General features: G+C 71.3%; 59 protein-coding genes, 1 tRNA gene and 1 pseudogene (2 of these 61 running past the window's edge). 27 read left to right on the top strand and 34 right to left on the bottom strand.

What is annotated here, in order from left to right; all coding sequences use genetic code 11:
* Positions 1 to 39, top strand: partial view of a DUF58 domain-containing protein gene (locus tag ACFFCA_RS02400; protein ID WP_375481441.1) — the end only. The gene continues 942 nt to the left of window position 1, outside the view; only the last 39 of its 981 coding nucleotides appear in the window; the start codon falls outside the window, past its left edge; the stop codon is at positions 37 to 39.
* Complete coding sequence (locus tag ACFFCA_RS02395) at positions 39 to 992, top strand: VWA domain-containing protein (RefSeq protein WP_375481439.1); 954 nt, start codon at positions 39 to 41, stop codon at positions 990 to 992. The genes ACFFCA_RS02400 and ACFFCA_RS02395 overlap by 1 nt, the downstream gene beginning before the upstream one ends.
* A 21-nt stretch (positions 993 to 1,013) precedes the next feature.
* On the opposite strand, the gene ACFFCA_RS02390 is transcribed toward ACFFCA_RS02395, so the two are convergent.
* Complete coding sequence (locus ACFFCA_RS02390) at positions 1,014 to 1,967, bottom strand: zinc-binding alcohol dehydrogenase family protein (protein ID WP_375481437.1); 954 nt, start codon at positions 1,965 to 1,967, stop codon at positions 1,014 to 1,016.
* 84 nt (positions 1,968 to 2,051) lie between these two features.
* Here ACFFCA_RS02390 and fabG point away from each other — a divergent pair, with 84 nt between their 5' ends.
* From fabG to ACFFCA_RS02375, 3 genes are read left to right on the top strand one after another with little or no spacing between them, the layout of a single operon-like run.
* Positions 2,052 to 2,807 (top strand): 3-oxoacyl-ACP reductase FabG, encoded by a 756-nt coding sequence (gene fabG, locus ACFFCA_RS02385; RefSeq protein ID WP_375481435.1) that lies wholly within the window; start codon positions 2,052 to 2,054, stop codon positions 2,805 to 2,807.
* 25 nt (positions 2,808 to 2,832) lie between these two features.
* Positions 2,833 to 3,600 carry an enoyl-ACP reductase FabI gene (gene fabI, locus ACFFCA_RS02380; RefSeq protein WP_375481433.1) on the top strand — a complete coding sequence of 256 codons (768 nt, stop codon included), beginning with the start codon at positions 2,833 to 2,835 and terminating at the stop codon, positions 3,598 to 3,600.
* Positions 3,600 to 4,652, top strand: a complete 1,053-nt coding sequence (locus tag ACFFCA_RS02375; RefSeq protein ID WP_375481432.1) for a ferrochelatase — start codon at positions 3,600 to 3,602, stop codon at positions 4,650 to 4,652. The genes fabI and ACFFCA_RS02375 overlap by 1 nt, the downstream gene beginning before the upstream one ends.
* A gap of 18 nt (positions 4,653 to 4,670) precedes the next feature.
* Here the strand turns inward: ACFFCA_RS02375 and ACFFCA_RS02370 are convergent, their stop codons facing one another.
* Positions 4,671 to 5,414, bottom strand: coding sequence for a hypothetical protein (locus ACFFCA_RS02370; protein WP_375481430.1), 744 nt, complete (start codon positions 5,412 to 5,414; stop codon positions 4,671 to 4,673).
* 114 nt (positions 5,415 to 5,528) lie between these two features.
* Between ACFFCA_RS02370 and ACFFCA_RS02365 the strand changes: the two genes are divergently transcribed.
* The 3 genes from ACFFCA_RS02365 to ACFFCA_RS02355 all read left to right on the top strand — a co-directional run bounded on the left by ACFFCA_RS02365 (position 5,529) and on the right by ACFFCA_RS02355 (position 8,130).
* Positions 5,529 to 6,365, top strand: coding sequence for a DUF3097 family protein (locus ACFFCA_RS02365; RefSeq protein ID WP_375481429.1), 837 nt, complete (start codon positions 5,529 to 5,531; stop codon positions 6,363 to 6,365).
* 71 nt (positions 6,366 to 6,436) lie between these two features.
* Positions 6,437 to 6,907, top strand: coding sequence for an NfeD family protein (locus ACFFCA_RS02360; RefSeq protein ID WP_375481427.1), 471 nt, complete (start codon positions 6,437 to 6,439; stop codon positions 6,905 to 6,907).
* The gene (locus ACFFCA_RS02355) at positions 6,904 to 8,130 is read left to right on the top strand and encodes an SPFH domain-containing protein (RefSeq protein ID WP_375481425.1); all 1,227 of its coding nucleotides are present in this window, start codon (positions 6,904 to 6,906) and stop codon (positions 8,128 to 8,130) included. The genes ACFFCA_RS02360 and ACFFCA_RS02355 overlap by 4 nt, the downstream gene beginning before the upstream one ends.
* A gap of 113 nt (positions 8,131 to 8,243) precedes the next feature.
* Here ACFFCA_RS02355 and ACFFCA_RS02350 read toward each other — a convergent pair whose 3' ends face one another.
* From ACFFCA_RS02350 to ACFFCA_RS02330, 5 genes are read right to left on the bottom strand one after another with little or no spacing between them, the layout of a single operon-like run.
* On the bottom strand, positions 8,244 to 8,597 hold the full coding sequence (locus ACFFCA_RS02350; RefSeq protein ID WP_375481423.1) for a VOC family protein: 354 nt from the start codon (positions 8,595 to 8,597) through the stop codon (positions 8,244 to 8,246).
* Positions 8,598 to 8,612: 15 nt separating this feature from the next.
* The gene (locus tag ACFFCA_RS02345; protein ID WP_375481421.1) at positions 8,613 to 9,866 is read right to left on the bottom strand and encodes a GNAT family N-acetyltransferase; all 1,254 of its coding nucleotides are present in this window, start codon (positions 9,864 to 9,866) and stop codon (positions 8,613 to 8,615) included.
* Between the two features lie 27 nt (positions 9,867 to 9,893).
* Entirely contained in the window at positions 9,894 to 10,688 is a 795-nt protein-coding gene (locus ACFFCA_RS02340; RefSeq protein WP_375481419.1) for a CPBP family intramembrane glutamic endopeptidase, read from the bottom strand.
* Between the two features lie 42 nt (positions 10,689 to 10,730).
* The gene (locus ACFFCA_RS02335; protein WP_375481417.1) at positions 10,731 to 11,246 is read right to left on the bottom strand and encodes a DUF4395 domain-containing protein; all 516 of its coding nucleotides are present in this window, start codon (positions 11,244 to 11,246) and stop codon (positions 10,731 to 10,733) included.
* 55 nt (positions 11,247 to 11,301) lie between these two features.
* Positions 11,302 to 12,108, bottom strand: coding sequence for a thioesterase family protein (locus tag ACFFCA_RS02330; protein ID WP_375481415.1), 807 nt, complete (start codon positions 12,106 to 12,108; stop codon positions 11,302 to 11,304).
* A 196-nt stretch (positions 12,109 to 12,304) separates the two neighbouring features.
* On the opposite strand from ACFFCA_RS02330, the gene ACFFCA_RS02325 reads away from it, so the two are divergent.
* The 6 genes and pseudogenes from ACFFCA_RS02325 (at position 12,305) to ACFFCA_RS02300 (ending at position 17,149) form a co-directional block, all read left to right on the top strand.
* Positions 12,305 to 13,564 (top strand): NAD(P)/FAD-dependent oxidoreductase, encoded by a 1,260-nt coding sequence (locus ACFFCA_RS02325; protein WP_375481413.1) that lies wholly within the window; start codon positions 12,305 to 12,307, stop codon positions 13,562 to 13,564.
* Positions 13,516 to 14,259 (top strand): annotated as a pseudogene (locus tag ACFFCA_RS02320) (DUF1365 domain-containing protein); the annotation flags it as partial. The gene ACFFCA_RS02325 and the pseudogene ACFFCA_RS02320, both read left to right, overlap by 49 nt.
* A gap of 42 nt (positions 14,260 to 14,301) precedes the next feature.
* Positions 14,302 to 15,585, top strand: coding sequence for a class I SAM-dependent methyltransferase (locus ACFFCA_RS02315; RefSeq protein ID WP_375481529.1), 1,284 nt, complete (start codon positions 14,302 to 14,304; stop codon positions 15,583 to 15,585).
* A 22-nt stretch (positions 15,586 to 15,607) separates the two neighbouring features.
* Positions 15,608 to 16,417, top strand: a complete 810-nt coding sequence (locus tag ACFFCA_RS02310; RefSeq protein ID WP_375481411.1) for a DUF1295 domain-containing protein — start codon at positions 15,608 to 15,610, stop codon at positions 16,415 to 16,417.
* 16 nt (positions 16,418 to 16,433) lie between these two features.
* On the top strand, positions 16,434 to 16,646 hold the full coding sequence (locus ACFFCA_RS02305) for a hypothetical protein (protein WP_375481409.1): 213 nt from the start codon (positions 16,434 to 16,436) through the stop codon (positions 16,644 to 16,646).
* A gap of 113 nt (positions 16,647 to 16,759) precedes the next feature.
* On the top strand, positions 16,760 to 17,149 hold the full coding sequence (locus ACFFCA_RS02300) for a PPOX class F420-dependent oxidoreductase (protein ID WP_375481407.1): 390 nt from the start codon (positions 16,760 to 16,762) through the stop codon (positions 17,147 to 17,149).
* A 17-nt stretch (positions 17,150 to 17,166) separates the two neighbouring features.
* On the opposite strand, the gene ACFFCA_RS02295 is transcribed toward ACFFCA_RS02300, so the two are convergent.
* On the bottom strand, positions 17,167 to 17,607 hold the full coding sequence (locus tag ACFFCA_RS02295; RefSeq protein ID WP_375481405.1) for a MerR family transcriptional regulator: 441 nt from the start codon (positions 17,605 to 17,607) through the stop codon (positions 17,167 to 17,169).
* 80 nt (positions 17,608 to 17,687) lie between these two features.
* On the opposite strand from ACFFCA_RS02295, the gene ACFFCA_RS02290 reads away from it, so the two are divergent.
* Positions 17,688 to 18,527, top strand: coding sequence for an SDR family oxidoreductase (locus ACFFCA_RS02290; protein ID WP_375481403.1), 840 nt, complete (start codon positions 17,688 to 17,690; stop codon positions 18,525 to 18,527).
* A gap of 19 nt (positions 18,528 to 18,546) precedes the next feature.
* On the opposite strand, the gene ACFFCA_RS02285 is transcribed toward ACFFCA_RS02290, so the two are convergent.
* The 9 genes from ACFFCA_RS02285 to ACFFCA_RS02245 form a co-directional block, all read right to left on the bottom strand.
* Positions 18,547 to 18,795, bottom strand: coding sequence for a hypothetical protein (locus ACFFCA_RS02285; protein WP_375481401.1), 249 nt, complete (start codon positions 18,793 to 18,795; stop codon positions 18,547 to 18,549).
* A gap of 113 nt (positions 18,796 to 18,908) precedes the next feature.
* A complete protein-coding gene (locus tag ACFFCA_RS02280) occupies positions 18,909 to 19,646 on the bottom strand; it encodes an anti-sigma factor domain-containing protein (RefSeq protein WP_375481399.1) in 738 nt (245 codons plus the stop codon).
* The gene (locus tag ACFFCA_RS02275) at positions 19,643 to 20,182 is read right to left on the bottom strand and encodes an RNA polymerase sigma factor (protein WP_375481397.1); all 540 of its coding nucleotides are present in this window, start codon (positions 20,180 to 20,182) and stop codon (positions 19,643 to 19,645) included. The genes ACFFCA_RS02280 and ACFFCA_RS02275 overlap by 4 nt, the downstream gene beginning before the upstream one ends.
* Before the next feature lie 43 nt (positions 20,183 to 20,225).
* Positions 20,226 to 21,323, bottom strand: coding sequence for a fumarylacetoacetate hydrolase family protein (locus ACFFCA_RS02270; RefSeq protein WP_375481395.1), 1,098 nt, complete (start codon positions 21,321 to 21,323; stop codon positions 20,226 to 20,228).
* Between the two features lie 3 nt (positions 21,324 to 21,326).
* Positions 21,327 to 22,625, bottom strand: a complete 1,299-nt coding sequence (locus tag ACFFCA_RS02265) for a citrate synthase (protein ID WP_375481393.1) — start codon at positions 22,623 to 22,625, stop codon at positions 21,327 to 21,329.
* Positions 22,626 to 22,704: 79 nt separating this feature from the next.
* Positions 22,705 to 23,100 (bottom strand): PaaI family thioesterase, encoded by a 396-nt coding sequence (locus tag ACFFCA_RS02260; protein WP_375481391.1) that lies wholly within the window; start codon positions 23,098 to 23,100, stop codon positions 22,705 to 22,707.
* Between the two features lie 79 nt (positions 23,101 to 23,179).
* Positions 23,180 to 24,670, bottom strand: coding sequence for a flavin-containing monooxygenase (locus ACFFCA_RS02255; RefSeq protein ID WP_375481389.1), 1,491 nt, complete (start codon positions 24,668 to 24,670; stop codon positions 23,180 to 23,182).
* Positions 24,667 to 25,197, bottom strand: coding sequence for an NUDIX domain-containing protein (locus tag ACFFCA_RS02250; RefSeq protein ID WP_375481387.1), 531 nt, complete (start codon positions 25,195 to 25,197; stop codon positions 24,667 to 24,669). Before ACFFCA_RS02250 ends, ACFFCA_RS02255 begins: the two co-directional genes overlap by 4 nt.
* A 1-nt stretch (position 25,198) precedes the next feature.
* Positions 25,199 to 25,687, bottom strand: coding sequence for a hypothetical protein (locus tag ACFFCA_RS02245; RefSeq protein ID WP_375481386.1), 489 nt, complete (start codon positions 25,685 to 25,687; stop codon positions 25,199 to 25,201).
* Between the two features lie 61 nt (positions 25,688 to 25,748).
* On the opposite strand from ACFFCA_RS02245, the gene ACFFCA_RS02240 reads away from it, so the two are divergent.
* Positions 25,749 to 26,423, top strand: coding sequence for a hypothetical protein (locus tag ACFFCA_RS02240; RefSeq protein ID WP_375481384.1), 675 nt, complete (start codon positions 25,749 to 25,751; stop codon positions 26,421 to 26,423).
* Here the strand turns inward: ACFFCA_RS02240 and ACFFCA_RS02235 are convergent.
* Together ACFFCA_RS02235 and ACFFCA_RS02230 are read right to left on the bottom strand one after the other, a co-directional pair.
* On the bottom strand, positions 26,378 to 27,859 hold the full coding sequence (locus tag ACFFCA_RS02235) for a flavin-containing monooxygenase (RefSeq protein WP_375481382.1): 1,482 nt from the start codon (positions 27,857 to 27,859) through the stop codon (positions 26,378 to 26,380). The two genes, ACFFCA_RS02240 and ACFFCA_RS02235, sit on opposite strands and share 46 nt — an antisense overlap.
* Positions 27,860 to 27,876: 17 nt before the next feature.
* Complete coding sequence (locus ACFFCA_RS02230) at positions 27,877 to 29,307, bottom strand: MFS transporter (RefSeq protein ID WP_375481381.1); 1,431 nt, start codon at positions 29,305 to 29,307, stop codon at positions 27,877 to 27,879.
* Positions 29,308 to 29,354: 47 nt separating this feature from the next.
* On the opposite strand from ACFFCA_RS02230, the gene ACFFCA_RS02225 reads away from it, so the two are divergent.
* The 5 genes from ACFFCA_RS02225 to ACFFCA_RS02205 are packed head-to-tail and all read left to right on the top strand — an operon-like array spanning position 29,355 to position 34,532.
* Entirely contained in the window at positions 29,355 to 30,689 is a 1,335-nt protein-coding gene (locus ACFFCA_RS02225; protein WP_375481379.1) for a threonine/serine exporter ThrE family protein, read from the top strand.
* Between the two features lie 46 nt (positions 30,690 to 30,735).
* Positions 30,736 to 31,959: a threonine synthase gene (locus ACFFCA_RS02220; RefSeq protein WP_375481377.1), complete on the top strand. Its 1,224-nt coding sequence runs from the start codon at positions 30,736 to 30,738 to the stop codon at positions 31,957 to 31,959.
* A gap of 44 nt (positions 31,960 to 32,003) precedes the next feature.
* On the top strand, positions 32,004 to 33,359 hold the full coding sequence (locus tag ACFFCA_RS02215) for a cytochrome P450 (RefSeq protein ID WP_375481375.1): 1,356 nt from the start codon (positions 32,004 to 32,006) through the stop codon (positions 33,357 to 33,359).
* A 13-nt stretch (positions 33,360 to 33,372) separates the two neighbouring features.
* Complete coding sequence (locus tag ACFFCA_RS02210; protein WP_375481374.1) at positions 33,373 to 34,149, top strand: esterase/lipase family protein; 777 nt, start codon at positions 33,373 to 33,375, stop codon at positions 34,147 to 34,149.
* Positions 34,150 to 34,157: 8 nt separating this feature from the next.
* Positions 34,158 to 34,532 (top strand): VOC family protein, encoded by a 375-nt coding sequence (locus ACFFCA_RS02205; protein WP_375481372.1) that lies wholly within the window; start codon positions 34,158 to 34,160, stop codon positions 34,530 to 34,532.
* Between the two features lie 12 nt (positions 34,533 to 34,544).
* Here ACFFCA_RS02205 and ACFFCA_RS02200 read toward each other — a convergent pair whose 3' ends face one another.
* The 4 genes from ACFFCA_RS02200 to ACFFCA_RS02185 form a co-directional block, all read right to left on the bottom strand.
* The gene (locus tag ACFFCA_RS02200; protein ID WP_375481370.1) at positions 34,545 to 34,676 is read right to left on the bottom strand and encodes a hypothetical protein; all 132 of its coding nucleotides are present in this window, start codon (positions 34,674 to 34,676) and stop codon (positions 34,545 to 34,547) included.
* A gap of 47 nt (positions 34,677 to 34,723) precedes the next feature.
* Positions 34,724 to 35,134, bottom strand: coding sequence for a RidA family protein (locus tag ACFFCA_RS02195; RefSeq protein ID WP_375481368.1), 411 nt, complete (start codon positions 35,132 to 35,134; stop codon positions 34,724 to 34,726).
* 391 nt (positions 35,135 to 35,525) lie between these two features.
* Positions 35,526 to 35,690, bottom strand: a complete 165-nt coding sequence (locus ACFFCA_RS02190; RefSeq protein ID WP_375481366.1) for a hypothetical protein — start codon at positions 35,688 to 35,690, stop codon at positions 35,526 to 35,528.
* A gap of 137 nt (positions 35,691 to 35,827) precedes the next feature.
* Positions 35,828 to 35,912, bottom strand: a tRNA-Leu gene (locus ACFFCA_RS02185).
* 82 nt (positions 35,913 to 35,994) lie between these two features.
* On the opposite strand from ACFFCA_RS02185, the gene ACFFCA_RS02180 reads away from it, so the two are divergent.
* The 3 genes from ACFFCA_RS02180 (at position 35,995) to ACFFCA_RS02170 (ending at position 39,882) form a co-directional block, all read left to right on the top strand.
* Positions 35,995 to 37,302: a M20/M25/M40 family metallo-hydrolase gene (locus tag ACFFCA_RS02180; protein WP_375481364.1), complete on the top strand. Its 1,308-nt coding sequence runs from the start codon at positions 35,995 to 35,997 to the stop codon at positions 37,300 to 37,302.
* A gap of 68 nt (positions 37,303 to 37,370) precedes the next feature.
* The gene (locus ACFFCA_RS02175; protein WP_375481362.1) at positions 37,371 to 38,912 is read left to right on the top strand and encodes an ATP-dependent DNA ligase; all 1,542 of its coding nucleotides are present in this window, start codon (positions 37,371 to 37,373) and stop codon (positions 38,910 to 38,912) included.
* A gap of 274 nt (positions 38,913 to 39,186) precedes the next feature.
* Positions 39,187 to 39,882, top strand: coding sequence for a trypsin-like serine peptidase (locus ACFFCA_RS02170; RefSeq protein WP_375481360.1), 696 nt, complete (start codon positions 39,187 to 39,189; stop codon positions 39,880 to 39,882).
* Positions 39,883 to 40,080: 198 nt separating this feature from the next.
* Here ACFFCA_RS02170 and ACFFCA_RS02165 read toward each other — a convergent pair whose 3' ends face one another.
* The 5 genes from ACFFCA_RS02165 to ACFFCA_RS02145 form a co-directional block, all read right to left on the bottom strand.
* Positions 40,081 to 41,913 carry an adenylyl cyclase gene (locus tag ACFFCA_RS02165; protein ID WP_375481358.1) on the bottom strand — a complete coding sequence of 611 codons (1,833 nt, stop codon included), beginning with the start codon at positions 41,911 to 41,913 and terminating at the stop codon, positions 40,081 to 40,083.
* A gap of 128 nt (positions 41,914 to 42,041) precedes the next feature.
* A complete protein-coding gene (locus ACFFCA_RS02160; protein ID WP_375481356.1) occupies positions 42,042 to 42,458 on the bottom strand; it encodes a DUF1772 domain-containing protein in 417 nt (138 codons plus the stop codon).
* A gap of 3 nt (positions 42,459 to 42,461) precedes the next feature.
* Positions 42,462 to 43,181 (bottom strand): YqjF family protein, encoded by a 720-nt coding sequence (locus ACFFCA_RS02155; RefSeq protein ID WP_375481354.1) that lies wholly within the window; start codon positions 43,179 to 43,181, stop codon positions 42,462 to 42,464.
* Positions 43,178 to 44,410, bottom strand: a complete 1,233-nt coding sequence (locus tag ACFFCA_RS02150; protein ID WP_375481352.1) for an FAD-dependent oxidoreductase — start codon at positions 44,408 to 44,410, stop codon at positions 43,178 to 43,180. The genes ACFFCA_RS02155 and ACFFCA_RS02150 overlap by 4 nt, the downstream gene beginning before the upstream one ends.
* Entirely contained in the window at positions 44,403 to 45,662 is a 1,260-nt protein-coding gene (locus tag ACFFCA_RS02145; RefSeq protein ID WP_375481350.1) for a wax ester/triacylglycerol synthase family O-acyltransferase, read from the bottom strand. The genes ACFFCA_RS02150 and ACFFCA_RS02145 overlap by 8 nt, the downstream gene beginning before the upstream one ends.
* Positions 45,663 to 45,834: 172 nt before the next feature.
* Between ACFFCA_RS02145 and ACFFCA_RS02140 the strand changes: the two genes are divergently transcribed.
* Positions 45,835 to 46,236, top strand: a complete 402-nt coding sequence (locus ACFFCA_RS02140; protein ID WP_375481348.1) for a hypothetical protein — start codon at positions 45,835 to 45,837, stop codon at positions 46,234 to 46,236.
* Here the strand turns inward: ACFFCA_RS02140 and ACFFCA_RS02135 are convergent.
* Positions 46,224 to 47,330, bottom strand: coding sequence for a spore photoproduct lyase family protein (locus ACFFCA_RS02135; protein WP_375481346.1), 1,107 nt, complete (start codon positions 47,328 to 47,330; stop codon positions 46,224 to 46,226). The two genes, ACFFCA_RS02140 and ACFFCA_RS02135, sit on opposite strands and share 13 nt — an antisense overlap.
* Positions 47,331 to 47,368: 38 nt before the next feature.
* On the bottom strand, positions 47,369 to 48,076 hold the full coding sequence (locus tag ACFFCA_RS02130; RefSeq protein WP_375481344.1) for a TetR/AcrR family transcriptional regulator: 708 nt from the start codon (positions 48,074 to 48,076) through the stop codon (positions 47,369 to 47,371).
* A gap of 127 nt (positions 48,077 to 48,203) precedes the next feature.
* Here ACFFCA_RS02130 and ACFFCA_RS02125 point away from each other — a divergent pair, with 127 nt between their 5' ends.
* Positions 48,204 to 50,366, top strand: a complete 2,163-nt coding sequence (locus ACFFCA_RS02125) for an MMPL family transporter (RefSeq protein WP_375481342.1) — start codon at positions 48,204 to 48,206, stop codon at positions 50,364 to 50,366.
* Between the two features lie 137 nt (positions 50,367 to 50,503).
* Complete coding sequence (locus ACFFCA_RS02120; RefSeq protein ID WP_375481340.1) at positions 50,504 to 51,907, top strand: glutamate decarboxylase; 1,404 nt, start codon at positions 50,504 to 50,506, stop codon at positions 51,905 to 51,907.
* 16 nt (positions 51,908 to 51,923) lie between these two features.
* Here the strand turns inward: ACFFCA_RS02120 and ACFFCA_RS02115 are convergent, their stop codons facing one another.
* The 4 genes from ACFFCA_RS02115 to ACFFCA_RS02100 form a co-directional block, all read right to left on the bottom strand.
* Complete coding sequence (locus ACFFCA_RS02115) at positions 51,924 to 53,144, bottom strand: homogentisate 1,2-dioxygenase (protein ID WP_375481338.1); 1,221 nt, start codon at positions 53,142 to 53,144, stop codon at positions 51,924 to 51,926.
* A 31-nt stretch (positions 53,145 to 53,175) separates the two neighbouring features.
* Positions 53,176 to 53,394 (bottom strand): DUF5703 family protein, encoded by a 219-nt coding sequence (locus ACFFCA_RS02110; protein ID WP_375481336.1) that lies wholly within the window; start codon positions 53,392 to 53,394, stop codon positions 53,176 to 53,178.
* 75 nt (positions 53,395 to 53,469) lie between these two features.
* Complete coding sequence (locus ACFFCA_RS02105) at positions 53,470 to 54,084, bottom strand: acetoacetate decarboxylase family protein (RefSeq protein ID WP_375481334.1); 615 nt, start codon at positions 54,082 to 54,084, stop codon at positions 53,470 to 53,472.
* 148 nt (positions 54,085 to 54,232) lie between these two features.
* Positions 54,233 to 54,963, bottom strand: the final stretch of a protein-coding gene (locus ACFFCA_RS02100) for an AAA family ATPase (protein WP_375481332.1). It continues 1,066 nt past the right edge of the window; only the last 731 of its 1,797 coding nucleotides appear in the window; its start codon lies off the right edge, out of view; its stop codon occupies positions 54,233 to 54,235.

The raw sequence follows: 54,963 nt of genomic DNA, 5'->3' as shown, positions 1-54,963 counted from the left end.
CAGCTCGTGTCCGGCGCGCGCGGAGCAGGAGTCAGCTGATGTTCCTCCACCCCGTCTACCTGCTGCTGCTGGTCGTCGTCGCGGCCCTGCTCGCCGTCTACCTCGTGCTGCAGCTGCGGCGCAAGACGTTCGTCGCGCGGTTCAGCAACGTCGAGCTGCTCGGCAGTGTGGCCCCGCGCCGCCCGGGTTGGCGCCGGCACCTGACGTTCGCGCTGCTGCTCATCGGCCTGACCGTGCTGTCCATCGGCGTGGCCAAACCGGCCCGCACGGTGCGGGTCCCGCGTGACGAGGCCACGGTCATGCTCGCCATCGACGTGTCGCTGTCGATGAAGGCCACCGACGTGCCACCGAGCCGGATCAAGGCTGCGCAGTCCGCCGCCAAGTCGTTCGCCGCGCTGCTGCCGCCGCGCATCAATCTCGGGCTCGTCAGCTTCGCCCGGACCGGCAACGTCCTGGTCTCGCCCACGACCAACCGCGACCAGGTCGACCGCGCCGTGGACGGGCTGCAGCTGGCCAGCTACACCGCACTCGGCGACGGCGTCGTCGCCTCCCTCAACGCCATCCGCAGCTTCAGCTCGGCCAGCAAGAACAAGGGCGCCAAGCCGCCGCCCGCGCGCATCGTGCTGCTGAGCGACGGCGAGCGCACGATCGGCACCAGCATCGCGCAGGCCATCGCCGATGCCCGCGCCGCAAAGGTCACGGTGTCGACGATCGCCTTCGGCACCGACACCGGCATGGTGACGCAGGACGGCCAGACCCTGCGGGTTCCCGCCAACAAACCGGAGCTGCGTTCGATCGCGCAGGGCACCGGGGGAACGTTCGACAGCGCCGTGTCCGAGGGGCAGCTGCGCAAGATCTACTCCGACATCGGATCCAAGATCGGCTACACGAAGGAACGCCGCGACATCAGCTACCGGTTCCTCGTCGCCGGCCTGCTCGTGCTGTTCGCCGCCGGGGCATCGTCGATGCTCTGGTCCGGCCGTCTCGTCTAGAACCGGCCGGAACGCCCGGACTCAGGCCCAGGGATCCAGCACGAGCTTGCCGACCGAGCTGCGGTCGAGCAGCGCGCGGTGCGCGTCGGCGACACTGTCGAGGGAGTACGTCGGGCCCACGATCGGTCGCAGCTCGTCGGCGGCGATGAGGGTGAACAGGTCTGTGAGCGCGGCGCTCATCATCTCCGGGTGGGCCGCCACGTGCACCAGCCAGAAACCGATCACCGCGGTGCTGCGGGCCATCAGCCGCGCGGGGTCGACCGGCGTCGGCGGGACCCGCCCGGCCATACCGAACACGGCCAGCCGACCGAGCGGCGCCAGCGCGTCCAGGCTCTGATCGAACACCGGCCCGCCGGTCATCTCCAGCACGGCGTCGACGCCGCGGCCGCCGTTCGCGTCGCGCAGCGCGGCCTTGAGGTCCGGCGCACGGGAGTCGAGCGCGACGTCGGCGCCCAGCTCCAAGGTCAGCGCCCGCTTGTCCTCGCTGGACGCGGTGGCGATGACGCGACCCGCGCCCCACCGCTTCGCGAGCTGGATGGCCAGCGTGCCGACGCCGCCGGCACCCGCGTGCACCACGACCGTCTCGCCGGGCTGCAGGTGGACGCTGGTGCGCAGCAGATGCCACGCGGTGACGCCCTGCACGAGCGAGGCCAGCGCCTGCCCGTCGGACACGCCGTCCGGGATCGGTACCAGCCGCGACGGGTCGACGGCAACCCGCCGTGCGTACCCACCGGCACCGACCAGGCCGAGCAACCGGCGCCCGCCCGAGTCGCGGACCACGACCTCGCCACCCGGGATCAACGGCAACTGCTGCGAGGACAGGTAGGAGTCCTCGATCTGGTGGGTGTCCGCGTAGTTGATGCCGGCGGCCACCACGTCGAGCACCTCCTGGCCGTCGCGGACCTCGGGGTCCGGCAGGTCGGTGGGGACGAGCAGTTCGGGGCCCCCGAACTCGGTGATCTGGATAGCGCGCATGGGGCGAACCTACGCGCGCCGCCCTACCCGGCAGTAGCGCCAGTGCCGGCCGGGGGCGAGTAGGCATCCGCTAGCGTCGGTGCGGTGACCGAGTCCCCGCGAGCCGACCCTGCGGCCGCCGACACCGACGCCGACGGAGGCCGGACGGTGCTGGTGACCGGGGGCAACCGCGGCATCGGCCTGGCCATCGCCCGCGCCTTCGCCGCGAACGGCGACCGCGTCGCGGTCACGCACCGCGGCAGCGGCGCGCCGGACGGCCTGTTCGGGGTGCGGTGCGACGTCACGTCCGCCGAGGACGTCGACGCCGCCTTCGCCGCGGTCGAGGCCGAGCTCGGCCCGGTCGAGATCCTGGTGGCCAACGCCGGCACCACCGACGACACCCTGCTGCTGCGGATGAGCGAGGACTCCTTCACCGCCGTCGTGGACGCGAACCTCACGGGCGCCTACCGCGTCGCGAAGCGGGCCGCCCAGGGCATGCTGCGGGCCAGGAAGGGCCGGCTCATCTTCATCTCCTCGGTGGTCGCGCTCCTGGGCGCGCCGGGTCAGGCGAACTACGCGTCGTCGAAGGCCGGTCTCATCGGCCTGGCCCGCTCGATCGCCCGGGAGCTCGGCAGCCGGTCCATCACCGCCAACGTCATCGCGCCGGGCTTCATCGAGACCGACATGACGGCGGCCATGACCGACGCCCGGCGCTCCGAGATCCTGGCGACGGTCCCCTTGAAGCGCTACGGGCAGGTCGACGACGTCGCCGCCGCCGCCGTCTACCTCGCCTCGCCCGGCGCCGGGTACGTCACCGGGGTCGTCCTGCCGGTCGACGGCGGCGTCGGCATGGGCATCTGACATCCACCGAGCGCAGGGAGACACGATGGGACTGCTGGACGGCAAGCGGCTGCTGATCACCGGGGTGATCACGGACGCCTCGATCGCGTTCGCGATCGCCCGCACCGCGCAGGAGCAGGGCGCCGAGGTCGTGCTCACCGGGTACGGGCGCATGTCGCTGGTCGAGCGGGTGGCCCGCAAGCTGCCCACCCCGCCGCCGGTCATCGAGCTCGACGTCGCCGACCAGGGCCAGCTGGACTCGCTGGCCGACCGGGTACGCGAGCACGTCGACGGCATCGACGGAGTGGTGCACGCGATCGGGTTCGCGCCGGCCTCGGCCCTCGGCGGGGACTTCCTGGCCACCCCGTGGGAGGACGTCGCGACCGCCGTCCAGGTGTCGACGTACTCCCTGAAATCCCTCGCCGTCGCGACCCTGCCACTCTTCCCGGAGACCGGCGGCTCCGTCCTCGGCATGACCTTCGACGCGACCGTCGCCTGGCCGGCCTACGACTGGATGGGTGTGGCGAAGGCGGGCCTGGAGTCGGCGTCGCGCTACCTGGCCCGCGAGCTCGGCCCGAAGCACATCCGCGTCAACCTGGTCTCGGCCGGCCCCCTGCGCACGATGGCCGCGCGCAGCATCCCCGGGTTCAGCCGCTTCGAGGACGCGTGGTCCGGGCGCGCGCCGCTCGGATGGGACAACAGCGACCTCGACCCGGTGGCCCGCAGCAGCGTCGCCCTGCTGTCGGACTGGTTCCCGGCCACGACCGGCGAGATCGTGCACGTCGACGGCGGTTTTCACGCCATGGGCGTCTGATGGCGCAACCGCAGGCGCCGACCTACGACGCGATCCTGCTGCTGTCCTTCGGCGGCCCCGAGGGGCCCGACGACGTCATGCCGTTCCTGCGCAACGTCACGCGCGGGCGTGGCATCCCCGACGAGCGATTGGCCGACGTCGCCGAGCACTACCAGCACTTCCACGGCGTCTCGCCCATCAACGAGCAGAACCGGGCGCTGATGGCCGCGATGCACGACGAGCTGGTGCGGCGCGGCCACGACCTGCCGATCTACTGGGGCAACCGCAACTGGAAGCCCTACGTGGCCGACGCGGTGCGGCAGATGCGTGACGACCACGTCGAGCGCGCGGTGGTCGTGGCGACCAGTGCCACGTCGTCCTACTCGGGCTGCCGCCAGTACCGCGACGACCTCGCGCAGGCGCAGCGCGTGGCCGGCGGCGGATCGCCCGAGCTGGTCAAGGTGCGGCACTACTTCGACCACCCCGGTTTCATCGCGGCCACCGCCGACGGCCTGCGTGCGGCTCTCGACGCGCTGCCCGCCGCGCACCGCGACAGCGCCCGCCTCGTCTTCACCGCGCACTCCATACCGCAACGGATGAACGACGAGTCCGGTCCGGAGCGCAACGGGCTGTACGCCGCCGAGCAGCGCGAGACCGCACGGCTGACCGCGGAGGCTGTCCGGGGCCCGGGCGCAGAGTTCGACCTCGTGTGGCAGTCGCGGTCGGGGCCGCCGCAGGTGCCGTGGCTCGAACCCGACATCAACGACCACCTCGAGGCCCTGGCCGCCGACGGCGTGCAGGCCGTGGTCGTCGCGCCCACCGGCTTCGTGTCCGACCACCTCGAGGTGCTGTGGGACCTCGACACCGAGGCCGAGGAGACGGCGGCACGTCTGGGGATGGCGTTCGCGCGAGCCGCCACCGCCGGTACCCACCCCGCCTTCGTCGGGGCGATGTGCGACCTCGTCGAGGAGCGGACGTCGGGCACGGACCCGCAGCATCTCGGTCGACTGGGCCTGTGCGGGGTGGACTGCCCGGTGGGGTGCTGCCCGGCACCGCAACGTCGCAGCAGCTGACGGCTGGTCAGGCCGCGGTCAGGCGGGGAGGGCGTTGTACGCCGCCTGCCGGGCCCGCCGCACGGCCGTCGCCAGCGGGCGCAACGCCTCGGCCCGCACGGCCATACCGTGCTGGTGGACCGCCCCGCCGACGGGGTCCTCGGCCACGAGGTCGAGGACGGCCTGCAACCGCTCGGCCTGCGACAGCAACGCCACGGCGCTCGACGGGTGGTCGGGCGGGACGTTGACCTGGTCGCCGGCGCGCCGGGCCCCGGACAGCAGCGTTGCGACGTCGGCGCTGGACCCACCCACCCCGGCGGTGGCCAGGGCGGACGCCGACTCGCGAATGGTGGTGGTCAGGTCGTACTGCGCCTCACGCAGGTCGAGGTGGTCGTGCGGCAGCGCCTCGGCGACGAAGGCCGTCCAGACGACGGTGGGCGGCGCGCTGCTCGGGGTGTGGACCGTCACCTCGGGGACGAGGGCGAGCCCGGGCGCGACCACGGCCTCACCGGCGTCCAGCGCGGCGGCCCGCAGTGGGGCCGGCCCGGGCAGCCCGCGGACGTCACCGGGCGCCGGCAGCACCAGTCGCGGCGCGGCGCCGGTGCGCCGCCACGCGACGAGCGCCTCCCGCAACGTCACGGGCTCGTCGAATCCGGCCAGCCCGACGACCTGGTGCGGCGCGTCGTCCCCCGTGGTCGCGTCGAGCACCTCGTCCAGGCTCAACCGGCCCACGAGCCACGCCTGCGCCCAGGCTGCGAGCGCTCCGGAGCGGACGTAGGACACGCTGTCCGAGGGTAGGAGCAGCCGCCGTCGCCGTGCGGGTCGGGGCCGTCGCGACGGCTGGTCGCGGGCGTGGTGCCACCACGACGACCCGCGCCGCCCGTAACGTCACCGCCCGTGCGTGACTACGGCGACGTCCTGGCCGGACCGGCCCGGCGCAAGCAGCTTCCCCAGCTCCCCGCCGAGACGGGACTGGTCGTCGAGACCGCCGACGGCCGGTTCTGCGGTGCCGTGGTCACCGTCGGACGGGCCGTGGAGGCGGGGGAGAAGCGCGACACCGTCACCCTCGAGGACCGCCACGGCACGCGTCGCGAGTTCGCGATGCTGCCGGCGGCGTTCCTGCAGGACGGCCGGCCGGTCACCCTGGTGCGGCCGGCGCAGGCGGCCGCGACACCGGCCGCACGAGCGCGAACGGCCTCCGGTTCGTACGCGGTGGCCGGAGCGAAAGCGCGGGTGGCCCGGGGCAGCCGGCTGTGGGTCGAGGGCGTGCACGACGCGGCGCTGCTCGAACGCATCTGGGGTGACGACCTGCGTGTCGAGGGCATCGTCGTCGAACCGCTCGACGGCATCGACGACCTGGTGTCGCACGTGCGGGCCTTCGCACCGTCCGCGCAGCGCCGGATCGGCGTGCTCGTGGACCACCTCGTCCCCGGCAGCAAGGAGACTCGCATCGTGGCGCAGGTGCGCGACCCCCACGTGCTGGTCAACGGCCACCCCTACATCGACATCTGGCAGGCCGTGAAACCCACCGCACTGGGCATCGACGCGTGGCCCGTCGTCCCGCGCGGCACGAACTGGAAGGACGGCATCTGCGCCGCGCTGCGGGTCAGCGACCCGCGCGAGATGTGGCGCCGCGTCCTGGGCAGCGTCGACAGCTACGCCGACGTCGAGGTGCCGCTGCTGCGCGCCGTCGAGGAGTTGATCGACTTCGTCACGGTGCCCGACGCGTCGTGACCGTGATCGCCATCGAGACATTCTGACCCGGGGTACGGGCGCCGCACAGCACCGAGGCGCACTATGGAGCCATGCCTGACTGGTTGCTGTGGTTGATCGCGGCCGGCGTCTTTGCCGCCGTCGAGGCGACCACGCTCACGCTCGTCGTGCTGATGTTCGGCGGGGGAGCAGCCGCGGCCGCCATCACCGCGGCCCTGGGCGGGCCGGTGCTCCTGCAGTTCGTCGTGGCGATCGTGGTCACGGTGGCGCTGCTCGGCGTCGTCCGGCCGATCGCCAGGAACCACATGCTCCCGGGCAGCGGCGCCGTCACCGGGTCCGACGCACTCGTCGGGCGCACCGCGGTCGTGCTGTCGGCCGTCGACGCGCGTACCGGCCGGGTCCGGCTGAACGGTGCCGAGTGGTCGGCGCGTTCCCTGGACGACAGCCGGGTCCTCCCGGTCGGGCGTGAGGTGCGGGTCGTACAGATCAACGGGGCGACAGCCGTCGTCTTCGACGAGGCCACGGACGAACAGTCCGCGGTCGTCCCGGAGGAGAACTCATGACCGGCGGACTGATCGCAGCCATCATCATCCTGGCCATCGTGCTGATCACGCTCGTACGCAGTGTGCGCATCGTGCCGCAGGCCCGGGCAGCCGTCATCGAACGCCTCGGCCGCTACATCCGCACGGCCACACCCGGCCTGACCCTCCTGGTGCCCTTCGTCGACCGCATGCGCCCCATGATCGACCTGCGCGAGCAGGTGGTCAGCTTCCCGCCGCAGCCGGTGATCACGTCTGACAACCTGACCGTCGGCGTCGACTCGGTCATCTACTTCCAGGTCACCGAGCCGCGGGCGGCGACGTATGAGATCCAGAACTACATCCAGGCCGTCGAGCAGCTGACGATCACCACGTTGCGCAACGTCGTCGGCTCGCTGAACCTCGAGCAGGCGCTGACCAGCCGCGACGAGATCAACGGCAAGCTGCGTGGCGTCCTGGACGAGGCGACCGGGCCGTGGGGCATCCGGGTGGCGCGCGTCGAGATCAAGGCCATCGACCCGCCGCCGTCCATCCAGGACGCGATGGAGCAGCAGATGCGCGCGGACCGGAACAAGCGTGCGCTCATCCTCACCGCCGAGGGTCAGCGGGAGAGCGCGATCAAGACAGCCGAGGGCAACAAGGTGGCGCAGATCCTCAGCGCCGAGGGCCAGAAGCAGGCCGCGATCCTGGCCGCCGAGGCCGACCGCCAGTCGCGCATCCTCAAGGCCGAGGGCGAGCGGGCGGCGCTGTACCTGGCGGCGCAGGGTGAGGCCAAGGCCATCGAGACCAAGTTCGGTGCCATCCACGCCGCCAAGCCCGACCCGGCGCTGCTCGCCTACCAGTACCTGCAGACCTTGCCCCAGATCGCGCAGGGCGACTCGAACAAGATGTGGATCGTCCCGTCCGAGTTCAGCAAGGCTCTCGACGGCCTGGCCAAGCTGACCGGTGGCGACGGGGAGGACGCGCCGAACTGGCTGGCCCAGACCGGGGCCGACACCGGCGCCGGCGACGCGATCGACACCAGCAACTGGTTCGACTCCAACCTGCCCCCGGCCGCGGAGCAGCCGGAAGCCGCGGGCATCCTGTTGTCCGACGACGATGCCGACACGCTGGACGCGCACAGCGGGCTGCCGGACGCCGACGTGGACGTCGCGGAGCTCCTCCGCCGCCGCGTGCCGACCGGCGACGACCGCCCCCAGCACAGCGCGGACGAGCCGGAGCCGCCGCCGGCCGACCCCAATGCCTGACCTCCGCGGTGATCAACTGCGGATCCGGGTGACTTTTCCGCCGCGATCCGCAGTTGATCACCCGACAGGGGCACTGGGCAGCGAGGGGCGGGTCGGGGCCCGACGGACGACTCTCAGCCGGCGCGACTGCTGAGGACGCAGAACTCGTTGCCCTCGGGGTCGGCCAGCACCACCCACGACTCGTCACCCTGCCCGACGTCCACGCGCTGCGCGCCGAGACCCACCAGCCGCGCGACCTCGGCGGCCTGGTCCGCGGGTCGGAAGTCCGGGTGCAGCCGGTTCTTGATCGTCTTGTCCTCGGGGACGACCGCGAACAGCAGCCCGGGCAGTTGGTCGGGCGTGGGGCGGATCTCGAACTCGTCCGCGGCGTCGTTGACCACGACCCATCCGAGCGCGTCCGCCCACCACCGCCCGAGCGCCACCGGGTCGCGGGCATCCATCACCACCTGCTCCCACACGAGATCCACGACGTGCCTCCTTCGTCAGAAGCCGGTCTGGTTGACCGGCAGCAGCGCGGTCGCGAACATGGCCGACGCGCGGTCGAGCGACCCGGGCGTCAGTTCCTCGACCCGGCCGGCCACGGCGACCTCGCGCAGGCGGTGCCCGCCCAGGTAGATCGACGCGAGGTCACGCTGGTCCAGGCGCAGATCGGCGGGCACGTCGGTGCGCGTGCAGTGCGACCCGGTGTCGTCGCTGACCAGCACGTAACGCCCCTGGGCGTAACCCGGGCCGGCGGTGTCGACCACGTCGAGCACGATCGAATCGGACACTCCGTAGGTTCGTGCCGACAGCGCGGCCGGGACGTCGAGCATCCGCAGCCAGACGAAGTCGAAGGTGGACGTCGTCTCCAACGCGCGGCCGTCGGCAAGCAGGAAGCGCACCTGCTCGTCGAGAGCCGCCTGGTGGATGTTGATCTCCTCGACGACGTCCATGGCCGCGAGGTACCCCCACTGGTCGCGGTAGGCCTCGGGCCCGGCCGCGAAGAACTCGTGCAGGTCCACGGCGGCGAGCGGCCCGTACAGGTCGAAGTCGCGGTTGCGGCGCCACGCCAGCATGCCGTCGGGGCCGTCGGGGCCGTCGTGCACGAACCAGCTGGCCCGCATCGACGGGAGCGGCGCGGCACCCTCGCGGCCGAACTGCTGGTCCCACCACCGCGGCAGCCGCTGCACCTGGCCGGCACGGCGGCGCCGGGCCGAGTCGAAGATCGCGGGCGCGAGCGCCCTGGCCTCGTCGAGGTCGACCGGGCGGATGCAGTGCGTGTCGGCGCCGGCCACGCCACCCGAACGTCGCGGGCGAAAGGTGTAACCGGCGGCGTCGACGGCCGGCGCGTATCCGAAGCGCCCGTAGATCGGCCACTCGGCGGCCACGAGCATGCTCAGGGCGTCGCCGCGGTCGGCGGCGGCCTGCAGCGACTGCGTGATCATCGTGGTCAGCAGCCCACGACGGCGGTGGGTGGCGGCGACGCTGACGCCGGTGAGGGCGTCGGCAGCGAGCTCGACCGCGGTTCCGTCCGGGCCGGGCACCGTGATGGTCCGTCCGAAGGTGGCGAGGGTACCCACCCAGTGCCCGCGCTCGCGTGCGCCCCACGTGCGGGCCGGCTCCAGCACCCACCGACGCCGCTCGACACCGTCGGTGAACTCCTCGCCATGGACGTCACCCATCAGGGTCATCATCAACTGGCGTGACCAGCCCTCCAGGTCCTCGGTGTCGACCGGGTGGACGAGTTCGAGCGGCATACCCCGACCCTGCCAGGCCGGGTCAACTCAGATCCAGCTGACGCGGCCGTGCAGGTACACGTAGCCGATGAAGCTCATGGCGTCGATCACGCCGTGGGCGATCACGAGCGGCCAGACCCGCTTCGTCCGCTGGAACCACCAACCGAAGATGACGCCCATGATCGCGTTGCCGACGAAACCGCCGAAGCCCTGGTACAGGTGGTACGAACCGCGCACCACCGACTCCAGCGCCAACGCGCGGGAGTTCGACCAGCCCAGTTGCGCGAGCCGCGTCAACACGAAGGCGCAGACCACGACCTCCTCGCCGATGCCCTGCTGGAACGCCTCGAGCAGCAGCGTGGGCACGCGGTACCAGACGTCCGGGAAGCTGGTGACCACGATCTGGGCGTTCAGCCCGAGCTCGCGCGCGACGTAGACCAGGCCCAGGCCGGGGATGCCGATCAGGCCGGCGAACCCGAGCCCGACCCCGACCTCACGGACCCCGAACCGGTTCAGGCCGATGCCCAGCCCGCGCCCGCCCGGTGTCCGCAGCAGCAGCACCACCGCGAGGAAGGCCGGGGCCAGGCCGGCCAGGATGGACGCGAGCTGGTCGAGGATGTCCAGGTACTGGTAGTGGACGGTGTTGCTGCCGCTCTTGATCGGGGCGGTGGCGACCTTGCTGAACCCGACGCCCTTCTGGATCACGATCTGCGAGCGCAGGAAGTCGAGAAACGCGGTGAGTCCGGACAACCCGTAGCTGACGCCGAGTACGGCGACGAGCTCGAGACCGAAGCGTGGGGGAGCGGCGCGCTCGGCGACGGGCGGGTCCGTCGAGGCGCTCATGCCGACAGTGTGCCGCAGCCGCGTGGGGACCCGGCGACCTGCTCAGCGTGCCGTGAGCGCGCCGTCCCGGGTGCGCAGGCTCAGGTCCGCGCAGGCCGCGCAGGTCTCCTCGGGTACGACACCGACGCGCATGAGCACGGCGAAGGCCTTGCAGCCCAGGCACAGGCCGAGCATCGATTCGAGGCCGGCGGCGACGACGAGCACCACCAGCAGCCCGGCGGTGACGGCGGGCAGCCCGAACGCCAGGAACAGCACCGCGGCGAGGGTCAGGGTGGCGCCGATCGCCTGCGCGAAACGCTTCGGCGGGCCGGGCACGAGCCGCTCGTGGCCGATGCGTGGGGCCACGACACGCGTGGCCAACTGGCCGAGCGGGCTGAGCCGGGGCCCCGCCAGTACGCGCGCCACGAAGCCGTAGGCGAGCGCGACGGTCAACCACAACCAGCCGGTGCCGACCGCCGCCCCGAGTGTGAGGGTGACCAGGGAGAGGACGAGGACACCTGCGGCGACGCAGCGGGCCGCGACCTCGTTGACGGGGTTGGGGAAACCGATCACGGACACGGGTCAAGTCTAGTCGGCAAGTAGGCTTTGCCGACCGCCCGACCACGCCACGCGATCAACTCCGGGCGGGAGCCAGCACCAGGGTCTGCAGGCCGGCACCGACGACGCCGTGCCGGTCCGACAGCGTCGAGCGGGCCAGGGCCGAGCCGTGGGCGCCCAGCTGGGTCGCCGCGTCGAGCAGCACCCACTCACCGACGACCGGCCGCGCGAGATGCACGTCGAGGTCGACGTTGACGAACGACCACGCGCTCCAGTCGAGCTCGGAGGACAGGCCGTTGCCGCTGTCGGCGACGAGTACCGCGCGGGCCAGGCCGCTCCACTCGTAACCGTCGAACAGTCCGGTCCGGGCCCGGGTCCAGGCGGTGCCCGGGCCGGGTTCGCTCAGCCCGCCCGACACCCGACGCCAGTCCAGGCTGTCCCCGTACCCGAAGGAATGGTCGAGGCCCGGGAGGTCGTCGGGGAGCTCGGTCCCAGGGCCCAGGGCCGGCGCCTGCTCCGAGGTGTCGGCCCTTCGTACGAACCAGACCCTGGACGTCAGGCAGCGCCGGCCCGCGGCCAGCACCGTGACCTCGGCCAGCACCGCGCTGCGTGCCGCGCGCACGATCGCGGCACGGACCTCGAGCTCGGCGACCGGGACCGGCCCGACGAATTCGGACCCCAGCCGCAGGGCCGTCAGGTCGTCACGGTGGGTCACCTGCGACACGATCCGCTCGGCGGCCGCGACGGCCAGCGCGTTCGGCGGGCCGCCGTGCTGCAGGACCGGCGACCACGGGCCGACCGTGTGCGGGCTGGAGTCGCAGACCCAGTGCAGCTCGTCGGCCGCCGAGCGGTCCTGCGTCAGGTCGTAGTAAAGGTGTGACACCGAGTTCCTTTCGATCTCCTGTGAAGCGCCTTCATGACCTACTATGTGGCACGAAAGGGCGTGCGGCACATCCCTCCCGTGCCGCCGCCCTTTCCTGTCCCTCGCGTCGGGCGACGGAACCGCCGTACCGGCTAGGCACGAAGTGGAGCATGAACCCCTGCGCCCGGCGACAGGGTGGCAACCGAAGGACGGCACGGTGACCCAGCCCAGGATCGCAGTGATCGGCAGCGGCGTGGCCGGGTTGACCTCGGCCTACATCATGCAACGCGAGGCCGCGGTGACCCTCTACGAGGCCGACGGCCGTCTCGGCGGGCACGCGGACACCCACGACGTGGTCGGCGCCGACGGCGTCCTGCGCAACATCGACACCGGGTTCATCGTCCACAACCTGCGCAGCTACCCCCACCTTCGACGGCTGTTCAGCGAGTTGGGGGTGGCAACCCAGGAGTCCGACATGAGCATGTCGATCTCCTGCGCCGGCTGCGGCCTCGAATACGCGGGCGGGCGCGGGCTGTCGGGTCTGCTGCCGACGGTCCGCACGGTGCTGACGCCGCGGTACCTGCGCCTGCTGCGCGAGGTCGTCCGCTTCTACCGTGACGCCCACGCGCTGCTGGCCGGCGACGAGCACGAGCTCACGATCCGCCAGTTCCTCGACCAGCACGGCTACTCCGACTACTTCACCGCGCACTTCGTGACGCCGGTGATCGCCGCCGTGTGGTCGACCGCGCCGACCGAGGCCGGCGACTACCCGGCCCGCTACCTGTTCACGTTCCTGCAGAACCACGGCGCGCTCTCGGTGAGCGGCAGCCCGGTCTGGTACACGGTCACAGGTGGTTCGGCCCGCTACGTCGAGAAGGCGGCCAAGAGCCTGACGTCGGTGCAGACCTCGACCCCGGTCCGCGCGGTCACCCGGGTCGGTCGGGGCGTCGAAGTCCGCGACGACGCCGACCAGGTCGAGCACTTCGACGGTGCCGTCATCGCGACGCACCCGCATCAGGCCCTGTCGATGCTGAGCGCCCCGACCCGTTCCGAGACCGAGGTGCTCGGTGCCATCGGGTACACCGTCAACCCGACCCTGTTGCACACCGACGCGTCACTGTTGCCCCGCACGCCGCGCGCGCAGGCCTCGTGGAACTACGCCCTGCCGGCGTGCGACGCGGTGCCCACGTCGGTGCAGGTCAGCTACAACATGAACCGCCTGCAGCGTCTGGACGCCCCGCAGACCTACATCGTCACCCTCAACGGCGACGACCGGGTCGCTCCCGACACGGTGCTCGAACGCATGGCCTACGAGCACCCCGTCTACACCACCGCATCGGTGGCCGCCCGCGAACGCCTGCCCGAGCTCAACGACGGGGTCGTCGCCTTCGCCGGCGCCTATCACGGCTGGGGTTTCCACGAGGACGGGTGCCGGGCGGGGGTCGAGGCGGCCAAGAGCCTGGGTGTGCGCTGGTGAGCGTCACCCCTGCAACCCCGAGAACACCGGCGCTCTACGACGTCTCGATCGCGCACGTGCGGGCCGAGCCGGTCCGCCACGACGTACGGCACTCCAGCTACCTCTGGTTCGTCGATCTCGACGACCTGCCCGAGCACGGGCCGCTGGCACGCTTCCGGCCAAGCGATCACGTGGGCGACCCAGGCCGCACCCTGCGCGAGAACGTCGAGGCCTACCTGCACGAGAACGGCATCGACCTGCGCGGCGGGCGCATCACCATGCTGACCAGTGCCCGCAGCCTCGGCTACGTCTTCAACCCGCTGACGCTGTACTGGTGCCACGACTCCGCGGGCGAGGTCGTCGCCGTCGTGGCCGAGGTGCACAACACCTACCGGCAGCGGCACCGCTACCTGCTGCAACCCGACGACGCCGGCCGGGTCGACACCGAGAAGCAGTTCTTCGTGTCGCCGTTCTACCCCGTCGACGGTCACTACCGGATGAGCCTGCCCGAGCCCGGTGACCGGCTCGCCGTCACCATCACGTTGCACCGGCCGGACGCCAAGCCGTTCACGGCGTCCGTGCGTGGGGTCCGCCGAGCCGCCACCCGGCGCGCGGTGCTGACCACTGCGCTGCGCCACCCGTTCGAGACCTGGCTCGTGCGCGCCCTGATCACCGTCCACGGCCTGCGGCTGTGGCGCAAGGGCCTGCCGATCCAGCACCGCCCGCCCCACCCGTCGGACCGTCCGGAGGACACCGCCATGCCAACCATCGCCGACCGCCTCGCCACCCTGCTGCGCGACACCGCCGGTATCGACCTGCCGGTGCGCATCCGCGCCTGGGACGGCAGCGAGGCCGGCCCCGCCGACGGCGGCCCCGTGCTGGTCATCCGCTCCCGGCGGGCCCTGCGCCGCCTGCTCTGGGCGCCGGGCGAGCTGGGTCTCGCCCGCGCCTACGTCACCGGCGACCTCGACGTCGACGGCGATCTCGCCGACGGCTTCCGGCGGGCGTGGAAGCTGGCGCGTTCGCGTCCCACCACCGGCGTCTCGCTGTCCACCGGCGCGAAGGCCAAGGCCGCGCTGGGCGCGGCCCGGCTCGGCGCCGTCGGTGCGCCGCCCACCCCGCCGGCGTCCGAGGCGCGCTTACGCGGCGGGTTGCACACCAAGCTGCGCGACCGGGCCGCGATCTCCCACCACTACGACCTGTCCAACGAGTTCTACGAGCTGCTGCTCGACGAGACGATGGCCTACTCCTCGGCCTACTTCACGCACGAGGGCCAGTCGCTCGTCGACGCACAGCGGGCGAAGCTCGACCTCGTCTGCCGCAAGCTCGACCTGCAGCCCGGCAAGCGCCTGCTCGACGTCGGGTGCGGGTGGGGCTCGATGATCCTGCACGCGGCCGAGCACTACGGCGTGCACGCCGTCGGCGTCACCCTCTCGGCCCAGCAGCGCGACTTCATCGCCAAGCGCATCGCCGAGCGCGGGCTGTCCGACCGCGTCGAGGTGCGACTGCAGGACTACCGCGAGCTCGCCGGGACGACCGAGCAGTTCGACGCCGTGAGTTCCATCGAGATGGGCGAGCACGTCGGCGAGGGCAACTACCCCGAGTACGTCGGCCTCATGTTCGACGCGCTCAAGCCCACCGGCCGCCTGCTGCTGCAGCAGATGTCGCGACACGAGAACACCGCTCCGGGTGGTGGGGCGTTCATCGAGTCCTACATCGCACCGGACATGCACATGCGCCCGATCTGGCAGACGACCCGTCACCTGGTCAACGGTGGCTTCGAGGTCCGTGACGTGGAGGCCATGCGCGAGCACTACGTCACCACCGTGCAGCACTGGATCGACACGTTCGAGTCCCACTGGGACGAGTTCGTCGCGCTGCAGGGGGAGGAGGTCGCGCGGGTCTGGCGGCTTTACCTCGTCGGCGGCATGCTGACCTTCGACGAGGGTCGGATGGGTGTCGACCAGTTCCTCGCCGTCAAGCCGAGTGCCGAGGGCGTCAGCGCGATGCCGGCGACGAGGCCGTGGTCGGTGAACAGCTAGGCACGGTGGGTACGTTGCCGCGATGAACTTCGACACCGCGGCCTGGGCGGGAACGCTGGCCTGGGCCGCCGGTGCGATGGTCGTCGTGCTGCTGGCCACGTTCGTGGTGTCCAAGATCGTCGGCAAGCACGCGGTCATCGACACCACGTGGGGCCTGCTGTTCGTCACCGCCGCAGTCGTCATGGTCGTGCGCTCCGACGGCGACGAGGTCCGTCGCTGGTTGCTGCTCGCGCTGCCGACGGTGTGGGGGTTGCGCCTGGCCGCGTACACCGGCAAGCGATCGTGGGGCAGGCCCGAGGACCCCCGGTACAAGGAGCTGCTCGACAAGCAGCCCGGCAACGGCGATCTGTACGCGCTGACCCATATCTACCTGCTGCAGGGCGTGCTCGCCTACGTCATCTCGGCCCCGATCCTGGTCGGCGGGTTCGAGCGCGACAGCGTCGGTCCGCTGGCCTGGGTCGGTGTGGCGGTCTGGGCCGTCGGTCTGTTCTTCGAGAGCGTCGGTGACGCGCAGATGGCCCGTTTCCGCGCCGACCCCGGCAACAAGGGCAAGCTCATCGACACGGGGCTGTGGCGCTACACCCGGCACCCGAACTACTTCGGTGACGCCTGCATCTGGTGGGGCATCTTCCTGGTCGCGGCCGACGCGCTGCCCGGTGTGGCCACTGTCTTCTCGCCCGTCATCATGACCCTGCTGCTGACCATCGGCTCGGGGGCGCGCATCCTGGAGAAGTCCATGAGCAAGCGTGACGGCTGGGACGAGTACGCGGCGAGGACCAGCATGTTCTTCCCGCTGCCGCCCCGGGTCAAGAAGGCCGTCACCACCCGTTGAACCGAAGGAGTCACCTGTGTCCGACCAGTCCGAGGTCACCGATCTCGAGAACGAGATCGCCGAGTTGCGCCGCGACAACGACCAGCTGCGTCAGCAGGTCGGTGGGCAGGGGCTCGGTGCCGTCGACTCCGAGGACACGGCGGCCATGCTGACCTCGATCGAGGAGAACGAGGGCATCCTCGGAGCCCTCGAGCAGCGCCTGGCCCGGCTCAAGGGCGACGAGAGCTGACACCTCGAGCTGGTTGGGTCGGCGGGGCAGCGGCTGCCGGTTCGTCACCTCGAGCACCGAACCCTTACGGCTCGCCTGTCGTCGGCCGGCCGTCGTGAGCCCACAATGGGTCTGTGACCGTCCCCATGGATCTCGCGTCCGAGCCGTTCGTGTCCTTGACGACCTTGCGGCGAAATGGCGAGGCGGTGGCGACGCCCTTGTGGGCTGTCCGCGACGGCGACACCCTCGCGTTCTGGACGGGCCGTGGCACCGGCAAGGTGAAACGGCTGCGCAACAATCCTGCGGTCGAGGTGCGTCCGTGCGGGCGTCGCGGCGAGGTCAAACCGGGGGCGCCGATGGCGTCCGGTCGGGCGGGATTGCTGGACGACAGCGCGAGCAGGTCCCGTGTCGAGGCTGCGTTGAAGTCGAAGTACGGTCTGCAGTACCGGTTCGTTACGCTGCTGGAGAAGCTGCGGCCGAGCATGCGCGACCGCATCGTCATCGCCGTCCATGCCGACGTCTGATCGGCAGCTGCAGCGGACTACCGGGACTCCACCGCATCGACGGCGCACTGCGGCCCGTGTCGCCACAGGTTGTCCGCGGTGCCGTCGGCGAGATGGTCGGCGTAGATCGCGACCTTGCGCCGGATGACGTCGAGGGCGGCCTGCAGTTCGGCGATCTGCGCCTGCACGCGGGTCTCGTGACCGCGCAGGATGTCGAAGCGTTCGGAGACGGTCCCGGGTCCGGCGACCACGAGCCGGGCATAGCGTCGGATGTCCTCGAGGGGCATGCCTGATGACCGCAGTCGGGTGCAGACCTTCAGCCACTCGACCTCGTCCTCGGTGAACACGCGACGGCCCACGGAATCGCGGCGGACGGGTGCGAGGAACAAGCCCTCCTGCTCGTAGAACCGCAGCGTGTGGGTCGTCAGGCCGGTCAGCTCGCCGACCTCTCCGATGGTCAGGGTCGTCCCGGTGGTCATGCTCTCCACGGTACGGACATTTGCCTTCGAGTCGACTCGAACTCCTAGCGTCGACGGCGTTCATCGACGAAGGAGCGACAGTGTCCACAACCTGGTTCATCACCGGAACGTCGAGCGGCTTCGGGCGGCTGCTCACCGAACAGCTCTTGCACCGAGGCGATCGCGTGGCCGCCACCTTGCGCCGGCCGGAAGCGTTGGACGACCTGCGCGCCGAGTACGGCGACAACCTCTGGGTCGCCTCGCTGGATGTCACCGACGCGGCGCAGGTGCCCCGCGTCGTCGACGACGCCTTCAGCGCGCTGGGGAAGATCGACGTCGTCGTCAACAACGCCGGGTACGGGGTGTTCGCGTCCGTGGAGGAGGCCAGTGACGAACAGATCCGTCGCGTGCTCGACACCAACCTGCTCGGCTCGATCCGCGTCATCCGTGCGGCCCTGCCACACCTCCGTGCCCAGGGCGGCGGGCACATCCTGCAGGTTTCCACCGCCGGTGGGCAGACGACCTATCCGAACTTCAGCTACTACCACGCCTCGAAGTGGGGCGTCGAAGGCTTCTGCCAGACCGTCGCGGCCGAGGTAGCACCCTTCGGGATCAAGCTCACCATCGTCGAACCCGGTGCGACACCCACCGGCTTCGGCACCTCGCTGGACACCGCACCCGTCATGCCCGAGTACGACGCCACCCCTGCCGGGGAGGTCCGTCGGGCGCTCGCCGCCGGAGCCTTCCCGCTCCCGAGCAGTCCCGGCAAGATAGCGGCCGCCATGATCACGCTCGTCGCGTCCGGCGACGCTCCGCTGCGGCTCCCACTGGGCCGGGACACCTATGCCGACGTCAGGGAGGCCCTCATTGCCCGTCTTGCCGAGCACGACCGCCATCGAGAGGTGGCCTGTTCGGTCACGCGCGACGACATCGACGAATGAGCGGGCGTCACCCGCGAGGTCAGTCCTCGCCGACGTACGTCATGACGATGGTGCCGCCGGCCGGCTCGTCCTCGGTGATCGAGTAGTCGGTCACGTCGTCCCACGCCACAACCATCGACGCCTCGTCACCCGCCGCGTCGACACCCGCGACGGTCATCATGCGTTTGTCGCGAACCCAGGCCTCGACGTCCGTTCGGAGCTGCGCGGCGGTCCGGTCAGGAGCGGCGAACACGAGACCGGTGCCGGTGGAGACAACGTAGGCCGTCATGACCACGAGTGTGCTCCATCCGATCGACGACGACGACGACGACGCCGCCCGGGCCGGGGGCCGGAGCTACGGTGCCCGACAGTAGGGACGCGGCGAGCTGCAGAGTGTGGGCGTCAGCTTCGGTAGGCGCCGCGGAGCACGCTGATGTTGCTGTACCTCGTCTGGTTGGTGCGCTGCACGCTGACCTCGAAGTTGTCGTACTGGGTCAGCGACTTCGACGACACCGTGAACTCGGCGGTGTTGTCGTTGCCCAGCAGCCCCACGGGTTGCATGCGCGTACGGGAGCCGTCCGTCAGCCACAGTTCGTAGACGTGGTCGGAATCGAGGCGCGGCAACTTGGTGGCGTCGATGCTCAGTCGCCGGTCGCCGACGATGGTGACCGTGGCCCGCGAGTGGCCGCGGTCGAACGCGGTGAGTGCAACGTTCTGCTTGCCCGGCGACGAGGAGGACGACGAGCTGACCTCGGCGAGCGTGACCCCGCCACCGGCCAGCACGACCGCCGCCGCGGCGACCGCGAGCAGCCGGCGGCGTTTCGGAGCCGCGTGCTTCTTGCGGGTGGCCTGCTCGGCCTCGGCCCGTACCTTCTCGAACACGGTGGTCATCGGCGGCAGCGACGGGGCATCGTCGTCGGCAGCCTCGTGGTGGCGGCGCTCGTCGGCGCCGTCGGGGGCGACGATCTCGGGGGCGAAGCGGTGGGCCGAGGTCAGCGAGGCGTGTGCGACGACGGCGAAGACGAGTTCCTGCTGGCAGTCCGGGCACGAGCGCAGGTGCTCGGCCGCGGCCAGCACGGCATCCCGGTTCGCCTCGCCGGTCAGCAGGCGAGGGATGTCGTCGGTGATGTGGTTGCTCATCGGACGCCTCGAGGATTCTCCAGCAGGCCGGCGAGACGTTGCAGTCCGCGCGACGTGCGAGTTTTCACGGTACCCAGTGGGATGTCGAGGGCGGCAGCGATCTCGGTCTGGGTGTAGCCGTCGAAGTAGGCCAGCTCGATCACCTGACGCTGCAGGTCCGGCAGCGAGTCCAGGCCGCCGCGGACCTCGTCGGCCCACACCAGGCGGTCGGCGACCTCACGACCGTCGTCGCCGGTGATCTCGCGCATCGAGTCCAGCGGGACCACCACGTCGCGGCGTTTGCGCAGGTGGTCGATGGCCCGCTTACGGGCGATACCGAGGACCCAACCGCGCAGCGACTGGTTCGGGTCGTAGCGTTCGTGGACGCGCCACAGCTCGTAGAACACCCGCTGCATGACATCTTCGATGTCCGGTTGCGGGACGTAACGCCCGAGGTAGGACATGACGAGCGGGCCGAGCGAGCGGTAGGCGTCCTCCAACGCATCCGGCTCGCCACGATTCAGGCGTTCGCCGATGTCCCCGAGGGCTGCTTCCACACTGATCTGTTCGTCATCAGGGGCGTCCTCGGTTCCGTCCGCGTCACCCGGCGGCAACGCGACCCCTGACTTCACCGAGCGTGATCGGACCGGCACTCCCGGTGATGACGACCTCGTCGCCGTCCTCGAGCCAGGTGCGCACACCGCCGTCGTCGAGCGACACCGTCTCCGCACCGTTGCGGGTCATCTCGAGCAGGCAGCCGAGCGAGCCGGGCTCGGGGCCGCTGACCGTGCCGGACCCGAGCAGGTCACCCGTCCGCAGCGGCGCCCCGTTCGACGTCAGGTGGGCGACGAACTGCGCGTAGGTCCAGTGCAGGTCAGTGGTGCTGGACCGGCACAGGACGGTGTCGTTGACCCTCACAGTGAGCTCGATACCCAGACGGTGCCTGCCGGTGTCGAGGAGGTGGTCCGCAGGGGCCGGCGTCTGGACCGACGGGAACCGTGCGTCCTGCAGCGCGGCGAGCGGGGTAATCCACGGTGAGACGGACGTGGCGAAGGATTTGCCCAGGAACGGCCCCAGCGGCTGGGTCTCGAACCGCTGCACGTCCCGCGCCGACCAGTCGTCGAGCAGGCAGACCCCGAACACGTGCTCGTCGGCGTCGGCGACACCGACCGCGCCGGTGGACGGTGTGCCGACCACGAAGCCCAGCTCGGCCTCGAAGTCCAGGGCCCGCGTCGGCGCGAACGTCGTCGCGTCGAGCTGCCCGGTGGGGCGGACGACGGGCGTCCCCGAGGCGACGACGGTGCCGGCGCGGCCGTGGTAGCCGACCGGCACCACCGTCCAGTTCGGGGCCAGCGCGTCGCCGTGCGGACGGAAGATTCGCCCGGCGTTCGTGGCGTGGTGGATCGAGGCGTAGAAGTCGACGTAGTCGGCGACCGCGAAGCCGAGCACGGGGCGGACGGTTGTCAGCGGGGTCAGTGCCGTGTCACCGGCCTCGATGGTTTCCTGCGCGCGTCCGCGGACGTCGGCCCAGGCCTGCCGTCCGGCGCCCAGGAACGCGTCCAGGGTGCCGTCGGCGAACAACGTGCTGTCGAGCGGGGTGAGGTCGAGGACGTCGTCACCGAAGCGCACGACCGCGCGACGCCGGCCGTCGGTGCCGACGACCGACGCGTAGGGCAGGTTGTCCAGCCCGTACGCCACGGGTCAGCGCTTCTCGAGCTCCACGAACGACCGCTCGGCAGCGCCGGTGTAGAGCTGGCGCGGGCGGCCGATGCGGTTCTCCGGGTCGTTGACCAGCTCCTGCCACTGCGCGATCCAACCCGGGAGGCGCCCGATGGCGAACAGCACGGTGAACATCTTGGTCGGGAAACCCATGGCCCGGTAGATGAGTCCGGTGTAGAAGTCGACGTTCGGGTAGAGCTTGCGCTCGACGAAGTAGTCGTCCTCCAGGGCGACGCCCTCGAGCTCGATGGCGAGGTCCAGCAGGTCGTCCCGCTTGCCCATCGCCGAGAGCACCTGGTCGGCGGACTTCTTGACGATGGCCGCGCGCGGGTCGTAGTTCTTGTAGACGCGGTGGCCGAAGCCCATCAGCTTGACCCCGTCCTCCTTGTTCTTCACCTTCGTGACGAACTCGCCGACGTCCCCGCCGGTCCGGCGGATGTTCTCGAGCATCTCGAGAACCTCCTGGTTGGCGCCGCCGTGCCGCGGGCCCGACAGGGCGTGGATGCCGGCCGAGATGGAGGCGAACAGGTTGGCCTGCGACGAGCCGACCAGACGCACGGTCGACGTCGAGCAGTTCTGCTCGTGGTCGGCGTGCAGGATGAACAGGGTGTCCAGGGCCTTCGCGACGGCGGGGTCGACCTCGTAGGGCTCGGCCGGGAAGCCGAAGGTCATCTGCAGGAAGTTCTCGACGTAGTTCTTGGAGTTGTCCGGGTACAGGTAGGGCTGGCCCACGGACTTCTTGTACGCGTACGCGGCGATCGTGGGCAGCTTGGCCAGCAGCCGGATGCTCGACAGCTGCGCGTCGGCCTCGACCTGCGGGTTGAGCGCGTCCTGGTAGAACGTCGACAGCGCCGAGACGGCCGAGGAGAGCACGGGCATCGGGTGCGCGTCACGCGGGAACGCGTCGAACAGGCCCTTCAGTTCCTCGTGGAGCATCGTGTGGTGCCGGATCTGGTCCTCGAAGGAGGCCAGCTCGTCGACGGTGGGCAGCTCGCCGTACATCAGCAGGTAGCTGACCTCGAGGAACGACGAGCTCTCGGCCAGCTGGTCGATCGGGTACCCGCGGTAGCGCAGGATGCCGGCGTCGCCGTCGATGTAGGTGATGGCCGACGAGCACGACGCCGTGTTGGCGTAGCCGGGGTCGTAGGTGACCATGCCCGTCTTGGACAGCAACGTGCCGACGTCGGCCGCGGGCGCTCCCTCGACGGGATGGCGGATCGGCAGGTCGAGAGCGTCCTTGCCGGGTACGTCCAGGACGGCGTTCTCTGCTGGGTCGGACATGGGTCCCCTCTCGGCGGCGAGTCTTTTTCGACCCTACTGCGCTGGTCGGTCGGGCCGCCCGGTCGTGGTGTCGACCGGGTCAGCTGGTCAGGTTCTGCAGTCGTACCTCGCCGCGGGCCACGGCCCGCTGCTGGTCGTCGGTGATCTCCACGAGCCACAGCTGCTGGCTGCGTCCGCGATGGATGGGGGTCGCGACGGCGGACAAGGTGCCCTCGCGGACCGCGTGCAGGAAGTTCGTGTGGTTGGCGACGCCGACCACGTGGCCGCGGTCGCCCAACCACATCGCGGCGCCGATGCTGGCGGCGCTCTCGACCGCCGAGCAGTACACCCCGCCGTGGACGATGCCGAACGGCTGCAGATGCTGCGGGCCGACCGTCCAGGTCAGCTCGACGCGATCGGCGCCCACGTCCGCGAAGTGGAAGCCCAGGGTCGCGTTCAGGCCCGAGTCCACGATCTTGCGGATGTCGTCGGTCATGTTTTCGACCGTAGCCCGCACCGCACGGACACCTGCTCGGGGGCGTCGCGCAGTGGTCTCGGCAACCCGGGCGGGTGCGTCAGCGGCCCGCGGGCTCGGGCGCCGGTCGGGTGGGCACGTGGGTGCTGAACTCGAGGACGCCGTCGTCGACCGAGCTGTGGCGCAGGGTGATCGCGTCGCGCAGGTAGTCGTTGGTGACCCGCCACGGGCCCCGTGAGCCCTGGCGGGGGAGGTGCCGGTCGCCGCGGCGGACGTAACCGGAGTTGAGCGCACCGAGCACCGAGCCCTCGCCGTGGTCGTCGGCGCCGCCGTGGGCGACGAACGTGGTGAGCCCGTGCCGGTCGAGGTGGGTGAGCACCCGGCACAGGTACTCACCGGCGAGGTCGGCCTTGAGCGTCCACGAGGCGTTGATGTAACCGAACACCAGCGCCATGTTCGGCACGCCTTCGAGCAGGGTCGCCTTGTAGGTGAGCCGCTCGTTCACCGCGACGGCTTCTCCGTCGACCTCGAGGGTGGCGCCCCCGAGCAGCTGCACGTCGAGGCCCGTGGCCGCGATGATGACGTCGGCCGGCAGCACGTCGCCGGACTCGAGCTCGATGCCCTCGGCCGTGAACCTGCGGATGCGGTCGGTGACGACGTCGGCCTTGCCGCTGCGGATGGCGCGGAACAGGTCACCGTCGGGCACGACGCACAGGCGTTGGTCCCACGGTTGGTAGGACGGCGTGAAGTTCGCGACGTCCGACGCTCCGTCGAGGGCCTTCTCGGCGCCCTTGACCACGAAGTTGCGGATGACGTTCGGGCGCAACCGCGCCAGCGCGTAGGTGCCTCGCTGCACGGCGATGTTGCGGGCGCGGGCGAGCTTCCACACCGCGCTGTCGGGCAGGACCTTGCGCAGGGCACCGGAGATGCGGTCGTTGCCGGGCAGTGACACCACGTAGGTCGGGGAGCGCTGCAGCATGGTGACGTGGGCGGCGTCCGGCACCATGGCCGGCACCAGCGTGACGGCGGTGGCTCCCGAGCCGATGATGACGACCCGCTTGCCGGCGTAGTCCAGGTCGGCCGGCCAGTGCTGCGGGTGCACGACCGGCCCGGTGAACGACGTCTCGCCGGGGAATTCCGGCCGGTAGCCGGTGTCGTAGTTGTAGTAGCCGCTGCCGGCGACCAGGACCCCGGCGGTGTAGGTCTGCGTCGCGCCCGCGGCGTCGCGCGTCTCGACCGTCCACCGGTTGTCGGCGCTCGACCAGGACGCCGAGACGACCTGACGGTCGAAGTCGATGAGCCCCTCGATGCCGTACTCGGCGGCCGTGTCGCTGAGGTAGTGCCGGATCGATTCTCCGTCGGCCAGCACCTTGGTGTCGTTCCACGGCCGGAAGTTGAAGCCGAAGGTGAACATGTCCGAGTCGCTGCGTACGCCGGGGTAGCGGAACAGGTCCCACGTGCCACCGATGGTCGCGCGACGCTCGAGGATGCGCACCGTCTTGTCCGGGCACTCCCGGGCCAGGTGGCAGGCCGTTCCCACCCCGGAGATGCCGGCGCCGATGATCAGGACGTCGGTGTGCGGAGCGGTCATCGTGGGTCCTCCTGCGGGGGCCGTGGTGTCTGTGACGCACCGTACCGGTTACCGACGGCCAGTGCCTGCTCCAGGCGATCGACGAACGCCGACTGCGCCGTCACCAGCTTGCTCCGTGCGGTGCCGGGGTCGAACCAGGCGGCCCGGTCGATCTCGGGGAAGGTCTGCGTCCGGCCGGAACGGGGCGGCCACTCCAGCTCGAAGTCGTTGCTCTGCACGGTGGTGACGTCGAGGTCGCCGGGCAGGGCCCAGGCGGTGACCCGCTTGCCACCGGACTGGCGGATCTCGCCGAGCGGTACCGGGTCGCCGTCGGGCGGCTCGCTGCCCAGCTCCTCGGCGAACTCGCGACGCGCGGCGGCGTACGCGTCCTCGGTGTCGTCGTACTCGCCCTTGGGCACCGTCCACGCGCGGTCGTCCTTGCTCGCCCACAGCGGGCCGCCCATGTGAGCGAGCAGCAACTCGAGGCCGGCCGGTTCGAGGCGGTACAGCAGCAGGCCGGCGCTGGGCAGGCGGGTGCGCGGCGCCACGTCAGCGGCGCGCGGAGCGAGGGTCGTCGACGCCCAGGTGGCGCAGCAGGTTGGCCGAGAACCGGTCGCCCGTGCGGGCCATCGTCGTGTTCATGACGCCTCGCACGGCGGGACCGGAGGCGCGCGGCAGCGGCAGGTCGACGTGGAGGGTCAGGCTGATCTGCAACCTCGTGCCACCCTCCACGTCGGAGAGCCGGTACCAGCCGTCGGCGCCGGTGCGTTCGACCGTGCCCTGCGGCGCCTCGTGCTCGTAGACGATGTCGGTGCCGTCGGTGAAGTGCATCCGTTCGGTGAACGCCGGGGCGATCTTGACCCCCAGCGCCGAGATGCTGGTCAGGTGCCAGCGCCACAGGTCGCCCTCGGCGTCGATGCGGGTGAGCAGGGGCGTCAGCTTCGGCAGCAGAACCGGGTCGGTGAGGGCCTGCCAGATCCTCATGCGGTCAGCAGCGACGACGGCCTCGGACTCGGTCGTGGCGGAGAACTGATTCACCGACCCAGGGTTCCCATTCGGCGCGGCGCGTACCGGTGGCGCGGGGTGGTAGGCACGACACATGGCATCACCGGTCGAGTCCTCGTGGGTCGCGGCCGTCGTGGCCCTCGGCGGTCAGGAGTCCGCCGCGCGGGTCAGCGCCGCGGACCTCGTGCGGAGGTACGCCGAGCCGCATCGTCGCTACCACACCGCGACGCACGTGGCCGCGGTCCTGCGGGACAGTGCCGACCTCGCCGTCGCGCTGCGTCTCGACGGACGACAGCAGGCGTACGTGGCGCTCGCGGCCTGCGCGCACGACGTCGTCTACGACGCCCGTCCCGGCGACGACGAGCGGGCCAGCGCGGACTGGACACGTGCGGCGCTGCAGGTCGCGGGCGTCGACCCTGATCGGGTCGGGCCGGTCGTCGACCTGGTCCTCGCGACCCTCACCCACGACGCGTCCGACGCCGACGAAGTTGCGGCGGCGCTGCTCGACGCCGACCTGGCGATCCTGGCCGGCGACCCGTCGGACTACGACGCCTACGTGGGCGCCGTCCGCCAGGAGTACGCGGCGGTCGACGACGAGAGCTGGCGCGCCGGCCGGGCCGCAGTGCTGTCCGCCCTGGTCGACCGACCCCGCCTGTACCTGTCCGAGCCGGGCCGCACCCGGTGGGAGGCGACCGCCCGCGCCAACGTCACGGCCGAGTTGGCTCAGCTCACCGGGACCGTCGAGGGCGGGCGCGGCACCAGGTCGTAGTCGGTGACGTCGAGCTCGCGGGTGTCCGCGGCGTACTGGCGCATGTAACCCGGCCAGTTGGTGACGATGCGGCCCGACTCGTTGCGGTACCAGGAGTCGCACCGCGTCCAGGCCGTGCCGGCGAAGCGTTCCTGGGTGTGGACGTCCCCGTCGTGCTGCACCTCGGGGCGGACATCGACCGCGGCACCCCGCTCGCGCGCCAGCTCCAGCGCCTGGCGGACGTAGCGGGCCTGTCCCTCCAGGAAGAAGATGATCGAGCCACCCGAGGTGTTGGTGTTCGGGCCGTACATGAGGAACAGCGACGGGAAGCCGCTCACCGAGATGCCGAGGTGCGCCCGCGCGCCGCCCGCCCACTCGTCACGCAGGGATCGACCCGCGCGGCCGGTGACCGCCATCGGGAACATGAAATCGGTGGTGCGGAAGCCGGTGCCGTAGATGATGCAGTCGACCTCGTGGACGCGGCCGTCGGCGGTGCGCGGCCCGGCAGGTGTCATGCCGGTGATCGCGTCCGTCACCAGCTCGACGTTGTCGCGCTGCAGCGCGGGCAGGAACGCCGAGCTGAACAGCACCCGCTTGCAGCCGAAGGTGTAGTCGGGCCACGCCTTGCGGCGCACCTCGGGGTCGGTGAGCTGGCCGCGCATGAACAGTGTCGACCAGGTGCGCCCGATCCACCCGAGCGCTCGCGGGTGTCGGATCATCGCGGTCAGGAACTCCATGTAGGAGTACAGCGCGAAGCGGAACAGCTTGTGCAGCAGCGGAACCCGGCGGAACAAGGTGTGCACGAACGGCTTGTAGTCGGTGTGCTCACGCGGCAGGAACCAGTTGCCCGAGCGCTGGAAGACCGACATGGCCGCGACGTCGGGCGCGATCTCCGGGACGAACTGCACGGCGCTCGCCCCGGTGCCGATGACCGCCACCCGCTTGCCGCGCAGCTCGTAGTCGTGGTCCCACCGCGCCGAGTGGAAGCTGTGGCCGGCGAAGTCCTCGCGGCCCTCGATGCGCGGGTAGGCCGGCTGGTTCAGCTGACCGGTGGCGATGATCACCGACGCCGCCGTGTAGGTGACGGGCCCGTCCGGCCCCTCGGCGTCGACCGTCCAGGACGCTGTGGCGTCGTCCCAACGGCACGCGGTCACCGAGGTGTTCGGGACGACCCGCTCGGCCACGCCGAGGTCCCGTGCCGTGGACTGCAGGTAACCCAGGATCTCGGTCTGCGGCGAGCAGAACCGCGACCAGTCGTGCCGCTGCGCGTAGGAATAGGAATAGAAATGGCTCGGCACGTCGCAGGCCGCACCGGGATAGGTGTTGTGGTGCCACGTGCCGCCGAGTCCGGGCGCTGCTTCCAGGACCACGACGTCGTCGAAGCCGTTGCGCAGCAGCTCGGCCGCCGCGGCCACGCCACCGAAGCCCGCGCCGACGATGACCACCCTGGACGTCATGGCGTGAACCTACGCGCTCAGGCGGGGACGGCCTCCCGGTCCTGGTGTTCGACGACCTCGCGGGCCTCGTCCTGCGAGCCGGCAGCCGGCGCCGACCCCCACATGCGGCGCCCGTTGGGCTCCTGCAGGAACCACAGCGCCACGGCACCGACGATCCCGGCGGCGATGAGGTAATACGCCGGCCAGTTCAGGTCACCGGTCAGCCCGACGAGGCCACCGACCGCGACCGAGGTGGTGCCCGCGAACAGCGACACCGCCACGTTGAACGACACGGACAGCCCCGCACCGCGCACCTCGGTGGGGAACAGTGCCGGCAGGGTCGACGGCATCGTGGAGCTGAAGCAGATCAGCGCCAGGCCCATGAGGAGCAGGCCGAGGAACACCCCGATCACGCTGCCGGCCTGGATGAGCAGCACCATCGGGAACGCCAGCACGATCAGCAGGCCCACACCCGTCCACGCGATCGGCTTGCGCCCGACCCGGTCGGAGAGCCGCCCGAGGAACGGGATCGTGCACAGCGCGACGGCCATGACGATGATCTGCAGGACCTGCGACGTGGTCGACGAGACGCCGCCGCCCTGGGCGTTCGGGACGGTGTCGCTGACGTAGGTCGGCATGTAGGACGTCAGCATGTAGTTGGTGACGTTCCAGACGATGACCAGGCCCATGCACACCAGCAGGAACGGCCAGATCCGGAGCAGGGTGCGGATGTCCTTCCCGGCCTTGTCCTTCTCCCGCTTCTCGGACTCCTTCTCCAGCGCCGCGTAGGCAGGGGTGTCGGCGAGCTTCGACCTGAGGTAGACGCCGACCAGGCCGAGCGGCAGGGCGACGAAGAACGGGATGCGCCAGCCCCAGGTCAGCAGCTGGTGCTCGGTGAGGACGGCGTCCGCCACGGTGACGAGCACCGCGCCCAGCAGGTAGCCGGTGAAGGTGCCGAACTCCAGCCAGCTGCCGAGGAACCCGCGCTTGCGGTCCGGCGCGTACTCAGCGATGAAGGTCATCGCGTTGCCGTACTCGCCGCCGGTCGAGAAGCCCTGCAGCAGACGCGCGACGAGCAGCAGCAGCGGTGCCCCGATGCCGATGCTGGCCCGGCTCGGGATGCAGCCGATGACGAACGTGCCGCCCGCCATCATGATCATGGTGATGGCGAGCACCTTGTTGCGGCCGATGCGATCGGCGAGCGGGCCGAAGAACATCCCACCGAACGGGCGCACCAGGAACGCGACCGCGAACAGGCCGAAGGTGGCCACGGTGCCGACGGTGTCGCCGAGGCCGGAGAAGAACACCTTCTTGATCGTCGGCTCGAAGTAGGCGTAGACGCCGAAGTCGTACCACTCGGTGATGTTGCCGATCGCTGCGGCGCCGATCGCCCTGCGGATGACGTCGGGCTCGGTGACGACAACGTCGTCGACATTCCAGTGCACGGGCTTCTCGGGCGGCGTGAGCATGGGCAGTCCGTTACCCAATTCGGATGCCGATGCCACACTGACGCGCGATGGCCGAGACGACGAACGAGATCTACCGGACGATGGACCTCGCCCTGCGCATCGGCGAGCTGCTGCTGTCGTCCGGGGCCGGCGCGTCCGACGTCAAGGCGCAGATGGAGAACGTCGCCTACGCCTGCGGCCTGCGGGGCTCGACCTCCGACGTCACGTTCACCGAGCTGGCGATGAGCCACCAGGCGCGCTCCGACGAGCCGGCGCTCATCCAGCTGCGTCAGGTGCGCTACCGGCAGGTCGACTTCGGCGACCTCACCCAGGTCGATCACCTGGTGCGCGACCTGCTCGCCGGGCGGGTCACCCGCGAGGAGGCGGCGACGAGGCTCAAGCGCATCACCTCGACCGGCCACAGCCGGCCCAAGTGGTCCGTCACGCTGGGTCTGGGCGTGATGGGTGCTGGGATCGGCATGGTGCTGGCCGGTGACTGGGTGGTGATCGGGATCGCGTTCGTCGGGTCCGTCGGGGTCGACGTCATTCAGCGCTACATGTCCCGCCGGCGGTGGCCGGTCTTCTACCAGCAGGTCGCCGGCGGGCTGTTCGCGACGTTGCTCGCGGCAGGCATCGCCAAGGCCGGCCTGGACGTCGCGCCCAGCCGGGTCATCACCGCGAGCATCGTGCTGCTGCTGGCCGGCGTGAGCTTCCTCGGCGCCGTGCAGGACGCGCTGACCGGGTTCCCGCTGACGTCCGGCGCGCGCATCCTCGAGGCGGTCATCGCCACGGCGGGGGCGATCGCCGGCGTCAGCGGGGGGTTGACGCTGGCCCGCGTGCTGCACATCGGCCTGGGCACCCTCGACCCCGGCTCGGTGCGCTTCGCCGACCTGCCCATGCTCGCCATCGGCGGGGCGCTGACCGCGGCGGCGTACGCGTTCTCGTCCTACGTGCCGTACCGGGCGCTGCTGCCCATCGCGGTGATCGGTGCCCTGGCCATGGCCGTGTACGACCTCGCGGCGAACAACCGGGTCGGCACCAACTGGGCGTCGGGGGTGGCAGCGGTCGTCATCGGCGTCGTCAGCTGGGCCGTCTCCGGGCGGGCTCGGGTGCCGGCCCTGGTCGTGGTCACCGCCGCGATCGTGCCGCTGCTGCCGGGCCTGTCGATCTACCGCGGCCTGGCGCTGTTCGGCGCGGGGGAGAGCAGTGGGCTGCTCGCGCTGGCCAACGCGGCAGCGATCCTGATCGCGCTGAGCTCGGGGGTGCTGCTCGGCCAGTACATCGCCCAGCCCCTGAAACGCGAGGCGCGACGCCTCGAGAGCCGGCTCTCCGGGCCGAGGCTGGTCGGGCCGCTGTCGGCGCGCGCCCCGCACCTGCGACGCAGGAAGCGCGCCCCGGAATGACGCGACGGATTTGACGGCGGACAGGTCGACCGCGTCCGATCACGAGGTGATCTTCTCTGCCCTCAGCCATCTCGAGTGCTCGCGGGACGGCTCGCGCTACGACGCCGACGTCGTGCAGGGCGTGTCCGCGCTCGGCACCCCGCTGCTCGCCCGCTACGACCTCGACGCCGCCCGCGCGGCAACCTCGCCGGCCGACATCGCGGGTCGGCCGCCGACGCTGTGGCGCTACCACGAGCTGCTTCCCGTCCGCGCCGCCGAGAACGTCGTCAGCCTCGGCGAGGGGATGACCCCGCTGCTCGACCTCCCGCGGTACGGCGCACGGATCGGCGTGCCGCGGCTGCGGATGAAGGACGAGGGCCTGGTGCCGACCGGCGCCTTCAAGGCCCGGGGCGCGGCCGTCGGTGTCTCGCGGGCCGCTGAGCTCGGCGTCCGCGGCGTGGCCATGCCGACCAACGGCAACGCCGGTGCGGCGTGGGCCGCCTACGCGGCGCGGGCCGGGATGCAGGCGCTGGTCGCCATGCCCGTCGACGCCCCGGTGATCACCCGGCGCGAGTGCGTGGTGACCGGTGCGGAGCTGTACCTCGTCGACGGCCTGATCGGCGACGCGGGCAAGCTGGTCGCCGCCGCGGTGACGTCGCGCGAGGGCTTCCAGGACACGTCGACGCTCAAGGAGCCGTACCGCATCGAGGGCAAGAAGACGATGGGCTACGAGATCGCCGAGCAGCTCGGGTGGCGGTGCCCCGACGTGCTGCTCTACCCGACCGGCGGCGGCGTCGGCATCATCGCCATCCACAAGGCGCTGCTGGAGCTGCGCGAGCTGGGCTGGATCACCGGCGACCTGCCGCGGCTGGTGGCCGTGCAGGCCGCGGGCTGCGCACCCATCGTGGACGCCTTCGAGGCGGGCCTGGACGAGAGCACCGCCCCGGAGAACCCGCACACCGTGGCGTTCGGCATCACCGTGCCGAAGGCGCTGGGCGACTTCCTGGTGCTCGACGCGGTGCGTTCGACCGGGGGCACGGCCATCGCCGTCACCGACGAGGAGTTGCTCGCCGCCCAGCAACAACTGGGGCGCGACGAGGGCACCTGGGTGTGCCCGGAGGGCGCGGCGTGCTTCGCCGCGGCCGGGCAACTGCGTGAGTCGGGCTGGCTGGGCGCGGCGGACGACGTGGTCGTCCTCAACACCGGGACGGGCCTGATCTACCCCGACACCGTGACCGTCGACGTGCCGACGCTGGCCAGGGACGGCGTCATCCCCGCCGTCCGACCGTGACGCGACGCATAGGCGCTTCGGACTGTCGCGGCTAACCTCGCAGGATGGCCACGACGTCCGTACCGACCCGTACGCTGCTGGACCGCCGGGTCCGCCCGGCCGCTCGCTGGGCCTTCGGGCACCTGCTCCCGTCGACGGTGATGCGGGTGGCCGCACGCAAGGGCGACCTGCAGGGGCAGCTGATCGAGGTCAGCCGGGACGGCGACCCGTTCCCGGTGTTCGAGCGCATCCGCGCCGAGGGGCCGTTGTACCGCGGCCGGTACGCGTCGGTGACGACCTCGCTGCCCGTCGTGCGTGAGGTGCTGTCCAGCAACGACTTCCGCGCGGGCTTCGACCCTTCGCAACTCTCCGGCGCCCTGGGCTCGGTCTTCCGCTGGGCCTCCGACAGCAGCCTGCTCGGGCCGCTCGAACCACCGTCGCTGCTCGTCACCGAGCCCCCGGACCACACGCGCTACCGCAAGCTGGTGACCCGCGTGTTCAGCGTCAAGGCGGTCGCCCGGCTGCGCGAGCGCACCGAGGTCATCGCCGCCGAGCTGCTCGACGACCTCGCCGGCCGCGACACCGTGGAGCTCGTCGAGGCCTACTGCACTTTGCTGCCCGTCACGGTGATCGCCGAGATCCTCGGTGTGCCCGCCAGCGAGCGGGAGCGGGTGCTCGGCTTCGGCGCCGCGGCCGCCCCCAGCCTCGACCTCGGACTGAGCTTCGGTCAGTTCCGCACCGTCGAGGACGCTCTCGCCGGGTTCAGTGCTTGGCTGGGTGAGCACCTCGAACGCCTGGCCGCCGAGCCGGGGGACGACCTGCTGAGCCAGCTCGTCGCGGCCCGCGACGACGGGGTGGGCCTCGACGAGCGCGAGCTGAAGGCGACCGCCGGGCTCATCCTCGCGGCGGGTTTCGAGACCACCGTCAACCTGCTCGGCAACGGAGTCGCACTCCTGCGCGAGAACCCGGACCAGCTGCGGGCGCTCGTCGACGACCCGGGCCTGTGGCCCAATGCCGTCGACGAGGTGCTCCGCCTGGACCCGCCGGTGCTGCTCACCGGACGCAGCGCGATCCGCGACACCGTCGTCGCCGGGCAGCCCGTTCCGCGCGGCCGCCTCGTGACCACGGTGCTGGCCGCGGCCAACCGCGACCCGAAGATCTTCGCGGACCCGACGCGTTTCGACGTCACCCGTCCGAACGCCAAGGATCATGTGGCCTTCTCGGCCGGGCGGCACTACTGCCTCGGCGCCGCGCTGGCTCGCATGGAGGGCGAGGTCGGGCTGCGGGCGCTGTTCGACCGCTACCCCGAACTGCAGACCCTGCCGGGTGCGCGCCGGCGGGAGACGCGCATCCTGCGCGGGTACGACGCGTTGCCGGTGCGGCTCGGCCCGCGGGCGCGCGACCGGGCCGGCCGCTCGTGAGCCGGTGCGCGCGATGACCGACACGGTGAGCGATTCGACGACCGTTCGGGCGCCGTCCCTGCCGTTGTTCCTGACCGAGGCGCCACGTGGCTTCGCGCAACTGAGCGCCTACCCGCTGGCGGCGCCCTGGTTGGCACGCGCCCCGCGCGACAACCCGCACGGCGTGCTGGTCCTGCCCGGCTTCCTGGCCACCGACTCCAGCACCCAGTTGCTGCGCCGCTACCTGCGCGGGCTCGGGCACACGGTGTGGGGGTGGCGCCTCGGGCGCAACCTGGGGCCGACCTCCTCGATCCTCGACGGCATGCCGAAGGCGGTCGAGCTGCTCGCCGAGCGGGCCGGGTCCCCGGTCTCGCTGGTCGGCTGGAGCCTCGGCGGCGTGTTCGCCCGGGAACTGGCCCGTCGTCGGCCCGACCTGGTTCGCCAGGTGATCACGCTGGGCAGCCCGTTCGCCCTGCGCGACCCCCTGCAGAGCAGGGCCGGACGCGCGTTCCAGCGCCAGGCCCACCGGCACGTGGTCGGCACCGGCCCGTCGGCCGAGACCGCACAGCCGATCCCCGTGCCGTCCACCGCGGTGTACTCCAAGCGCGACGGCATCGTGCACTGGCGCTCGTGCATCGAGCCGCAGACCGACCGGCACCGGAACGTCCAGGTCCGCTGCGCCCACCTCGGGTTCGGGATGGACCCGGCGACGTTCTGGCTCGTCGCCGATCGTCTCGCAAAGCACGACCCCGGCGCGTCACCCTTCGTCCCGCCGGCACTGCTGCGCGTCATGTACCCGGCGCCGGACTGACGACCGGCATGGCTGCCTTGCTCGGCGCCGTCGTCATCAGCACGCGGCGTCCGCAGGAACTCGCCGCGTTCTACCGGGAACTACTCGGCTGGCTCACGGTCGACGACGGACCTGACTGGGTGCGCCTTCGTGATCCCGAGCGGGAGCGGCCCGGCCTGAGCTTCCAGCGCGAGGACGCGGACGTCGCGCCGGACTGGCCCGCTCGCGACGATGGCGTGCAGATGCAGGCCCACCTCGACGTCCTCGTGGACGACCTCGACGCGGAGACGCAACGCGCGCTCACCCTCGGGGCCACCGTCGAGGGCCATCAGCCCAGCGAGGGTGTGCGGGTCATGCGCGACCCGCACGGGCACGTCTTCTGCTTGTTCCTGCCCGGCTCGTGAGGTGTCGGACGGTCAGCGGTCCGGCTGCCCGTCGCGCTTCGGTTCGGGGTCGTGCGGGGCGTTCGGGTTGCCGGGCTGCGGCTGACCGGGCGTGATGTCGGGGTCGCCGGGCTCGTCGCCGCGTCGCGGATCAGGGGTTGTCATGCACCGTACGTACCCACCCGGGCCCGGCCGACGGTTGGTCGGCAGTCTCATCGGCGTCCGGCGGTCGCGGTGATCTCGACGAGCATCGACGGGATGGCCAGCCGCGACACCTCGACCAGGGTGGCCGGAGGGGTTGCCCCGACGGCGTCCAGGCGACCGATGATCTCGCCGTAGGCGGCGAGCGCCGCGTCCATGTCGGTCACGTGGATCGTCAGCTGCAGGACGTCGCCGAGGTCCATACCGGCGAGGCCGAGCAGCTCCTGCACGTTGTCCATGGCCTGCGCGACCTGCGCGACCATGTCGGCGTCGTGGACGGGAATGCCGTCGGCGGTGATCGAGCCCTGCCCGGCCAGGGTGAGCAGCTGGGCCGGGAACGATCGGAGTTGGGCCTGGTCGTAGCGGAACGTGCTGCTCCAGGAGGACGGGTTGATGCGCTGCACGGCGCGGGTGTTCGTCATGCCCGCAAGCGTGGCCGACGGGCATTGGATCGCGCTTGCGCGCAGCTTGGACAGATCTTGCATCCGTTCCGCGGCGCGGCACGCGCTGCCGACGGACAGAAGGCTGCCCCGCGTCTCGAAGCGGGGGGGCTCGAGACGCGGGGCGCCATCCGGCGGCTCGCCCGGGGGGCTGCGCGGACCGCTCGATGACCAGCATCCCTGGTTCACCCTCGACCGCAACTCGAGACGACTTCGTTCGAGTTGCGAACTTTTCACAATGGGGCAGGGTTGCAGCACAAGGACCCGTAGGGGCTGCATCTGTCACAGGATGCCATCGCGGGGGGCGAGCTCCTACGGGTCCGCTGCTCGCTGGAGCCACGCGGGACCAGCGAGCAGGAGCCGGGGGTCGTGCTCAGCTGTCGGCGTCGACCTCGTCTTCCTCGATCGCGACGCGCTGCTCGAGCTCGTCGTCGTCGAGGTGTTTCGGGGTCTTGCCGTGGGCCCGGTGGTCGGGGTGGATCTGTTCGGTGGGCTCGATGACATCGTCGAGGTTGGGTTGGTCGTGATTCTCGGTCATGACGATGCGGTACCCAAGACCGGCGGATGGCATCGCGCCGGACCGGAACGCACGACCGCCCGCCAGCCGGTGCGGGCTGACGGGCGGCGGATCCTGCGCGCAATGCGGGGCGGGGCCGAGATTACAACCGTTCGCTGTGTCCGAGGGGGGACTTGAACCCCCACGCCCGATAAAGGGCACTAGCACCTCAAGCTAGCGCGTCTGCCATTCCGCCACCCGGACGAGTGCGGCGCCTACTCTAGCCCAACGGCGCGGTCGGCTTCCGCACCGGCTGCGCCGTCCCGAGCCTGGTAGTACTGACGCCATGAGCGCCGCAGCGGAGCACCCCACCGCCCAGGACGAGGTCACCGAACTCCTCGTCGACCTGATCCGGTTCAACACCTCGAACCCCACGCATCCCGAGCGTCCGGCGGCGGAGTGGGTGGCCGAGAAGCTGGACGAGGTCGGGGTCGAGTCGCAGATCATCGAGGCCGATCCGGGCCGGGCGTCGACCATCGCCCGCATCGAGGGCTCGGACAGCAGCCGACCGCCGCTGCTCATCCACGGCCACCTCGACGTCGTCCCCGCGGACGCGAGCGAGTGGTCCGTCGACCCGTTCGGCGGCGAGGTGAAGGACGGCTACGTCTGGGGCCGCGGCGCGATCGACATGAAGGACATGGACGCGATGGTGCTGGCGCTCGTGCGCGAATGGTCGCGCACCGGCCAGCAGCCGTCACGCGACATCGTGCTGGCCTTCGTCTCCGACGAGGAGGCCGGCGGCCGGCAGGGTGCGCACCCGCTGGTCGACAACCACCCGGACCTGTTCGCCGACTGCACCGAGGCGATCAGCGAGGTCGGCGGCTACAGCATCTCGCTCAACGAGCAGGCCCGGGTCTACGCGGTGCAGACCGCGGAGAAGGGCATCAACTGGCTGCGTCTGCGGGCCAAGGGCCGGCCCGGGCACGGGTCGTTCGTGCACCCGGACAACGCCGTCACCCAGCTCGCGCAGGCCGTCTCCCGCCTGGGCACCTACGACTGGCCGATCGTCATCACCGACAGCGTCCGAGGGCTGGTCAAGGGCATCGGCGAGGTGTTGCAGCGCGACCTCGATCCCGAGAACCCCGACGAATGGCTGCCCCTGCTGGGCGGTGCGGCCCGGATGATCGGCGCGACCGTCCGCAACACCGCGAACCCGACGATGATGAACGCCGGTTACAAGACCAACGTGATCCCGTCGACGGCCGAGGCACGCGTCGACACCCGCTTCCTGCCGGGCCAGGAGGACGCGCTGCTCGCCACCGTCGACGAGCTGCTCGGCGAGCACGTCGAACGCGAGACCGAGGTCCGCGACATCGCCGTCGAGACGTCCTTCGACGGCGCGTTCGTCGACGCCATGGGCGACGCCCTGCGGCTTGAGGACCCGGGAGCGGTCATGGTGCCGTACCTGATGAGCGGCGGCACGGACGCGAAGTCCTTCTCGACGCTCGGGATGCGCTGCTTCGGGTTCTCGCCGCTGCTGCTGCCGCCCGATCTGGACTTCATGTCGCTGTTCCACGGCATCGACGAGCGGGTTCCGGTCGAGGGGTTGCAGTTCGGCGTGCGGGTGCTCGACCGGCTCCTCAAGAACTGTTGAGCTCGTAGGCCCGGGTGGTCGAGGGACGGCCGGCGAGCATCGTCGGACGCCCGTGCCAAGGTGGGATCGTGCTCATCCACGACGTCGCCACCGCCTCGGCCGAGGTCGGCGCCACCTCCTCCCGGCTCGCGAAGACGGCACGCATCGCCGACGTGCTGCGTCTCGCCGGGCCCGGCGAGGCCGCGATCGTGGTGTCCTGGCTGTCCGGCGAGCTGCCCCAGCGCCAGATCGGTGTCGGCTGGGCAGCCCTGAAGTCGCTGCCCAGCCCGGCCGACGAACCGTCGCTCACCGTCTCCGAGGTGGACGCCGCGTTCTCCGCCATCAAGGCGACGTCCGGCGCCGGCTCGAAGGCGCGCCGCGCAGCGCAGCTCGACGAGGTCTTCGGTGTCGCCACCGAGGTGGAGCAGGCGTTCCTGCGCCGCCTGCTCGGTGGTGAGCTACGACAGGGTGCCGCGGTGGGCGTCATGGCCGACGCGGTGGCTGTCGCCGCCGATGTCCCGAAGCCCGCGGTGCGCCGCGCCGCGATGCTCAGCGGTGACCTGCCCGCGGTGGCCGCGGCGGTGCTCGCCGACGGCGAACCCGCGCTCGCGAGGTTCCAGCTGCAGGTCGGTCGCCCGGTCGGGCCGATGCTGGCGCAGACGGCCACCGACGTCGGTGATGCCCTCGGGCGGCTCGGGGGGCGCGCGGTGTTCGAGGCCAAGCTCGACGGCGCGCGGGTGCAGATCCATCGGCAGGGCGACGAGGTCCGCATCTTCACCCGCACGCTCGACGAGGTCACGGCCCGCCTGCCCGAGGTGGTCGAGGCCACGCTCGCCCTGCCGGTGCAGGCGTTCGTCGCCGACGGCGAGGCCATCGCCCTGCGGCCCGACGGGCGCCCGCACCGCTTCCAGGTCACCGCGTCGCGCTTCGGGCGCAGCGCGAGCCGCAAGGGGGCCGACCCCGCAGCCCCCGGGGCGCAACAGCTGTCGGTGTTCTACTTCGACGTCCTGCACCGCGACGGCGTCGACCTGCTCGACGCGCCGGGGGAGCAGCGCGCCGCGGCCCTGGCCGAGATCGTCCCCGCGACGTTCCGCGTCGACCGCCTGGTGACCTCCGATGCCGACGAGGCGCAGGCCTTCCTCGACCGCACGTTGGCCGCCGGCCACGAGGGCGTCATGGCCAAGTCGCTGGACGCGCCCTACGAGGCGGGGCGGCGCGGCGCCGGCTGGCTAAAGGTCAAGCCGGTGCACACGCTCGACCTCGTCGTGCTCGCCGTCGAATGGGGCTCGGGTCGACGCACCGGCAAGCTGTCGAACATCCATCTGGGTGCCCGCGACCCGGAGTCCGGTGGTTTCGTCATGCTGGGCAAGACGTTCAAGGGCATGACCGACGAGACGCTCGCCTGGCAGACCGAGCACTTCCTGTCCATCGCCGACGGGCCGGCGGACGGCTACGTGGTCCGGGTGCGCCCGGAGCAGGTCGTCGAGATCGCTTTCGACGGCGTGCAGACCTCGACCCGCTACCCCGGCGGGATGGCTCTGCGGTTCGCGCGCGTCCTGCGCTACCGCGACGACAAGACGCCGGCTCAGGCCGACACCCTCGACACGGTGCGGGCCTTCCACGATTCCTGAGCCACCCTTGCCGAGTCGGCGCTGAGAGCGCCACCGACCACTTACCTCGATGGGTCGTACTGATGCCGGCGACGCGGTGCCGCTCTCGGAGGTGGGTGTGAGGCTGAGAACGCCGGCGCGAGCACGGCACAGCATGGTCGGCGTCATCGGGCTGGTCACGGTCCTTGCCTGTGCGGGTGCCGTCGCGGCCTGCGACGGGTCCGGCAGCTCGCGTGCCACCAACGCGCGAAGCTCACACCCCCTTTCGCGACCGACGACGGTGGCGGCGTCGACGGTGTCCAGGAGCGGCATCGCCCAGGTCGGTCCGCTCTTCCCGAACGGCCTGACCCACAACCACACCTGTACGGCGAGCGTGGTCGCTTCCCGCAGCGGTGACACCATCCTGACCGCGGCGCACTGCTTGTCCGGTCCCGTCGACCGCATCCTGTTCGTCCCCGGCTACACCGGGAAGAAGGCCCCGTTCGGGGTGTGGAGGGTGACGGCGGCCTACGTCACGACGGATTGGTTGACCCACCAGACGCCCGCCGACGACTTCGCCGTGCTGACGGTGGCGAACCGCGACGTCGACGGACGCAGCGTCACCCTGGCCTCGGTCGTGGGCGCGGAGCGGGTCGGCACCACTCCTCGTGCCGGCACATCGATCAGGATCGCGGCCTACAACAACGGCAAGGGCGACGACTCGCTGACCTGCGCTACCCAGCTGAGCAAGGTCCGGGGGCACCCCACCTTCTTCTGCCACGGCTTCGTCGGTGGGAGCAGCGGTAGCCCGTGGCTGACGGGAGCGAGGAGTTCCCCGGTCGTCGTCGGGGTCATCGGCGGGCGGCATCAGGGCGGTTGCACCGAGTTCGTCTCGCACTCACCGGTGTTCGGGTCCGCGGTGACGGCGCTGGTCGCCAGGGCGGCACGCGGCGGCCCCGCTGACGACCCGCCCGCGGCCGGCAGTGACAACTGTCCGGCCGACGCTGCCTGACCTCGACACGCCGCGCATGCTGTCACAGGCAACTCTCCGTGACGACAGTGATACTGACAGCAGCCGCCGGGCGACGGACCCCCCCGTTTGGTCGCTCGGCGGCCCAGACCTTCGACCTGCACCAGGTTCAGTGGACTAACACCGAGCCAATGTGGTGGGACGGCCGGCGCGGGCCGGCGGGGTGTCGGCCCGCAGCCGTCAGCTGCCGACCCCGTTCGAGTACAACGTCACGTCGCTCGGGCCCTGCACGGTCGGCGTCACCGCGGCGCCCACGCCGTTGATGACGTGGTCGATGGTGCCGGCCTTGTTCAGCGAGATCGTCAGCAGATCGTGCATGACGACACCCGGCCGGTCGGGCACCTCGAAACCGTTCGCGGAGTGCAGCGACGGGTTCACGTTGGTGTAGATGTAGCTGCCCAACCCGTACGCGACGTGGCGACGCACCGACTTCGCGACCGTGTAGCCGGGGTATCCCGGCTCGCCGTCGTGCATCCACGCGGCCTGGTCCGGTGCGTCGTAGGGCAACTCGTTCTGGAAGAAGATCGTCTCGCCGCGCTCGCCCTTCCACAGCACGTTGTACTTGCGGTAGTGCTCGGCGAACAGGCCGGTAGCCGTGACGTCATCGCCGTTGACGACCACGCCGTTCTCGGCGGTGTTGACGGTCCAGCCGACGTCGTTCGGGTTCTGCGCGTGGTCTGCCCGCCAGGACCAGATGTCGTCGAGGATGGTGTAGTCGCTGTTGACGACCAGACCGTTCACGACGCGGCCGAGGTGCGCGCCGCCGACGCGGAAGAAGACGTCCTGCAGTCCGGTCGGGTCCGCTGAGCTCGCGGCGTACTTGGCGCGCGCCTTGCCCGAGCCCACCTGCAGCAGGGCCGGCGACTTCTTGGCGCCGGCGTCGAAGATGACGCCTGCCACGTCGATGCCCGGCACGTCGCCGGTGGTCATGGCGGTCTGTCCGTTGTCGGGTTCGAGCGTGGCGAGGCCCAGGCCGAGCACGACGGTGTCGGCGCGGTTGACCTTGATCGTCTGACGGAGGTGGTAGATGCCGGGCGTCAGCAGCAGGTTCTTGCCCTGGCGCAGGGCGGCGTTGATCCGGCCGGCCGAATCACCGGGTTTCGCGACGAAGAAACGGCTCAAGGCCAATGACCGACCCGCGGTCGGGCCCGCGGACCACGTCGTGCCGGTGGAGTTGCTCTGCGTCGACGGGACGAAGACGCGGTACGCGCCGCCGTCCGTGTACAGGTACGGCTTCTCGCGGGACACGGGTGTGGTGGCCAGGGTCGTGTAGGGCTGCGCGGCGGTGCCGTTGGCGCTCTTGGTGCCGAAGCTCTGGGCCGGGGCACCGTTGTCGCCGGAGAACACCTGGTTCCAGACGCCGTTGCTCCAGCCGCCCATCGCGCTGTTGCGTACGTAGAACTGCTGCTGGCTGCCGTTGGTCGGGGTGTCGGTGCCGAAGGAGGTGTCGGCGACGAAACCACCGCTGGCGTACGACGGCCCGGTGCAGTAGTCCATGAACGTCGTGTGCCCGGTGACGTCGACGCGGCGCATCGGGGCGGCCTGCGAGACGGCCCAGAACTCGGTGTCGGCGTAGCAACCGCCTGCGTGGTTGCCACCCTGCCCGGCGACCACGATGTGCAGGTTCGACAGCGAACGCCAGAAGTTGTCCAGGGCGGTGCCGTCGCTCTGGTTGTAGACGTCGATCGACCCGTTGATGGTGACGTCGTCGGGGTTCCGGCCGAGGCCGGCGACCTCGGTGTAGAAGCCCACCTGGAAGTCCAGCGGGTCCGCAGCCGTGCCGTACGTGCCGGGCTCGAACAGCAGCGCGTAACGCTGGGTGCCGAACTGGTTGTCGACCTGGGCGGCGCCGATGGCGTCGACCTTGGCCTGGATCGAGGCCGTCGACATGCTCGGGGTGAAGACGACGACGTTGGCGCCGAGCGGACCCGAGCGGGCCGCCGCGGCGGGGTGGGCCGGTGCCGCGTCGGCGGCGACGGCGCCGCTGCCGAGCAACAGCGCGGACGCTGCCACCGCGACCCCGGTACGGAGGAGGACGGACCGACGTGGCCGGCCAGGGACGGTGCGCGTAATTGTTACCGAGGTCACGTCGCTCAATGTAACCCCGGCATCCGACAGTGCCGCACCGGGTGGCCCCGGGGTCAGGCGGCGACGGCGTACCCGATCGCCGCGCCCACGGCGAGCACGGCCAGCGCGACCCGGACGGTGTCGACCGCGAGCAGGCGGGTGTGCGTGGCGGCGTCGAAACCGGTTCTCAAGCGGCCGTGCAACGGCACGGCGGCCAGGCCGGTGACAGCGAGGATCAGCACGAAGCACGCGCCCGCGACGACCGACCAGACGTCGGTGTCGGCGACGCCCGCGATCGCCACGGCCGTTGCGAAGAACGCGAACAGCGGCCCGACGACGAAGGTCACCCGGCGTTGATGTTCCCGTTCGACGGCCACGAACCCGCCGGCCGGCACGGTGGCGAACTGCGGGTAGACGAGCACGCGGATCGTCGCCTGGAAGCCGCAGTACAGCGACGTCGCGGTGAGCAGCAGCGCCGAGGCGACGTCCACCGCTCAGCGCACCCGCTGCGGCCGCGCGAACCGGCTGTGCACGCCGGCCGTCCACAGCGGACGCAACATCGGGCCCGCGGTCCGGACACCGGCCGCAGCGACGAGCTGATCGTCCAGGGTTACTACCTCCGCCGCCTGCAGCGGCCACCGTCCGTGCGCGTTCGGCACCCACACCGTGCGCCCGCGCCAGCTGCCGTGCATGCCCCACCGCGAGACCAGGAACGACTCGAGCGGTGTGGGTTCGACCGGCGCACCGACCCGCAGGCGCACCTGCGAGGTCAGGCCCCGCCGGCCTACGCGACGCAGCCGCCAGGTGACCTCGTCGTCGTGCTGCTCGGCGTGGATGCGCGCCCATCGATACGGGACCCCACCCACGTTCGCCGCGGCCACGACCGGCAGGCGGGTCGCGTCGAGGGTGCGGAAGACGACACCGTGGCGGCCGGCGTCGTCGACCGAGTACAGCCGCACGTTCCACTCCAGGAACGTTCCGAGGTACGGCAGCGGCACGCCGGTACCGAGCCCGGCCCGACGCATGCGGAACGGGATCAGCCCGACGTAGGTCAGGCCGTCGTCCCACACGTCGACCCGCACGCCCCTCGGCATGAACTGCTCGACCTCCCTCGGCTCGACGGGCCAGTGCAGGAAGGCGAGATCGCACCAACGCTGGTCGAAGACGACCCGGCCGGGCAGGGTCGGCGCGTCGGGCGGCGGGTGCGTCGTCATCGCCCGAGGTCGCGACGTACCGCGGCCGCGGCCCGGTGCCCGGACACGAGCGCGCCCTGGATGGAGGCCGTGTCGCGGAAGTCGCCGCTGACGAACAGCCCGGGCGCGACGCGCACGGGCCGCTGCAACGGTGTGCCCGGCGGGGTGTCGGGCAGCGCGTCCCTGATGACGTAGGTGTGCACGTGCTCCCAGGCGTCGGTGCCCACGCCGTAGACGTGGGTGAGCTGCCGGCGGACGGCCCGTTCGGTCTCCGCCGTGCCGTCGGCGCCCAGCACGGACGACGCGATCAGCGCGCGACCGGGCGCGTACGTCGGCGCGGCGTCGGTCATCACCGCCGAGTTGACGACCGGACCGCGACGGTCACCGTCGAGGTGCAGCATCGTGCGTTCGGCGGGGGACATCTGCGCGAGGTGGTAGTACGTCGTCAGCGCCCGGGTGCGGCCGAAGTCCTGACCGAGCAGCCCGGCCGACGCCACGGGCCCCGCCGCGACCACGACGGCCCGGGCCGTGACGGTGCCGTCCGACGTCGTCACCGCGCCGTCCCGTACCGAGGTCACCGCCTGCCCGCACCGCACGGCCCCGTCGGGGAGCGCGGCGGCGACCTGCTCAGGGATGGCCTGCATCCCGGACGCGGGCACGCCGGGCGTGCCCTTGACGAACGAGCGCATGATCAGCTCGGCCAGCCGTCGTGAGGTGGCCAGCTCGCCGTCGGCGAGGGTGCCGGACAGGAACGGGCGCAGGACGCTGTCGACGAGTTCGCCGTCGATGCCGCGTCGTCGCAACTCGTCGATGAACGGCAGGTCCGGCCGGTGCTTGATGCGCTGCGCCGGCCCGAAGCCGATCTCGGCGACCCACGCCGCCAGGCGCAGGCGTTGCCCGAGCGTGCCCAGGGTCGTGGTGGCGGTCGCCCACGAGTCGCGCGGCGAGCGGCGCGGGTCGGCGAGCACCCGACGCGTGTCCCCGCGGGCGACGACGGCGCCGGCCTCGAACGGATGCAGGTCGAGCGCGACGAGGTCGAGGTCGGCCGGTGCGCGCGGGTAGCCGGGGTTGAGCAGTTGGAAGCCGCGGTCGAGGAGCAGGCCGTCGACGCGGTCGGTGCGGATGCGCCCGCCCACCTCGTCGCCGTCCTCGAGCACGACGACGTCGAGTCCGGCTCGATGCAGGTCGCGGGCGCAGATCAACCCGGCCAGACCGGCACCGACCACCACCACGTCGTGGAACTCAGTCATCGGTGCGTACGCCCAGTGCCTCGAGCTCGTCGCGCAGGTGGGCGAGCAACGCGTCCGGGTCGGGCAGGACCTGGTCGTCGGCCATGACGCCGAGCAGCACCTGACCGTTGTAGCTGATCACGGACACACCGACAGCGAGTCGCCCCGACTGCGGCGGCCACGCGATGATGCCGGTGAGGCGGCACCCGCCCAGGTGCAGCGGCTCACGGGGGCCCGGCACGTTGGTGACCACCAGGCTGCTCTTCACCGAGAAGATGTCGATGACCAGGCTGACCGCGCGGCGCGGCAGGTGGCCGACGAGGGCGAGGATGGCCAGGGCGACGGGTGCCGTGGCCGAGCGTTTCAGAGCGGCCGTGCGCCGGCACACGAGGGCGATGCGCCGCGCGCTCGACGACACGCTCACCGGTAGGCGCAGGAAGACCAGGCCGAAGCGGTTGCCGAGCTCGACCTCCGGACGATCGAGCGGGCGCAGATTCACCGGCAGCACCGCACGCACGTCGTGCTCGGTGCCGAGCTGCCGGCGCAGCGCGCCGCTCAGGGCGGCGAGTACGAGATCGTTGATCGTCGCCTCGGTGGCCTTGGCCGCGGCCTTCAACGCCGGCACCGGTATCGGGGCCGACCACCGCAGCGACTTGGCCACGCCGACGGGAGCGCGCAGCTGGGTCTTCCGGTCGGGAGGCAGGGCGAGCAGGGTGGCCGTCGCCTGGACCACCTTTCCCGCCGCGACGGCTGTGTCGACGACCCGGCGAACGCCGCCGGCGGGAACGGTCGGCGTCGACGGGAACGGTGCACCCAGCCCGCCGTCCTGCGCCTCGTCGGACAACGACAGCAGGACGCGGAACAGCGCGACCCCGTCGGCGATGCAGTGGTGCATGCGGGCCACGATCGCGGTGCCACCGCGGTAGCCGTCCAGCACGTGCAGCTGCCACAACGGCCGGTCGTCGGGCAGCGGTGTCGACGCCAGCTCGCTGACGCGCTGCATGAGGGTGTCGTGATCGGCGGGGGCGGGCAACCGTTCACGGGTTACGTGCGACATGGGGTCGAAATCGGGGACATCGACCCACCACGGGCGGCGCGTGCCGCGGTCCTGGACGCGTTGTGCGAACCGGTCGTGGTGGGCGAGCAGCCGCTCGATCACGGCCACGCGCAGCAGCTCGTCGTCGAGCCGGTCGTCGAACAGCAGGACGGCGTTGACCACGAGCGCATTGACCGGACGGTCCATGTGCAGCCACGCAGCGTCCACTGCGGTCATGCGCGTTGTCTGTGTCATCCTCACCCGCCCCGGCCGACAGTGTGCCGCTTGGGTGCCCAGCGGCGTGCCGCTTGGGTGCCCAGCGGCGTGCCGCTTAGGTGCCCAGCGGCGTGCCGCTTAGGTGCCCAGCGGCACCGAGCGGCTATCGCTGCACCCTGGGTAGACAGCATTCATGCGTGTTCCGGGCAATCCTCTGGGCCGCGCGGTCGAGGCGGCCGCGCTCGGGCCGGAGTACGCGCGCCGCGCCGCGACCCTGGTCCCGCGGGTGGGCACCCTGCTGGACACCGCGGAATGCCTGTTGGCGCGACTCGACGCCCTGCTGACCCGCTTCGAACAGGACGAAGGCGTGCTGCGGACCACGGTCGAGAAGGCGACCGCGTCCGAGGCCGAGATCCGCGAGCTGTTGCCCGTCCTGTCGTCGTTGCGCACCGCCGCGCCCGACCTGACCGAACTGGTCGGGCTGTCCCGCGGGTTGAACGAGATCATCGGCGCTCTGCCCGGGTTGGGGAAGGCGAAACGGCGCGTGGACGAGAAGCTCGAGGACGCCGAGGCCAAACGGGATCAGGTCCAGTAGAGGACCCGGGCCTGCGGCAGAGTGGCGCTGACCTCGTGCTCGAACCAGCTCCGCATCTCGCGCATCACCGGCGTGGGATAGACGTACTTTCGCGCGCCGAACTTCGTCCGCTTGACGGTGCGCCCGCCCTCGTCGAGGTCGAGCTTGGTCTGCGGGTACCACTGCAGCAGCACGGCGCGGCTGGCCTCGGTGAACCGGTGGGTGATGAGCTCCACGGTGAGGTCGAGCTGTGGCACGCCGTCGAGCGTCGCGGCCACGTCGTGCAGGAGCGTCGCGTACTCCTCCTGCCAGCCCGGCAGCGGCATCAGTGGCGCGATGGTGAGCCCGACGGGGTAACCGTCGTCGGCCAGCGCGCGCAGGGCGGCCAGACGCGCCGCCACGGAGGCGGTCCCGCCCTCGAACCGGCGGGCCACCGCTGCGGAGTTGACCGACATGCGCACGCGCGTCCGGCCGTCGTGCGGCAGGCCGACCAGCGGGGCGACTCCGTCGAACTTGGTGGTGAAACGCAGCCCGACACCGGGCCCGTGCTCGCCGCGGCCCACGGACGCGATGGCGCTGGATAGCGACCCGGTGACCGCTTCCAGGCCGAGCGGGTCGGTGTAGCAGGACAGCTCGAAGGTGGTGCCCTCGTCTGCGCGCTCGGCGTCACCGGTGGTCACGGTGCCCTGCCCGGCGAGCCCGGCGATGGGCGCGAGCACGTCGTCGAGGTTGGCGTAGACCCGGGTGATGGGCGGGCCGGACAACGATCCGGCGAGGTAGCAGTACTGGCAGTGGGCCGGGCAGCCCTTGGCGAGGTCGAGGCGCCAGTCGGCACTCGGCGGGATGGGCTGCGGGCGCAACGCGCTGGGCGGGGCCACGACCACAGCCAGGGTCAGCTTGGCCCGGGCGTAGGTCTCCCGCTCGCTCTCGCCGCGCAGGCCGGGCAGGCGGTCACCGGCGAGCAGCTGGATGTCCTCGACGCCGGCCGCCTCGCAGCGCGCGACGATCTCGCGGCCGTGGGGGAGTTCGGCCGCCGAACGGGTGACGAGCACGTGCTTGGGCCGCCAGCTGCGCCGCGCGTGGGGGGTGACGGGCTCGACAGCTGCACTGGTCATATCGGTGTCAACACCGACCTGGTGGGGTCGGCTTCCGGTTATTGGACGCCGATCTGCTCGAGCATGGCGCGGATGGCGGACTCGAAGTACTCGGCGCTGGTGTCGAGCACCGGCGGCGGCAGGTGGCCGTTGAGCTCCAGCGAGATCGCGCCGTGCATGGTCGTGTAGCACCAGTAACCGGCGACCAGCGACGCGGCCGGCACGCCCTGCTCGTCGGCCATGCCCTGCAGGGCGGTGTGCAGAGCGGCAGGCAGCAGCCGCTCGATGCGTGACAGATCGAACATCCCGGCCTCGACGGCGTCAGCGGTGACGCGCTGCAGGACGCCGAACGACCGCAGCGCCGCCGCCGAGGTCTTGTGGGCATCGTCGTGTTCCGCCAGGGCGGTGGAGAAGATCAGGGCGTACTCGGCGCGATGACTGTGCGCCCAGGCCCGGTAGGCGTGCGCGATGAGCACAAAGGTCTCGAACGGGTCGGCCTCGGCGCGCATCCCGTGGTCGTAGGCCCGGGTGACCTCCTCACCGATGGACTCGAAGGCGTCCAGGATGAGCTGGTCGAGCAACTCCGTGCGACTCGGGAAGTACCGGTAGAGCGCGGACGGGGCCATGCCCATCTGCCGGGCGACGTCGCGCAGGGACAGTCCGTGCGGGCCCGACTCGCGCAGGGCGTCCCAGGCCAGGGCCTTGATCTCGGCCTCGGTCTCGGCGCGCCGCAGGGCGCGTCGTGTCGCGGGCTCGGCATCGGTCACGGGGCGCACCGTAGCGCAAAGTGAACACCAGTCACAAGGCGACGGGTGGTCTTGACAGCCGGCCAAGCTTCGAGAACAGTGTTCACAAACAGACCGACATTCACGTTCGAGAACTCAGGAGATCGCCATGCTGGAGCAGCTCGGCTCGTTCGTCATCCGCCGCCGGCGCCTCGTGCTCATCGTCGCCGGGGGCGTACTGGCCGTCATGGCCGTGCTGGCCACCCAGGCCTTCGGGGTGTTGAAGGGCGGCGGGTTCGCCGACCCGTCCTCGGGCTCGAGTCGCGCCGAGAAGGTCATCGACGACTCCTTCGGCGGCCAGACCAACCTGGTCCTGCTCGTCGCCCCGCGAGACGGCGGGCAGCTCGACTCGGCGGCCGTCAGCACCGTGGCCCACCGGGTCACCGGTGAGCTGCGTGCCCGGCACGACGTCGAGTCGATCGCGTCGTACTGGGACGGACACGCCGCGGCGCTGCGAGCGAAGGACGGGCGGTCGGGGTTGATCACGATGCACGTCACCGGCGACGACTCGGCCAAGACGGATGCCGCGACCACGATCATCTCGCAGGCCACGAAGCAAGGCAGCGACGCCAACGGCGTGCAGGTCCGCGCCGGCGGCAACCTGGCCGCGAACCAGGACATCACCGACAGCATCGCCACCAGCCTCGGCCGCGCCGAGGCGGTGGCCGTGCCGCTGACCCTGCTGCTGCTCGTGCTTGCGTTCGGCAGCCTGCTCGCGGCGGCCCTGCCGCTGATCATCGGGTTGTTCCTAGTCGGCGGCACCTTCGCCGAGCTGGCCGTGCTCGGCCGGCTCACCGACGTCTCCATCTACGCCGTCAACCTCACGACGGCTCTGGGCCTGGGCCTGGCGATCGACTACTCGCTGCTGATGGTGAACCGGTTCCGTGAGGAGCTGCGTCGGGGCGAGAGCGTCAAGGACGCGGTCACCACCACGATCCGCACCGCCGGCCGCACCATCATCTTCTCCTCGGCCACGGTCGCGGCGGCGCTCGCCGCCCTGCTCGTCTTCCCCGTGTACTTCCTGCGCTCGTTCGCCTACGCCGGCATCGGCGTGGTCGTCATCGCCCTGCTGGCCAGCCTGATCGTGTTGCCCGCCCTGCTGGCCCTGTTCGGCAGCGAGGTCGCCCACAACCGCCGCGCCCGCGCCGACAAGGACGAGAGCGCGTTCTGGCGCCGGGTCGCGGTCACCGTGATGCGCCGGCCGCTGCTGGTGGGTGGCGCCGTCATCGCCGGCCTGCTGGTGCTCGGCGTGCCGTTCCTGCACGTGAACTTCGGCTCGCCCGACGACCGTGTCCTGCACACGTCGGCGGGCAGCCGGCAGGTGGGCGACGTGCTGCGCTCGGAGTACTCGTCGGCGGCGTCCGCACCCGTCGATGTCGTCATCGAGGGCCGGGTGTCGCGCACCGACACCGCGGAGTACGCGGCGCGGCTGCAGCGGCTGCCGCACGCGACGGCGGTGCAGCCGGTCGCGACGCGGGCCGGTGCCACCTACCTGCGGGTGGTCGGCCCGAGCGACACGAACTCCGGTGCGGCCCAGGACCTGGTCCGCGACATCCGCGCGGTCGACGCGCCGCCGCACACCACGGTCCTCGTCGGTGGGGCCAGTGCCACCCTGGTGGACGGCAACGCCGCGATCGGCGGCAACCTGCCGTGGGCTCTGGTGTGGATCGTCGTCACCACGCTCATCCTGCTGTTCCTGTTCACCGGCAGCGTCGTACTGCCCATCAAGGCGCTGGTGCTCAATGCACTGTCCCTGACGGCTGTGTTCGGCGCCCTCGTGTGGATCTTTCAGGACGGTCACCTGTCCGGCCTGCTCGACTTCACCCCGACCCCGACGAACACCTCGATGCTGCTGTTGATCTTCTGCATCGCCTTCGGCCTGTCGATGGACTACGAGGTGTTCCTGCTGGCGCGCATCAAGGAGGCGCACGACCAGGGCGCCGACACCGTCGAGGCGGTGGCGACCGGGCTGGCCCGCACCGGGCGCATCGTCACCACCGCGGCCGCACTGCTCGCCGTCACCTTCTTCGCCTTCGGTACCGCCAGCATCAGTTTCATCCAGCTGTTCGGCATCGGCACCGGGATCGCCATCGTCGTGGACGCGACCGTCGTGCGCGGCCTGCTCGTCCCCGCGTTCATGCGCCTGGCCGGGCACCTGAACTGGTGGGCGCCCGCCCCGCTGCGTCGCCTGCACGCGCGCATCGGGCTGGCCGAGACGCCGAGCTCGCCCGCCGTGGCGGCTCCGGCTGCCGCGACGGCCGGAGCGAGCTAGGCACCCTCACCCTCCCACCGATCAACAGCACGGAACCGTCCGCAGACGTTTCCCGCTGTTGACCAGCCGAGGGGCGCTGCGTGTGAATGCGGTCGTGCGGGCACGATGCGCACTACAGCTCATCGACAGGAGTCCTCATGGCGCTGCACGGTCACCCCGTCCCGACCCGGCACACCACCTTCCGAGGCGACAACAGCGCGTTGGCGGCCGTCGCGGACCCGGCGCTGGAGCACGAGATCGTCCCGCCCCTGAACGCGCTCGCCCCGGAACCGGTGCCGCCCGATGTCGCCTACCAGCTGATCCACGACGAGTTGATCGTCGACGGCAGCGCCCGCCTGAACCTGGCCACCTTCGTGACGACGTGGATGGAGCCGCAGGCCCGCGCCCTGATGGCCGAGTCGGTCGACAAGAACATGATCGACAAGGACGAGTACCCACAGACGGCAGCTCTCGAGAACCGCTGCATCGCCATCCTCGCCGACCTGTGGCACGCGCCCGAGTCCGACGTCGCCACCGGCTGCTCGACCACCGGGTCCAGCGAGGCCTGCATGCTCGCCGGCATGGCGCTCAAGCGCCGGTGGCGCGCCCGCGTGGGCGACGACCCGTCCCGCCGACCGAACCTGGTCATGGGTTCGAACGTCCAGGTGTGCTGGGAGAAGTTCTGCAACTACTGGGAGGTCGAGGCGCGGCAGGTGCCCATGAAGGGGGACCGCTACCACCTCGACGCGGACGACGCGGCCGCGTACTGCGACGAGAACACCATCGGCGTCGTCGCCATCCTGGGCTCGACCATGGACGGCAGCTACGAGCCGGTCGCCGACATCGCTCATGCCCTCGACGAGCTGGCTGCCTCCGGCGGACCCGACGTGCCGATCCACGTCGACGCCGCGTCCGGCGGGATGGTCGCGCCGTTCCTCGACCCGGACCTGGTGTGGGACTTCCGGCTGCCCCGCGTCGCCTCGATCAACACGTCCGGCCACAAGTACGGCCTCGTCTACCCCGGCGTGGGCTGGGCGATCTGGCGCGACGCGGCCGCCCTGCCCGAGGAGCTGGTGTTCAAGGTCAACTACCTCGGCGGGGAGATGCCGACCTTCGCGCTGAACTTCTCCCGGCCCGGCGCCGAGGTCATCGCCCAGTACTACATGCTGTTCCGGCTCGGGTTCGAGGGCATGCGCGCGGTGCAGCAGGCGTCGCGGGACATCGCCACCACGCTGGCCGACGAGGTCGAGCGGATGGGGCAGTTCCGGCTCATCTCACGTGGCGACCAGCTGCCCGTGTTCGCGTTCACCACCACCGACGACGTCACCGACTGGGACGTGTTCGCGGTGTCGCGCGGGTTGCGCGAGCACGGGTGGCAGGTGCCCGCGTACACGTTTCCGGCCGACCGCACCGACCTCGCCGTCCTGCGCGTCGTCGTGCGCCACGGGTTCTCCCGCGACCTCGCCGACCTGTTCCTGCAGGATCTGCGCGACGTGGTGTCGACGTTGACGTCCGACACGGCGAAGGCCGGCAGCTCGGGACGGTCCGGCTTCCACCACTGACCAGATCCTGCGTGGGTCAGGGGAGCGGCGGCACCGGTCCGTCGGGGCCCTCGGCGCTCCACGACCAGGCGTAACGGCCGTCGTCGCAGGCCATCCCGCCCTCGCCGACCTCCAGCGGCGCGAACGTGTCGATCATGACGGCCAGCTCGTCCGTCGACTCCATCCCGTTGCTGTTCTCGTAGGCCTTGACCTGGGGGCCGTGCGAGTGCCCGGACGGGTGCAGGGTCATCGACTCCACACCGATGCCCGTGCCGCGCCGGGCCGAGTAGTCACCGCCGGCGTAGAACAGCACCTCGTCGGAGTCGACGTTGGAGTGGTAGTACGGCAGCGGGATCGCATCCGGGTGCCGGTCCAGCATGCGGGGGACGAAGTTGCACATCACGAACCGGTTGCCCTCGAGCACCTGGTGCGCCGGCGGCGGCTGGTGGATCGACCCGGTGACCGGCTCGAAGTCGGCGATGTTGAACGCGTACGGGTACACGTAGCCGTCCCATCCCTCGACGTCGAACGGGTGCGTCGCGTGCGTGACCACCGAGCCGACGACGCCACGCCGACCTCGGTGCTTCACGTAGACCTCGACGCGCTGCTCGACGTCGTCGACGACGTACGGCCCGTCGACGACCCGCAGGTCCCGCTCGGTGATCGGTGCCCCCGCGAGGAACTGGCCGGTCTTCGACAGCTGACGGCGCGGGTGCACGATGTGGCTGCTGGCCTCGACGCACAGCGCCCGCACCGGACCGCCCATCGGGATCCACCGGTGGATCGTCGTGCGCGGGAGGATGACGTAGTCGCCCTGGCTCACGTCCAGCGTGCCGAACGTCGACTCGAGGCGGGCGGTCCCCTCCTGGACGTAGAGGCACTCGTCGCCGGTCGCGTTGCTGTACAGCGGCGACGGCGCGTCGCCGACGACGTAGGCGATCCGCACGTCGTCGTTGGCGAGCACGAGCCGTCGGCTGCGCACGAGATCGTTGCCCGCATAGGCCTCGCCGGGGAACAGGTCGCCGAGGCGCAGGTGCAGCGGGCGCAGCGGGTAGTTGGGCTGGGTCTTGAGGTCGCCGAGGTCCCAGGGGCGGGCGTCGACCATGGCCGAGGGCACCCGACGGTGGTAGAGCAGCGACGCGGCGCCGGAGAAGCCCTCCTCGCCGATCATCTCCTCGTAGGCGAGGGACCCGTCGGTCTGGTGGTGCACGGTGTGCTTCTTCGGCGGGACCTCGCCCGCGCGCACGTAGTAGGGCATCGTCGACCTCTCGTGGTGGGGTGAGCCGACCTCAGGTCTTGAGGCCGGGCAGCGGGACGGACGTCTTGCGACGCTTGCGGCGCAGGGTGACGCGCCGGCTGCCGTCCATGTACTTGACGACCCGTGCGAGCTCCCAGCCCCCGAACTCGGCGTGCAGGGACAGCTGGGCAGCCGCGTTCAGCCGCGTGACATCGGAGGGGATACGCAGCGGCGCGTACTCCCACTCGGGCTCAAGGGTGTCGGCACTCATCGCCGTCCATTGAACGCCACGGGGGCGAAGGGCACCAGCAAGGCTCGGCCCCGGCGCGCCTCGTACCCGCGCGGGTCAGCCGCCGAAACGCATCCGGAAGTCGCGCATGGTGACGGTGACGAGCGGCCGCCGACCGGTCAGGAACGCCAGTGGGCCCGCCGGTTCGGCGTCGAACCGGGCTCGCGACAGGGCGAGCCGGGCACGGGAGCGCACCGGGCTGACCTTGGCCCGGCCGTGCAGCCACTGGACGATCCGGAACGACAGCGGCAGCGCGAACGGCGTCGTGGCGACGGCGCGCACGGTGCCCGCGGCGATCGGTCCGGTGTCGTCAGCAGCGGCGAACCGGCCCCCGGCGACGTCGAAGCCGGCGAGCTCCTTCGGGATGCCCCACAGCGCCCGCCCGCCGTCGCGGGATTCCTCGCTGTCGACCCAGATGCGGACGATGGTCGGCAGGATGCGCCAGCCGCGACGGACCAGCACGGTGGCCATCAGTTCGCGGTAGTCGAGCACTCCGGTGGGCTCGTAGACGACCCAGGCGGTGCCGACGACCGCGCGCCCGCCCAGGCGGACGAGGCGGCAGCCGGGCGGCAGGTCCAGGGGTGCGCCGTCGGTCAGCCTGTCGAGCGGGACGAGGAACGCCGACGCGTGCAGCTGACCGTGCAGTTCCCACGGTTCGGGCGGGTAGCTCATGCGGTCCTTCCCAGGTGGTCGCCCCAGATTCGATCACGTTTTCCCCGTGAGTTGCCGGTTTCGGGCCGCAGACCGGCACATCGGCAGGAAGACGTGATCGCCAACGAACCGGGAGCGGCCGACCCGGCGACTGGGGAGGAAAACGTGATCACCCCTCGGGGGACGGGAGGTACTCGTGCAGCAGCGGGATCAGCCGGGTACGCCGCGGCAGGGTGCCGACCTGGCGCACCGCGCGGGCCACGGCGGGCCCGGCCGCGTGCACGATCGAGAGATGCCGCTGCGCCCGCGTCAGCGCGGTGTAGACGAGCGGGCGCGACATCATGGTGCCGGCCTCGGGCGGCAGCACCACCACCACGGCCGGGAACTCCGAGCCCTGCGCCCGGTGCACCGTGATCGCCCACCCGTGCATGAGGTCACCGAGCGCCTTGCCCTTGACGACGGACGGGCCGGAGGCGAAAACCACCGTCACCGCACCCTCGCCCGAGACGTCCTCGACTACGCCGACCTCGCCGTTGGCGTAGCCGTTGGGCTCGGCCTCGAGGTGGTTCGCCGTGGCCACCACCCGGTCGCCCGGGTCGAAGCGGCGCTTGCCCGAGCCCGGGTTCAGCGTGGCCTTCAGCGCCGCGTTCAGGGCCTGCGTCCCGGCGCCGCCGCGGTGCACGGGCGTGACGACCTGCACCTGGCCCGCAGGGATGGACAGCGCCCGCGGGATCGAGTCGGTGACCAGCTGCACGACGCGGTGCGCCGCCTCGGCGGACCCGCGGGACGGGACGATGACGACCTCGTGGGTGGGGTCGTCGACCGCCTCCAGCTCACCGGTGCGCACGGCCGCGGCGAGCCGGGCGATGGTGCCGCCCTCGGCCTGCCGGTACAGCGTGG

Origin of the sequence: uncultured Jatrophihabitans sp. (genome assembly GCF_964252635.1) — a bacterium.
GTDB lineage: Bacteria > Actinomycetota > Actinomycetes > Mycobacteriales > Jatrophihabitantaceae > Jatrophihabitans.
The sequence above is the reverse complement of the archived record's forward strand: the minus strand, read 5'-3'. Positions and strand labels throughout refer to the sequence as shown.

Bases quoted from the DNA above. Each gene is read 5' to 3' on its own strand.
- ACFFCA_RS02105 (WP_375481334.1), bottom strand. From the start codon at position 54,084: ATGAGCTACCCGCCCGAACCGTGGGAACTGCACGGTCAGCTGCACGCG.
- ACFFCA_RS02375 (WP_375481432.1), top strand. From the start codon at position 3,600: ATGGCGCAACCGCAGGCGCCGACCTACGACGCGATCCTGCTGCTGTCC.
- ACFFCA_RS02225 (WP_375481379.1), top strand. From the start codon at position 29,355: ATGGCCGAGACGACGAACGAGATCTACCGGACGATGGACCTCGCCCTG.
- ACFFCA_RS02295 (WP_375481405.1), bottom strand. From the start codon at position 17,607: ATGACCACCGGGACGACCCTGACCATCGGAGAGGTCGGCGAGCTGACC.
- fabI (WP_375481433.1), top strand. From the start codon at position 2,833: ATGGGACTGCTGGACGGCAAGCGGCTGCTGATCACCGGGGTGATCACG.
- ACFFCA_RS02210 (WP_375481374.1), top strand. From the start codon at position 33,373: ATGACCGACACGGTGAGCGATTCGACGACCGTTCGGGCGCCGTCCCTG.
- ACFFCA_RS02315 (WP_375481529.1), top strand. From the start codon at position 14,302: ATGCCAACCATCGCCGACCGCCTCGCCACCCTGCTGCGCGACACCGCC.
- ACFFCA_RS02280 (WP_375481399.1), bottom strand. From the start codon at position 19,646: ATGAGCAACCACATCACCGACGACATCCCTCGCCTGCTGACCGGCGAG.
- ACFFCA_RS02150 (WP_375481352.1), bottom strand. From the start codon at position 44,410: ATGACTGAGTTCCACGACGTGGTGGTGGTCGGTGCCGGTCTGGCCGGG.
- ACFFCA_RS02110 (WP_375481336.1), bottom strand. From the start codon at position 53,394: ATGAGTGCCGACACCCTTGAGCCCGAGTGGGAGTACGCGCCGCTGCGT.
- ACFFCA_RS02125 (WP_375481342.1), top strand. From the start codon at position 48,204: ATGCTGGAGCAGCTCGGCTCGTTCGTCATCCGCCGCCGGCGCCTCGTG.
- ACFFCA_RS02255 (WP_375481389.1), bottom strand. From the start codon at position 24,670: ATGACCGCTCCGCACACCGACGTCCTGATCATCGGCGCCGGCATCTCC.
- ACFFCA_RS02200 (WP_375481370.1), bottom strand. From the start codon at position 34,676: ATGACAACCCCTGATCCGCGACGCGGCGACGAGCCCGGCGACCCCGAC.
- ACFFCA_RS02310 (WP_375481411.1), top strand. From the start codon at position 15,608: ATGAACTTCGACACCGCGGCCTGGGCGGGAACGCTGGCCTGGGCCGCC.
- ACFFCA_RS02240 (WP_375481384.1), top strand. From the start codon at position 25,749: ATGGCATCACCGGTCGAGTCCTCGTGGGTCGCGGCCGTCGTGGCCCTC.
- ACFFCA_RS02180 (WP_375481364.1), top strand. From the start codon at position 35,995: ATGAGCGCCGCAGCGGAGCACCCCACCGCCCAGGACGAGGTCACCGAA.
- ACFFCA_RS02355 (WP_375481425.1), top strand. From the start codon at position 6,904: ATGACCGGCGGACTGATCGCAGCCATCATCATCCTGGCCATCGTGCTG.
- ACFFCA_RS02230 (WP_375481381.1), bottom strand. From the start codon at position 29,307: ATGCTCACGCCGCCCGAGAAGCCCGTGCACTGGAATGTCGACGACGTT.
- ACFFCA_RS02195 (WP_375481368.1), bottom strand. From the start codon at position 35,134: ATGACGAACACCCGCGCCGTGCAGCGCATCAACCCGTCCTCCTGGAGC.
- ACFFCA_RS02155 (WP_375481354.1), bottom strand. From the start codon at position 43,181: ATGACGACGCACCCGCCGCCCGACGCGCCGACCCTGCCCGGCCGGGTC.
- ACFFCA_RS02390 (WP_375481437.1), bottom strand. From the start codon at position 1,967: ATGCGCGCTATCCAGATCACCGAGTTCGGGGGCCCCGAACTGCTCGTC.
- ACFFCA_RS02215 (WP_375481375.1), top strand. From the start codon at position 32,004: ATGGCCACGACGTCCGTACCGACCCGTACGCTGCTGGACCGCCGGGTC.
- ACFFCA_RS02235 (WP_375481382.1), bottom strand. From the start codon at position 27,859: ATGACGTCCAGGGTGGTCATCGTCGGCGCGGGCTTCGGTGGCGTGGCC.
- ACFFCA_RS02340 (WP_375481419.1), bottom strand. From the start codon at position 10,688: ATGAGCGCCTCGACGGACCCGCCCGTCGCCGAGCGCGCCGCTCCCCCA.
- ACFFCA_RS02120 (WP_375481340.1), top strand. From the start codon at position 50,504: ATGGCGCTGCACGGTCACCCCGTCCCGACCCGGCACACCACCTTCCGA.
- ACFFCA_RS02115 (WP_375481338.1), bottom strand. From the start codon at position 53,144: ATGCCCTACTACGTGCGCGCGGGCGAGGTCCCGCCGAAGAAGCACACC.
- ACFFCA_RS02190 (WP_375481366.1), bottom strand. From the start codon at position 35,690: ATGACCGAGAATCACGACCAACCCAACCTCGACGATGTCATCGAGCCC.
- ACFFCA_RS02205 (WP_375481372.1), top strand. From the start codon at position 34,158: ATGGCTGCCTTGCTCGGCGCCGTCGTCATCAGCACGCGGCGTCCGCAG.
- ACFFCA_RS02140 (WP_375481348.1), top strand. From the start codon at position 45,835: ATGCGTGTTCCGGGCAATCCTCTGGGCCGCGCGGTCGAGGCGGCCGCG.
- ACFFCA_RS02395 (WP_375481439.1), top strand. From the start codon at position 39: ATGTTCCTCCACCCCGTCTACCTGCTGCTGCTGGTCGTCGTCGCGGCC.
- ACFFCA_RS02285 (WP_375481401.1), bottom strand. From the start codon at position 18,795: ATGACGGCCTACGTTGTCTCCACCGGCACCGGTCTCGTGTTCGCCGCT.
- ACFFCA_RS02360 (WP_375481427.1), top strand. From the start codon at position 6,437: ATGCCTGACTGGTTGCTGTGGTTGATCGCGGCCGGCGTCTTTGCCGCC.
- ACFFCA_RS02345 (WP_375481421.1), bottom strand. From the start codon at position 9,866: ATGCCGCTCGAACTCGTCCACCCGGTCGACACCGAGGACCTGGAGGGC.
- ACFFCA_RS02145 (WP_375481350.1), bottom strand. From the start codon at position 45,662: ATGACCGCAGTGGACGCTGCGTGGCTGCACATGGACCGTCCGGTCAAT.
- ACFFCA_RS02135 (WP_375481346.1), bottom strand. From the start codon at position 47,330: ATGACCAGTGCAGCTGTCGAGCCCGTCACCCCCCACGCGCGGCGCAGC.
- ACFFCA_RS02260 (WP_375481391.1), bottom strand. From the start codon at position 23,100: ATGACCGACGACATCCGCAAGATCGTGGACTCGGGCCTGAACGCGACC.
- ACFFCA_RS02265 (WP_375481393.1), bottom strand. From the start codon at position 22,625: ATGTCCGACCCAGCAGAGAACGCCGTCCTGGACGTACCCGGCAAGGAC.